58 protein-coding genes, 3 pseudogenes and 1 riboswitch are annotated in these 55311 nt (G+C 58.0%); of the genes and pseudogenes, 18 read left to right on the top strand and 43 right to left on the bottom strand.

What is annotated here, in order from left to right; translation table 11 throughout:
* Positions 1–86 precede the first annotated feature (86 nt).
* The 5 genes from ACH6CV_RS12290 to ACH6CV_RS12270 all read left to right on the top strand — a co-directional run bounded on the left by ACH6CV_RS12290 (position 87) and on the right by ACH6CV_RS12270 (position 6102).
* Complete coding sequence (locus ACH6CV_RS12290; protein WP_456358497.1) at positions 87–998, top strand: sugar phosphate nucleotidyltransferase; 912 nt, start codon at positions 87–89, stop codon at positions 996–998.
* Positions 999–1274: 276 nt separating this feature from the next.
* Complete coding sequence (locus ACH6CV_RS12285; RefSeq protein ID WP_456358496.1) at positions 1275–2273, top strand: substrate-binding domain-containing protein; 999 nt, start codon at positions 1275–1277, stop codon at positions 2271–2273.
* A 304-nt stretch (positions 2274–2577) separates the two neighbouring features.
* Positions 2578–4077, top strand: a complete 1500-nt coding sequence (locus ACH6CV_RS12280) for a sugar ABC transporter ATP-binding protein (protein WP_456358495.1) — start codon at positions 2578–2580, stop codon at positions 4075–4077.
* Between the two features lie 16 nt (positions 4078–4093).
* Positions 4094–5119, top strand: coding sequence for an ABC transporter permease (locus tag ACH6CV_RS12275; RefSeq protein ID WP_456358494.1), 1026 nt, complete (start codon positions 4094–4096; stop codon positions 5117–5119).
* On the top strand, positions 5116–6102 hold the full coding sequence (locus tag ACH6CV_RS12270) for an ABC transporter permease (RefSeq protein WP_456358493.1): 987 nt from the start codon (positions 5116–5118) through the stop codon (positions 6100–6102). The genes ACH6CV_RS12275 and ACH6CV_RS12270 overlap by 4 nt, the downstream gene beginning before the upstream one ends.
* Before the next feature lie 229 nt (positions 6103–6331).
* On the opposite strand, the gene ACH6CV_RS12265 is transcribed toward ACH6CV_RS12270, so the two are convergent.
* A complete protein-coding gene (locus ACH6CV_RS12265) occupies positions 6332–7120 on the bottom strand; it encodes a tyrosine-protein phosphatase (protein WP_456358492.1) in 789 nt (262 codons plus the stop codon).
* 104 nt (positions 7121–7224) lie between these two features.
* Entirely contained in the window at positions 7225–7722 is a 498-nt protein-coding gene (locus tag ACH6CV_RS12260) for a hypothetical protein (protein WP_456358491.1), read from the bottom strand.
* Between the two features lie 170 nt (positions 7723–7892).
* On the opposite strand from ACH6CV_RS12260, the gene ACH6CV_RS12255 reads away from it, so the two are divergent.
* A complete protein-coding gene (locus ACH6CV_RS12255) occupies positions 7893–8501 on the top strand; it encodes a Mom family adenine methylcarbamoylation protein (protein WP_456358490.1) in 609 nt (202 codons plus the stop codon).
* A gap of 17 nt (positions 8502–8518) precedes the next feature.
* The gene (locus tag ACH6CV_RS12250) at positions 8519–8770 is read left to right on the top strand and encodes a DNA methyltransferase (protein ID WP_456358499.1); all 252 of its coding nucleotides are present in this window, start codon (positions 8519–8521) and stop codon (positions 8768–8770) included.
* On the opposite strand, the gene ACH6CV_RS12245 is transcribed toward ACH6CV_RS12250, so the two are convergent.
* Together ACH6CV_RS12245 and ACH6CV_RS12240 are read right to left on the bottom strand one after the other, a co-directional pair.
* Positions 8767–9570: a DUF4037 domain-containing protein gene (locus ACH6CV_RS12245; protein ID WP_456358489.1), complete on the bottom strand. Its 804-nt coding sequence runs from the start codon at positions 9568–9570 to the stop codon at positions 8767–8769. The two genes, ACH6CV_RS12250 and ACH6CV_RS12245, sit on opposite strands and share 4 nt — an antisense overlap.
* Positions 9571–9801: 231 nt before the next feature.
* A pseudogene (locus ACH6CV_RS12240) lies at positions 9802–9894 on the bottom strand (IS481 family transposase); the annotation flags it as partial.
* Positions 9895–10281: 387 nt separating this feature from the next.
* Between ACH6CV_RS12240 and ACH6CV_RS12235 the strand changes: the two are divergent.
* Positions 10282–10773, top strand: a complete 492-nt coding sequence (locus ACH6CV_RS12235; RefSeq protein ID WP_456358488.1) for a transglutaminase domain-containing protein — start codon at positions 10282–10284, stop codon at positions 10771–10773.
* A gap of 94 nt (positions 10774–10867) precedes the next feature.
* Here ACH6CV_RS12235 and ACH6CV_RS12230 read toward each other — a convergent pair whose 3' ends face one another.
* Positions 10868–11101 carry a hypothetical protein gene (locus ACH6CV_RS12230; protein ID WP_456358487.1) on the bottom strand — a complete coding sequence of 78 codons (234 nt, stop codon included), beginning with the start codon at positions 11099–11101 and terminating at the stop codon, positions 10868–10870.
* 565 nt (positions 11102–11666) lie between these two features.
* Here ACH6CV_RS12230 and ACH6CV_RS12225 point away from each other — a divergent pair.
* From ACH6CV_RS12225 to ACH6CV_RS12205, 5 genes are all read left to right on the top strand, one after another.
* On the top strand, positions 11667–12986 hold the full coding sequence (locus ACH6CV_RS12225; RefSeq protein WP_456358486.1) for a helix-turn-helix domain-containing protein: 1320 nt from the start codon (positions 11667–11669) through the stop codon (positions 12984–12986).
* A gap of 261 nt (positions 12987–13247) precedes the next feature.
* Positions 13248–13571: a PadR family transcriptional regulator gene (locus ACH6CV_RS12220; RefSeq protein ID WP_456358485.1), complete on the top strand. Its 324-nt coding sequence runs from the start codon at positions 13248–13250 to the stop codon at positions 13569–13571.
* Position 13572: 1 nt separating this feature from the next.
* Positions 13573–13944: a DUF1048 domain-containing protein gene (locus ACH6CV_RS12215; RefSeq protein ID WP_456358484.1), complete on the top strand. Its 372-nt coding sequence runs from the start codon at positions 13573–13575 to the stop codon at positions 13942–13944.
* Entirely contained in the window at positions 13941–14702 is a 762-nt protein-coding gene (locus ACH6CV_RS12210; protein ID WP_456358483.1) for an ABC transporter ATP-binding protein, read from the top strand. The genes ACH6CV_RS12215 and ACH6CV_RS12210 overlap by 4 nt, the downstream gene beginning before the upstream one ends.
* Position 14703: 1 nt before the next feature.
* Positions 14704–15474, top strand: a complete 771-nt coding sequence (locus tag ACH6CV_RS12205; RefSeq protein WP_456358482.1) for an ABC transporter permease — start codon at positions 14704–14706, stop codon at positions 15472–15474.
* Between the two features lie 679 nt (positions 15475–16153).
* Here ACH6CV_RS12205 and ACH6CV_RS12200 read toward each other — a convergent pair.
* The 9 genes from ACH6CV_RS12200 to ACH6CV_RS12160 all read right to left on the bottom strand — a co-directional run bounded on the left by ACH6CV_RS12200 (position 16154) and on the right by ACH6CV_RS12160 (position 24818).
* Positions 16154–16867: a hypothetical protein gene (locus ACH6CV_RS12200; protein WP_456358481.1), complete on the bottom strand. Its 714-nt coding sequence runs from the start codon at positions 16865–16867 to the stop codon at positions 16154–16156.
* Positions 16864–17547, bottom strand: a complete 684-nt coding sequence (locus ACH6CV_RS12195) for a fluoroquinolone export ABC transporter permease subunit (RefSeq protein WP_456358480.1) — start codon at positions 17545–17547, stop codon at positions 16864–16866. Before ACH6CV_RS12195 ends, ACH6CV_RS12200 begins: the two co-directional genes overlap by 4 nt.
* Positions 17544–18389 carry an ABC transporter ATP-binding protein gene (locus tag ACH6CV_RS12190; RefSeq protein WP_456358479.1) on the bottom strand — a complete coding sequence of 282 codons (846 nt, stop codon included), beginning with the start codon at positions 18387–18389 and terminating at the stop codon, positions 17544–17546. The genes ACH6CV_RS12195 and ACH6CV_RS12190 overlap by 4 nt, the downstream gene beginning before the upstream one ends.
* Positions 18386–18991 (bottom strand): TetR/AcrR family transcriptional regulator, encoded by a 606-nt coding sequence (locus ACH6CV_RS12185; RefSeq protein WP_456358478.1) that lies wholly within the window; start codon positions 18989–18991, stop codon positions 18386–18388. The genes ACH6CV_RS12190 and ACH6CV_RS12185 overlap by 4 nt, the downstream gene beginning before the upstream one ends.
* A gap of 647 nt (positions 18992–19638) precedes the next feature.
* Positions 19639–19905, bottom strand: coding sequence for a glycosyltransferase (locus ACH6CV_RS12180; protein ID WP_456358477.1), 267 nt, complete (start codon positions 19903–19905; stop codon positions 19639–19641).
* The gene (locus tag ACH6CV_RS12175; RefSeq protein WP_456358476.1) at positions 19902–20873 is read right to left on the bottom strand and encodes a ketopantoate reductase family protein; all 972 of its coding nucleotides are present in this window, start codon (positions 20871–20873) and stop codon (positions 19902–19904) included. The genes ACH6CV_RS12180 and ACH6CV_RS12175 overlap by 4 nt, the downstream gene beginning before the upstream one ends.
* On the bottom strand, positions 20870–21499 hold the full coding sequence (locus ACH6CV_RS12170) for a class I SAM-dependent methyltransferase (protein WP_456358475.1): 630 nt from the start codon (positions 21497–21499) through the stop codon (positions 20870–20872). Before ACH6CV_RS12170 ends, ACH6CV_RS12175 begins: the two co-directional genes overlap by 4 nt.
* Before the next feature lie 140 nt (positions 21500–21639).
* The gene (locus ACH6CV_RS12165) at positions 21640–22296 is read right to left on the bottom strand and encodes an L-2-amino-thiazoline-4-carboxylic acid hydrolase (RefSeq protein WP_456358474.1); all 657 of its coding nucleotides are present in this window, start codon (positions 22294–22296) and stop codon (positions 21640–21642) included.
* Positions 22293–24818 carry a cation-translocating P-type ATPase gene (locus tag ACH6CV_RS12160; RefSeq protein ID WP_456358473.1) on the bottom strand — a complete coding sequence of 842 codons (2526 nt, stop codon included), beginning with the start codon at positions 24816–24818 and terminating at the stop codon, positions 22293–22295. Before ACH6CV_RS12160 ends, ACH6CV_RS12165 begins: the two co-directional genes overlap by 4 nt.
* Before the next feature lie 99 nt (positions 24819–24917).
* A riboswitch (NiCo riboswitch) is annotated at positions 24918–25023 on the bottom strand.
* Positions 25024–25459: 436 nt separating this feature from the next.
* Here ACH6CV_RS12160 and ACH6CV_RS12155 point away from each other — a divergent pair.
* Entirely contained in the window at positions 25460–25696 is a 237-nt protein-coding gene (locus tag ACH6CV_RS12155; protein ID WP_456358472.1) for an IS3 family transposase, read from the top strand.
* 167 nt (positions 25697–25863) lie between these two features.
* Here the strand turns inward: ACH6CV_RS12155 and ACH6CV_RS12150 are convergent, their stop codons facing one another.
* The 13 genes from ACH6CV_RS12150 to ACH6CV_RS12090 all read right to left on the bottom strand — a co-directional run bounded on the left by ACH6CV_RS12150 (position 25864) and on the right by ACH6CV_RS12090 (position 37635).
* Positions 25864–26172 (bottom strand): phage holin, LLH family, encoded by a 309-nt coding sequence (locus ACH6CV_RS12150; protein WP_456358471.1) that lies wholly within the window; start codon positions 26170–26172, stop codon positions 25864–25866.
* Positions 26159–26404: a hypothetical protein gene (locus ACH6CV_RS12145; RefSeq protein ID WP_456358470.1), complete on the bottom strand. Its 246-nt coding sequence runs from the start codon at positions 26402–26404 to the stop codon at positions 26159–26161. Before ACH6CV_RS12145 ends, ACH6CV_RS12150 begins: the two co-directional genes overlap by 14 nt.
* Entirely contained in the window at positions 26401–26931 is a 531-nt protein-coding gene (locus ACH6CV_RS12140; RefSeq protein ID WP_456358469.1) for an NlpC/P60 family protein, read from the bottom strand. The genes ACH6CV_RS12145 and ACH6CV_RS12140 overlap by 4 nt, the downstream gene beginning before the upstream one ends.
* Positions 26932–26984: 53 nt before the next feature.
* A complete protein-coding gene (locus ACH6CV_RS12135; RefSeq protein WP_456358468.1) occupies positions 26985–27497 on the bottom strand; it encodes a hypothetical protein in 513 nt (170 codons plus the stop codon).
* A 270-nt stretch (positions 27498–27767) separates the two neighbouring features.
* Positions 27768–28193, bottom strand: coding sequence for a hypothetical protein (locus ACH6CV_RS12130; protein WP_456358467.1), 426 nt, complete (start codon positions 28191–28193; stop codon positions 27768–27770).
* A 37-nt stretch (positions 28194–28230) separates the two neighbouring features.
* Positions 28231–31104, bottom strand: coding sequence for an RHS repeat domain-containing protein (locus ACH6CV_RS12125; RefSeq protein WP_456358466.1), 2874 nt, complete (start codon positions 31102–31104; stop codon positions 28231–28233).
* Between the two features lie 267 nt (positions 31105–31371).
* Entirely contained in the window at positions 31372–31644 is a 273-nt protein-coding gene (locus ACH6CV_RS12120) for a hypothetical protein (RefSeq protein ID WP_456358465.1), read from the bottom strand.
* Positions 31645–31817: 173 nt separating this feature from the next.
* Entirely contained in the window at positions 31818–32828 is a 1011-nt protein-coding gene (locus ACH6CV_RS12115) for an ABC transporter ATP-binding protein (RefSeq protein WP_456358464.1), read from the bottom strand.
* A gap of 2 nt (positions 32829–32830) precedes the next feature.
* On the bottom strand, positions 32831–33652 hold the full coding sequence (locus tag ACH6CV_RS12110) for an ABC transporter permease (protein ID WP_456358463.1): 822 nt from the start codon (positions 33650–33652) through the stop codon (positions 32831–32833).
* Positions 33649–34506 carry an ABC transporter permease gene (locus ACH6CV_RS12105; RefSeq protein ID WP_456358462.1) on the bottom strand — a complete coding sequence of 286 codons (858 nt, stop codon included), beginning with the start codon at positions 34504–34506 and terminating at the stop codon, positions 33649–33651. The genes ACH6CV_RS12110 and ACH6CV_RS12105 overlap by 4 nt, the downstream gene beginning before the upstream one ends.
* A 294-nt stretch (positions 34507–34800) precedes the next feature.
* On the bottom strand, positions 34801–35892 hold the full coding sequence (locus ACH6CV_RS12100) for an extracellular solute-binding protein (protein WP_456358461.1): 1092 nt from the start codon (positions 35890–35892) through the stop codon (positions 34801–34803).
* A 131-nt stretch (positions 35893–36023) separates the two neighbouring features.
* Positions 36024–36806 carry an alkaline phosphatase family protein gene (locus ACH6CV_RS12095; protein ID WP_456358460.1) on the bottom strand — a complete coding sequence of 261 codons (783 nt, stop codon included), beginning with the start codon at positions 36804–36806 and terminating at the stop codon, positions 36024–36026.
* Positions 36796–37635, bottom strand: coding sequence for a PHP domain-containing protein (locus ACH6CV_RS12090; RefSeq protein ID WP_456358459.1), 840 nt, complete (start codon positions 37633–37635; stop codon positions 36796–36798). The genes ACH6CV_RS12095 and ACH6CV_RS12090 overlap by 11 nt, the downstream gene beginning before the upstream one ends.
* A 245-nt stretch (positions 37636–37880) precedes the next feature.
* On the opposite strand from ACH6CV_RS12090, the gene ACH6CV_RS12085 reads away from it, so the two are divergent.
* Positions 37881–38657: a DeoR/GlpR family DNA-binding transcription regulator gene (locus ACH6CV_RS12085; protein WP_456358458.1), complete on the top strand. Its 777-nt coding sequence runs from the start codon at positions 37881–37883 to the stop codon at positions 38655–38657.
* A gap of 47 nt (positions 38658–38704) precedes the next feature.
* Here ACH6CV_RS12085 and ACH6CV_RS12080 read toward each other — a convergent pair whose 3' ends face one another.
* The 15 genes and pseudogenes from ACH6CV_RS12080 to ACH6CV_RS12010 all read right to left on the bottom strand — a co-directional run.
* Entirely contained in the window at positions 38705–39070 is a 366-nt protein-coding gene (locus ACH6CV_RS12080; protein WP_456358457.1) for a EutP/PduV family microcompartment system protein, read from the bottom strand.
* 6 nt (positions 39071–39076) lie between these two features.
* Positions 39077–39619, bottom strand: a complete 543-nt coding sequence (locus ACH6CV_RS12075) for a transposase (protein ID WP_456358498.1) — start codon at positions 39617–39619, stop codon at positions 39077–39079.
* Positions 39620–39805: 186 nt separating this feature from the next.
* Positions 39806–40048, bottom strand: a pseudogene (locus ACH6CV_RS12070) (helix-turn-helix domain-containing protein); the annotation flags it as partial.
* Between the two features lie 41 nt (positions 40049–40089).
* A complete protein-coding gene (locus ACH6CV_RS12065; protein ID WP_456358456.1) occupies positions 40090–40335 on the bottom strand; it encodes a hypothetical protein in 246 nt (81 codons plus the stop codon).
* A gap of 66 nt (positions 40336–40401) precedes the next feature.
* Positions 40402–41499: a glycoside hydrolase family 172 protein gene (locus ACH6CV_RS12060; RefSeq protein WP_456358455.1), complete on the bottom strand. Its 1098-nt coding sequence runs from the start codon at positions 41497–41499 to the stop codon at positions 40402–40404.
* Positions 41500–41531: 32 nt separating this feature from the next.
* Positions 41532–42275 (bottom strand): hypothetical protein, encoded by a 744-nt coding sequence (locus ACH6CV_RS12055; RefSeq protein ID WP_456358454.1) that lies wholly within the window; start codon positions 42273–42275, stop codon positions 41532–41534.
* Positions 42272–43381, bottom strand: a complete 1110-nt coding sequence (locus tag ACH6CV_RS12050) for a glycoside hydrolase family 172 protein (protein ID WP_456358453.1) — start codon at positions 43379–43381, stop codon at positions 42272–42274. The genes ACH6CV_RS12055 and ACH6CV_RS12050 overlap by 4 nt, the downstream gene beginning before the upstream one ends.
* A gap of 39 nt (positions 43382–43420) precedes the next feature.
* Complete coding sequence (locus ACH6CV_RS12045; protein WP_456358452.1) at positions 43421–44404, bottom strand: ABC transporter ATP-binding protein; 984 nt, start codon at positions 44402–44404, stop codon at positions 43421–43423.
* A gap of 3 nt (positions 44405–44407) precedes the next feature.
* Positions 44408–45382, bottom strand: a complete 975-nt coding sequence (locus tag ACH6CV_RS12040; protein WP_456358451.1) for an ABC transporter ATP-binding protein — start codon at positions 45380–45382, stop codon at positions 44408–44410.
* Between the two features lies 1 nt (position 45383).
* Positions 45384–46244 (bottom strand): ABC transporter permease, encoded by an 861-nt coding sequence (locus ACH6CV_RS12035; RefSeq protein WP_456358450.1) that lies wholly within the window; start codon positions 46242–46244, stop codon positions 45384–45386.
* A gap of 42 nt (positions 46245–46286) precedes the next feature.
* Positions 46287–47282 (bottom strand): ABC transporter permease, encoded by a 996-nt coding sequence (locus ACH6CV_RS12030; protein WP_456358449.1) that lies wholly within the window; start codon positions 47280–47282, stop codon positions 46287–46289.
* Between the two features lie 96 nt (positions 47283–47378).
* Positions 47379–49271, bottom strand: a complete 1893-nt coding sequence (locus tag ACH6CV_RS12025; RefSeq protein ID WP_456358448.1) for an ABC transporter substrate-binding protein — start codon at positions 49269–49271, stop codon at positions 47379–47381.
* A gap of 187 nt (positions 49272–49458) precedes the next feature.
* Entirely contained in the window at positions 49459–50415 is a 957-nt protein-coding gene (locus ACH6CV_RS12020; RefSeq protein WP_456358447.1) for a helix-turn-helix domain-containing protein, read from the bottom strand.
* 102 nt (positions 50416–50517) lie between these two features.
* Positions 50518–51510, bottom strand: coding sequence for a hypothetical protein (locus ACH6CV_RS12015; protein ID WP_456358446.1), 993 nt, complete (start codon positions 51508–51510; stop codon positions 50518–50520).
* A gap of 280 nt (positions 51511–51790) precedes the next feature.
* Positions 51791–52198 (bottom strand): annotated as a pseudogene (locus ACH6CV_RS12010) (transposase); the annotation flags it as partial.
* A 116-nt stretch (positions 52199–52314) separates the two neighbouring features.
* Between ACH6CV_RS12010 and ACH6CV_RS12005 the strand changes: the two are divergent.
* The gene (locus tag ACH6CV_RS12005; protein WP_456358445.1) at positions 52315–52572 is read left to right on the top strand and encodes a transposase; all 258 of its coding nucleotides are present in this window, start codon (positions 52315–52317) and stop codon (positions 52570–52572) included.
* Positions 52573–52949: 377 nt separating this feature from the next.
* On the opposite strand, the gene ACH6CV_RS12000 is transcribed toward ACH6CV_RS12005, so the two are convergent.
* Positions 52950–53252, bottom strand: coding sequence for a hypothetical protein (locus tag ACH6CV_RS12000; protein WP_456358444.1), 303 nt, complete (start codon positions 53250–53252; stop codon positions 52950–52952).
* A gap of 148 nt (positions 53253–53400) precedes the next feature.
* Between ACH6CV_RS12000 and istA the strand changes: the two genes are divergently transcribed.
* Both istA and ACH6CV_RS11990 read left to right on the top strand, forming a co-directional pair.
* Positions 53401–54939, top strand: coding sequence for an IS21 family transposase (istA, locus tag ACH6CV_RS11995; protein ID WP_456358443.1), 1539 nt, complete (start codon positions 53401–53403; stop codon positions 54937–54939).
* Positions 54936–55311 (top strand): ATP-binding protein (locus tag ACH6CV_RS11990; RefSeq protein WP_456358442.1); only part of this gene is annotated, 376 nt, incomplete at its 3' end. The genes istA and ACH6CV_RS11990, both read left to right, overlap by 4 nt.

The following is a 55311-nucleotide window of genomic DNA, read 5'->3' as shown; positions in this document are numbered from 1 at the left end:
TGTGAAATGCGCCTCTACTTGACTTTTCCCCGCCGATTGCGTACACTGTCCATGCATAATTTAGCATATAAAGGATGGTTGACGCCATGAAGAAACCGCAGCTGGTCATCATGGCCGCGGGGCTGGGCAGTCGTTTCGGCGGACTCAAGCAGATGCGCCCGGTGGACGAACAGGGCCACCTGCTTATCGATTTTTCCATCTACGACGCGATGCGCGCCGGGTTCGGCGAGGTGGTATGCATCGTCAAGCCCGAGCTCGAGCAAACGTTCCGCGAGACGATCGGCAACCGGATCGGCGCGCATATCCCGCTGCGTTACGCGCATCAGGTGCTGGATCGGCTGCCGGACGGGTTCGGCGTACCCGAGGGGCGCGCGAAGCCCTGGGGCACGGCGCACGCGTTGCTGTGCGCGGCCGAGGCGGTCGACGGGCCGTTCGCGGCGATCAACGCCGACGATTTCTACAGCCGCGACGCGTTCGAGGCCATCGCCGGCTTCCTGCGCGCCGAACACGCGCCCAACGAGCACGCGATGGTGGGCTACCGCATCGAGAACACGCTGACCGAGCACGGCTCGGTGGCGCGCGGAGTGTGCCGCACACGGGACGGCTTTCTGACCGACGTGGTCGAGCGCACCCGGATCGAGCCCGCACCCGGCGGTGCGCGCTACACCGAGGACGGGGGCGGCACCTGGGTCAACCTGCCCGCCGGCACCGCGGTTTCGCTGAACCTGTGGGGCTTCCAGCGTTCGATGATGGACGAGATCATTGCGCGCTTCCCCGCCTGGCTCGATGCCAACCTGCCGGTCAATCCGCTCGGCTGCGAGTACTTCCTGCCGTGGGTACCCAGCCAGCTGATCGCCGAACACGCGGCCAGCTTCGAGGTGCTCTCCACCCATGCGCGCTGGTACGGCGTCACCTACCGGGACGATCTGCCGCGCGTATGCGAGGCCATCGCCGCGCTCAAGGCCGAGGGGCTGTACCCCGAACGGCTGTGGGGGTAGACGGGCTGAGCTTTTCCCGTACAACCCCGCTTTTGCTCCCCCCTGCGGTTCGAGGGGATTCAAAGCGAAGCGGGAAATCAGAGGAAATGGGGAAAGAACCGAGCGGCGCTATTGACAGTACTCATGGCGTTCATGTATAATTGACGCGTGCCCATTGGATGTTTTGCCGAATTGAATCCGTATCTTTTGAGGCAGGCATCCAACCGCACGCGTTTTTTGTTACACGTGCATCCGCCGCATGCGGATCACCATCAACGAAACGGAGGCTTGCTCAAGATGAAGAAACTGCTGTCTATGGTTCTGGTGCTGGTCATGGCGCTGTCGCTCGGTTCGGTCGCGTTCGCCGCTGAGAAGGATTTCGAGATCGTCGTCGTGCCCAAGGATGCCTCGAACCCCTGGTTCGTGCGCATGAACGTAGGCGTCGAGGAGTACGCCAAGGAGACCGGCCTGAACGTCTACCAGCGCGGCACGCCGCAGATCGACGCGACGCTGCAGTATCAGCTGATTCAGGACCTGGTCGCCGAGGGCGTGAGCGCGATTTGCGTGGTGCCCGTCGATCCGGCCTCGCTCGAGCCCGTGCTCAAGCAGGCGCGCGACGCCGGCATCATCGTGATCGCCCACGAGGGCGCGTCGCTTGAGAATGTCGATTACGACATCGAGGCGTTCAACAACGAGATGTACGGCGGGTTCATCATGGACAACCTGGCCGCCGCGATGGGCGAAGAGGGCCTGTACACCACGATGGTGGCGCACGTGACCAACGCCTCCCACAACGAGTGGGCGGACGGCGGCGTGAAGCGCCAGAAGGAAGCCTACCCCAAGATGCAGCTGCTCGAGGCCGAGCCGCGCGTGGAGTCCGAGGACAACGGCGACGTGGCCTACAACAAGGCCAAGGAAATGTTCAAGAAGTATCCCGACCTCAAGGGCATCATGGGCACCTCGTCCTTTGACGCGCCCGGCGTCGCCCGCGCGATCGAGGAACTGGGCCTGTCCGGCAAGGTGTTCACCGCCGGCACCGGCATGCCGGGCGACAACGCCGAGCTGCTCAAGAGCGGCGCCGTGCAGTACCTGACGCTGTGGGATCCCGCGCTGGCCGGCAAGGCGATGTGCTCGCTGGCGGTCAAGCTGCTCAAGGGCGAAGAAGTGACCGCGCCGCTCGATCTGGCCGTGGACGGCTACACCCAGTTGCAGTTCAAGGCCGGCAGCGACAAGGTGCTCGAGGGCCAGGGCTGGATCGTAATCAACGCCGAAAACGTGGATTCGTTCGGGTTCTAGGTAGGCGATGATTCACTCGGGCGATGGCTGGCGAGGGGATTTTTCGTCCGATTGTTCCTGCGAAATGCGCGGGCGCAGCCGCGCTGCGTCAAGCGTTTTTAAGGGACGGGCGGGCGGAAAAGCACCCGCCGGCCATCGCCAGAATAGATCGGCGTCTACCTTGGTTTCGATTTCCGTGTGAACATTAGAGGGGCTGCAGCGCCAGATAGGGCACTGCAGCCCCGACCCCAATCGTAGGGGTGACAACTCGGGCCGCCCCTACGGGGAATGGCGCACATCGGGCACAGTTAGGAGACGGTCAATCGTGGAAAACTCCCCCCAAACAAGCAGCCTGCTCAAGGCGGTGGCTATTCAAAAATCCTTCGCGGGCGTACACGCGCTCAAGGGCGTGAACCTCGAGATCGCGCCCGGCGAAATCCATTGCCTGGCCGGCGAGAACGGCTGCGGCAAATCGACGCTCATCAAGATCATATCGGGCGTGTACACGCCGGACGCCGGGCACATCGAGTTCGGCGGCCAGTCGTACACCCGCATCACGCCGATCGACGCGATCAACCTGGGAATCCAGGTGATCTACCAGGACTTTTCGATCTTCCCCAACCTCACCGTCATGGAAAATCTGGCGTTCAACACCGAGCTCGCCGCGGGCCGGAAGCTGGTCAGCTGGAAGCGCCTGCGCAAGATTGCCGAGGAAGCGGTGGCAAAGATCAACTTCACGGTCGACTTGGACGCGCGGCTGGGCGATTTGTCGGTCGCCGAGAAGCAGCTGGTCGCGATCAGCCGCGCGCTGATGTTCGGCGCGAAGCTGATTATCATGGACGAGCCCACCACGGCGCTGACCAAGAAGGAGGTTCGTTCGCTGTTTGACATCATCCTGAGCCTGAAGGCGCAGGGCATCGCGATCCTGTTCGTCAGCCACAAGCTGGACGAGGTGTTCGAAATCTCGGAGCGCTTCACGATCTTCCGCAGCGGCGAAACCGTAGTCAGCGGCTCGACGAAGGAGCTCGACGAGAAGAAGTTTACTTACTACATGACCGGCCGCGAGTTCGAGGATACGCCGTTCGTGCCCGGTTTTCTGTCGGACGCGCCGGTGCTCGAGGCGCGCGCGCTCACGATGCGCGGCCACTTCGCAGACGTGTCGTTTCATCTGAACAAGGGCGAGATCCTGGGCATCACCGGCCTGCTCGACAGCGGCCGCACGGAGCTTGCGCTGGCGCTGTTCGGCGCGCGACCCGTAGACAGCGGCGATCTCAAGATGCACGGCAGGCCCATTCGCCTTAAAAAGCCCGCGGATGCCATCGAGGCCAAGATCGGGTACGTGCCCGAGGACCGGCTGAGCGAGGGTCTGTTCCTGCCGCGCTCGATCGGCGAGAACATCGTGGTGTCAAAGCTCAAGGCGCTGTCCGGGCGGCTGTCGGTCGTAAACCGGCGTGCGCGAAAGAGAGAGATCGATAAGTGGGTAAAGCAGCTGTCGATCAAAACGCCCGATCCGAACAACGCCTGTCTGTCGCTGTCGGGCGGCAACCAGCAGCGGGTGGTGCTGGCCAAGTGGCTGGCGTGCGCGCCCGACGTGCTGGTGCTCAACGGCCCGACCATGGGCGTGGACATCGGCTCGAAGCACGACATCCACCAGATCCTGCGCGCCTTGGCGACCGAGGGCATGGCGGTGGTCATCATCTCCGACGACCTGCCGGAGGTGCTCAAGAACTGCTCGCGTGTGCTGGTGATGAAGGCGGGCCGCGTGGTGGCGGAGCTCGACCCGCGCGAAAGCGACGAGCGGGCGCTGTCGCAACTGATGATGTAAGGAGGAGGGAACTGCCATGTCCATCAAGAAACTGCTCCGGCGCAACGAGACATACATTTCCCTCGTCGTGCTGCTTTTGGCGCTTGCGATCGACCTGCGCTCGCGCCAGTTCTTTACCTCGAACAACCTGGTGGACCTGTCGAGCGCGCTGATCGTGCCCGGCCTGTTCGCGATCGGCGCGTTCCTGGTGCTGATATCGGGCGGCATCGACGTGTCGTTCCCGGCGCTGGCGTCGCTGTCGATCTACGCCACCACGTCGTTGCTGCTCGGTGCCAATTACCAGGGCGGGATATGGCTGCCGATCGTCATGGTGCTCCTGTTTGGGGCGGTACTCGGCGCGGTGAACGGGCTGCTGATCGCGGTGTTCAACCTGAACGCGATGATCGTGACGCTGGGCACCTCGTCGATCTTCCGGGGCCTGATGATGGGCGCGCTGGGCGCGAAACAGCTGGCGGTGATCCCGTCGGGCATGTCGGAGTTTGGCAAATCGGCGCTGTTCGTCGCGCAGAACGCGCAATCGGGGCTGTCCTCGCGCATGCCGACAGCCATGCTGATCCTGCTGACCGCGCTTTTGCTCACCTGGTTCGTGCTCAGGCACACGATCTATGGGCGCGGGCTGTTCGCGATCGGCGGCAATGAGGTCAGCGCGCACCGGGCCGGCTTCCCGGTCCGCAAGATCAAGTTCCTGCTGTACGTAGCGGTCGGCATGCTGTCCAGCCTGGCCGGGCTGATCCGCGTGTGCATGATGACGCAGTGCCACCCGACGAATATGCTGGGCATGGAGATGATGGTGATCGCGGGCGTGGTGCTGGGCGGCACGGCGATCACCGGCGGCGCGGGCTCGCTGACCGGCTGCATGCTGGGCACGGCGCTGATCGTGATCGTACAGAACTCGATGATCCTGCTGGGCATCCCGACGTTCTGGCAGGACTTCTCGCTGGGCGTGCTGATCATCATCGGCACAGGCGTGAGTGCCTGGCAGGTGGCGCGCGCGGCGGCGCGGTCCACGGGCAAGAACGCGGTGAAGGAGGCGGCACGATGAAGGCGTTCAAGAAACTGTACGGTCGCGACGTGCACATCAGCCGACTTACGCTGCTGATGCTCGCCTGGCTCATATTCATGGCGGTGACCAAGTTCGGCAAGTTTTTCACCTCGGTATCGCTGCAGACGATGCTGTCCCAATTCCCGGAGTTCGGGTTGATGGCGCTGGGCGTGATGCTGTGCATGGTCACGGGCGGCATCGACCTGTCGGTGGTGGGCGTCGCCAACTTCACATCGATCTCGATGGGCATCCTGCTCAAGCGGATGGCGGCGCCGGACGGCGCGATTGCGCCCGCGTCGATCGCGCTGGTGTTTGCGCTGGGCATGGGCCTGGGCGCGCTGTGCGGCGCGTTCAACGGAATCCTGGTCAGCCGCGTGGGCATCCCGCCGATCCTGGCGACGCTCGGCACATCGCAGCTGTTCACCGGGATCGGGATCGTGCTGACCGAGGGCAAGGCGGTCTCCAAGCTGCCCGCGCTGTACGCGGAGGTGGTGGCCGGCAAGATCGGCTGGCTGCCGGTGCAGTCGGCGATCTTCATCGCGATGGCGCTGTTCGTGGGCTGGCTGCTCGCGCGCACGACCTACGGCCCGCGCATCTACCTGCTGGGTACGAGCGCGCGCGCGGCAAAGTTCTCGGGCCTTAACAACGACCGGCTGCTGGTGGAAACCTACCTGCTGTCGGGCGTGTGCGCGGCGCTCGGCGGGCTGGTGATGCTGGCAAACTACACCTCGGCGCGCGCCGACTACGGCGCGGTGTACACGCTGCAATGCGTACTGATCGTGGTGCTGGGCGGTGTGAGTCCGAACGGCGGCAAGGGCAAGCTGTCGGGCGTGGTGCTGGCGATCGTGTTTTTGCAACTGCTGACCTCGGGCCTGAATCGTTTCCGCGAGGTCAACCCCTTCCTGATCCCGCTGATCTGGGGCGGCGTACTGGTGCTGGTCATGGTATGGGATTACTTCACGGCGCGCGGGACGCGCGCGTAAAGAAACCGGGCGGGAGGAGAGGGCGAATCACCCTCTCCCCTCTCTTTTTCGTATGCCTTTTCTGTATGCGCATGCCGCGCTGCCGATACCGCTCGAAATCATGAACGCGCCCATCGGGCGCGCGGATTGTTCGGCCGGTTGTTCCGGGAAGATCAACCCCTCCGTTTTGTTTGCGCGCATAAAAAACGCCGCCTGCGGGCGGCTGACCAATCGGGGTCATGTGCTTGTGCTACATCAGGTACAGCGAGCGCAGCGCCTGCACCCGGCTGTTGTCGAGCCCCAGCGCCTCGTTCAGATAGGCGGACATGGAGCCGAACCGCGACTCGGCGGCGCTCAGGAACGCCTCGATGTTGCGCGGGCGCACGCCGTAGGCCTCGCGCAACGCCTCCCGCAGTCGCTCGGGGGCGTCCGACGACCGGCGCGCCGACGCGTCCGGCGCCCCGACGGCGCCCTCGCCCGCGGCCAGGTAGTCGTCGATCACCCGCTCGCGCGGAACCCCCAGCGCCGTCAGCAGCAGCGCCGCGGCCGCGCCCGTGCGGTCCTTCCCCAATGCGCCGTGCCACAGCGTCGCGCCCTCGCGCTGTTCGAGCAGCAGCCCGAAAAAGCGCGCAAAGCCCGCCTGGTCCGCCGGGTCGAGCGCCAGCCGCGCGTAGGCGTCGTCCAGCAGCGCCTCGATCGGACCCCCGTCCAGCCGCGCGAGCAGCCGTTCGACCGCACCCTCCCCCTCCAGCGCAAGATCGGCCGAAGCGTCGCCCTTCATCGGGCTTGATACCATGTGTACGCCCGGCCACTCGGGCTCGGGCCAGGCCGTGCGCTCGGCCTCGGTGCGCAGGTCAATCACCTGCCGAAGCCCATGAACCTCGACCAATTGCCGCCTGTCACGCTCCGTCAGGCCGCAAAGCTGCCCGCTGCGGATCAGCCGCCCAGGCCGAACCGTCCGCCCGTCCGCCGCCGGCAGCCCGCCCAGGTCGCGCGCGCACGCCACGCCCTCCAGCCCAATGCATGTAATACTCGCCATGCGCATTGCTCTCCTTCTCTATGCTCCCCGTATTGTACCATAGGTTGCGTAATTTTACGACGGCACGATCGTAACGATTGCGCGACGCAGACTTGCGCGCAAACTTAGGGCAACACCGCGCAAAGCGTAAATGAATAAAAGTTACGATAGGCTCGTTTGCCCAAGTTCGTCTTCAGATCGAGGGGCTCCGTATACGGCTGAGCCGGGAACAGCATCAGCCCGTCCTGAATCGCCTCGACGCCCTGAACCAGCTTTGCCAAGTTTGCCTTGTCGTTTTCGCTCAACTTCGCCTCGTCGAAGCGGTTGTTGTATGCGATGTAATTCTGATCCTCGCCGATCATTCCCATGGGCTGGATGTGCTCGAATGCGTCCTTGATTTCCTTTTCAATCTCCAGGCTGATCTCGATCCCCTTATTCACCCGATAAATCCGCAGCACTTTACCGGAGTTCTGCGATATCTCGTCGAGCAGGGCGTCCCATTCGGCGTCAGTGGCGGTGTCGGCTACCTGATCGACCTTGCGGATATACTCCTCCGGGATATAGTCCACGCCGGCGCAAACGCCGTTGTTGATCCATATCTCCGCCGCGGTCGGGTCCGTCATTTTGTTCCATGCTTCCGGAACAATGAACGCAAGCCCGGTATACGGATCGCCCACCAGATCGTTAGGATTTGGCAATCTGAAGAAGTCTTAAGATAAGAAACCGGGAGCGCTTCAAAGCATGGCCCCAACAACGAACGAATCATGGAAATGGGAAATCTCACTCCGGAAAATTGGCCGACAACAGCAAGCTCCATTTCAGCGTTTTTCTGGACGGCCAGATCCATGGCGCCATGAGCTACGGCCCGTCGCTGGACAAAAGCAAGACCATCGGCCTTGTGGAGGGCACCGGTTGGAACGAATTCCCGGAACTGCATCGCATGGCCTTTGACGCCGTGCTCCCCCGCAACAGCGAGAGCCGCGCCATTTCCATGATCAAGGTAAACCCGAACCTCGCCGAGCTGCCGGATGGCACGCGCATCCGCAAGATGGCGCTGGCCTCGAACCCCACCACGCCGCGCCGGGAACTGAACGGGCTGACGTTCTTCGACGTGACGGGCGGCGCCTGCAATTTCAAGAAGTACCTCAACCATGTGAGTGCCAAACCGATCCCCGGTCTCCAACTCCGGTACATGTACTTCATTGACCCGGCCTACCGGGAAAAGCTGACGGTGCCCATCATTCCCTTCACAAAGATCGACGAGTGGGGAGCGGGCATTCGTGGAGCCGCGACGGTGCATTCGGTGAAGCTGTTCGCCGATGGAAAACCCGCGCCCGCTCTGGATTCGCGTCTGGAGGATGACCGGCAAGCTCCCTTCGGCGGGCGCTCCAAGCAGCCTTAAATAAGCCTTCGCCGCGCATCCCGGCGGAGCTCCCGTGGCGCTGCCTCAAGATGCGCTCCGACATGAGCGGCATGATCCTCGACCCCTTTGCGGGCTACGGCACGACGATCGTCGCCACCGAGCAGTCTGGGCGCGCCTGCCGGGCCATCGAGGCCGACCCGCTGCGCTGCGCGCCCATCGTGCGCCGCCGGGAGCAGTTTACCGGAGAAACGGCTATAAAAACAACCAATAAAGGTTTGAAAAGCCTTGTCTTTCCTGGGCGCGCTTAGGAGAGAGCCGAAAGCTCCCGGCAGAGGGACGTAAATTCCTCATACGATTGCAAAACCGTTTCGCCACGCGCGCCGAGCGCAATAACATTCAGAAGGCGTTCCGCGCACCGAGCGGGCTTTTGGGTAAATGTCTCGATGAACGAAAGTGTGCGCTTTCGGCTCGGAAAGTAGCACTTATTCAGCGCATACAGCGCCTGCAGAAAGTGATCGAGCGAAAGATCGAGCGCGAAGTGATAGAACAGTGCATCCTGCCGGTTGACGGCACGCTCCAAATCCTCAAAGTCGGCAAGCAAGTCAAGGTGATAGCGGATCAGACGGGTTGCGAGCGAGTCGGGGTATACGTGCAGCCTTTTTTGCATGCCGGCGATATAGCCCTGTTTGTCACACAGAATGTGCACGGTGAGAAACGACGCACAGCGGCCCGTGGGATAGAAGTAGTTGTCCTCCTTGTTCAGGCGCGCACCGGAGAGTACCGATTCAATCTCGGCGTCCATCCCGGCGATGTTGTAGTACATGAGGCAGACCTCTGTCTGGCCGAAGAAAACATAATCGCATGTACCCCAGTGTTTGCTGGGAGACGTGCCAACGTGCAGATCCGTTATGCAATCGCCGAGGGATTCCGCCACTTCGCGTCTCTTTTCGGCGTCGGGAACAACGTCGCAGAAAACGAAAATATCAATATCGCTCTCTCCTGCTTCCGGCAAGGTCGCGCCGCCACTCTTTCCGATGGACAAAACCTCCGGCATCGCGGCAACTGCCGCAATGAGCTCGTTGTAGTTTTGCGTGATCTCCTGATGCATATTGCCTCCGCCGTCCTTTTCGATCAGTATAGCACATTGGATTCCAAGAGGCAATTCTGGCAGGCATGGTTTTATGTGAAGCATGTAGGATTGTCAAACATGTCGGACAGAGAAGGCAGCGAGGAAGTCATTCGTGGGACGCCAGGAAAGGGGGCGCATCGGGAGATTGTTGGAGCGGGATCGGTGAGCCGCGAGCTACGCACCAAAGCCGGCGAGGGAGAAGTGTGTGCCGTAGAAACGCTTTTGGTCCTCTCTGTGGCTACGCTCGACCTTGCCGTTGTGCCTGGGCGTGCAGGGCCGGATCAGCTTGTGGCGAATGCTGAGGGCAGCGGCTGTGGGCGCCGGGATCGGTCGGCCGGCGATTCCTTCGTTCCGCCATGCCGCGCTTTCCGGAAGTAGATGTACGACCGGCTCTTGTTGTACTCCCGGCTCGCGCAGCTGACTGCGTACTTCTGCACGTATTCCAGCAGGGATTGCCGATAGCGCATATCCTGTGTTACACGGTACATGCGGGAGTGGACACTTCCTTTCGGCTGATTGTTGTCGCAATCGAATCATATCCTATGTGTCCCTATCCCGCACTCCTTTTTTCCCCTACTGTCCAATATCTATTGTAGTCCTACAGCATATTCTCCCCGAGAAGAAGGCTTTTCTTGTATTCGAAATGGTTATATGCTATGATGCCTTATCCTCAGGAAGGAGAAATGGATCATGACGATTTCCGATGCCGTATCTGCATGCGTTGATTCGGGTTTGTCAGGTTGGGACCTTGTCTGTTTCGCTCAGTCTGTCGTTAATAAAACAATGACCTACTCGTATACGAACTCGTATGATATGCCTTCTTTTGCATTCAGAAAAGGAAGGGGCTACTGTTGGCAGCAGGCTAAGGCCCTTATGCTGATTTTAAGAAGGCTAGGTTTCAATTGCCATATGGTATTTGCGGCGAAAAACACGTTCCCGTCAAAGACATACAACGGCAAAATAATTCCCGCACACGTATCCGGTCACGTTTGGTGTCGGGTCAAAATTGATAGTTTTGAAAAGGATGTTTGCCCGGGTGATGCAGAGAATATCCCTGGTAAACTTCACTTTACTCCTGTATCCAGGGTAATGCGTTGGAATGTCTTTATATCGTGGGGATGCTATTTCACATCGGCCCAAGTGAATAAAAAACGATATCAAGAATTGATGGCGAAGGCATGATGAAGCATTGCGTTATCATATGAGGAACAAGCGCGGTCAGTACAGCAAAAATCCGGTGCTGCGGCCGGATTTTGCTATTCGGGTTTACTTGCCCTCATCCTCCGTGGCTACCGCGCCCTTCTTGCTTTTGCCCTTGCGCGGGTTTCCTGGCCGGCTCGCTATCCTCGGGCTGTGCCTCGGCCTCCGCCGTGGCTTCCACAGGCTCCGGCATAGCTTCCGTTTCTTCCGGCTCTACCGCGATTACAACCGGCCGTCCTTCGCCTTCGTCCCCGATGACCTCGGCTTTGATGGTCGCGCCATCCGCCATTGCCGCCGCGATGTCGCCCACCGGTCCTCCAGCGGCTTGTGCGTCCTCCGCTCCCGCGTCTGCGGAAATTCCTGGGGCAGCATGCCCGGCTCGAACATAATCCTGAAGGTGATTGCGCCGTTTAGCGGTACGTCGAATTTGAAGTCCTGATACTCCAGTTTCTTGAGGTCGTCCGGGATTTCAATGTTCTTGTACGCTTGATCTCCTTACCCTCCACCAGCAGGCATCCATGTCCGGGATAATCATGAAATGCGCGACGTGTGAGGCGCTTGAAGGATCCGATTTTCTATTCGGCAAGACCGCCCGGGGGATGAGGCGTGAACAGCGTCCGGAATCAAATCCGCAATCTGAAGATTGACAGGCTCTGGCGGTTGGCTTACACTGAATCTGCGCGATTGGCGCATCTGGCTTTTCTCATACTTGTTGTTCTCACCCGGCAGATCATGGTGAACGGAGCAGGATCCGGGCAGGCGATTCATCTGCGAAGCAATTACTTGCGAGTTCAAAACTCCGCAAATCCCGTTCGGGAATTGACGGGACAAACGCATTTTCACTGTATATACTCAATGCAAGGGGTGGATGGCACGTGAGCTGGGTGGATCAGATGAACGACGTGATGGGATACATCGAGCGGAACCTGACCGAGACCATCGATATGGACGAAGTAGGGCGCATCGCGGCCTGCCCGAGCGCGGTGTTTCAGCGCATCTTCATGCTTTCTGCGAACCTGACGCTCACGGAGTACATTCGCAGGCGCAGGCTGAGCCGCGCGGCTTCAGATCTGGTCGGCACTCGGGAGCGGGTTGTGGACATCGCCATGCGGTACGGGTATGATACCTCCGATGCGTTCTGCGTGGCGTTCAAGCGGCTCTACGGGGTGACGCCTTCCGAGGCGCGGCGCAAGCACCTAAAGTTACGGGGGCACTATCGGCTGCATTTCACGCTTTCCGCCACCTATATCAAGGGGGATGAGGAAATGGTCATTCAGAATGTGGATCGCTACCGGGTGATGGAGCCGCTGTTCGAGGGCGCGCGCGTCATCCTGAACCATCTGGGAGAAGGATACACCCCCGCGTACATCCAGGGCGTGTCCGGTGCCGCATTTCGCATGAGCGGCGGCTGCCCCAGCCGGCCTACCTGTTTTTACACCCGCTGGCCGAGCGATTTTTTGCGCTACCTGGGCTACGAAGTGACGGAGGTGCCCTGCAAGAGCCCCGACGGCAACGACCTGACCGCCGCCATGATCGACGCGGTGAAGGCGCAGATCGACAAGGGGCGGCCGGCGCTGGTGTGGCATGCGGTCACCAGCATGGAGTGGGATGTGGTGTGCGGCTATGACGAAGAGCAGCGCCAGTTCATCGGCCGTGGCAGCTACAAGGGCCTGGGCGATTACGAGCGTGAGCGCTGGGATCGGCCCGGCTCCGCCGAGATTGCCTTCGGCGCAATCTTGATCGGCGAGAAAAAATACACCCCCAATGCCGCGAAGCTGGAATCGGACGCGCTGAGCGACGCGGTGAAGTTTGCCCGCCGGGTGACCGATTCCCCCATGCCCCATGAGCGCGAGGGCATACAATTCTACCGCTGGTGGGCCGAGGCGTACCTGTCGGATACCAAGGAGCGCGACGCGGCGGACGCCTACTGCCACGAGGTGTATACCTCCTCCAGAAGCGCGGGCGTGGACTTTCTGCGGGAGATTGCGCCCGCACACCCCGATCGGGAGGCGTCGCTTCTCAAGGCTGCGGACAGCTTCGCCCGCGAGGTGGACGCTCTGGAGTGCGCGCGCCCGTACCTTTCCTGGCATTCTCCCTGGGGCGTGGATGCCGCGCGCAACCGCGCAGTTGCCCCGTTGATTGCGGAAGCTGCCCAATGGTACGAAGCGGGAATCGCTTGCCTGGAGAAAGGCTGATCGGCAGGGATGCCGTCTGTGCGCCAGGTTCATTTCCCCAAGAATGAACAAACAAAAAACCGCCGTTGATGGGCCCCGCTGATCAGCAGGCGGTTTCCGTATGCTCCGCCGACCGACGCGGGGATTCCGCATGGAAGGAAACGCCCCTCTTTGCGAACATTTTTCGCCCGGCCTATTGACATTTCCGCTACTGCGTGCTACGATATACCAGTAGTAAGTATCACTGCATATCTGTGATGCAAATTAGAGGTGATATGTGAGATGGATAACCTGACCGAGATGCTGAAAGGGGTGCTGGAAGGCTGCGTCCTCGAAATCATCAGCCGGGGGGATACCTACGGCTACGAGATCACCCGCAGGCTCAATGCCCTGGGCTTTGCCGATGTGGTCGAGGGCACGGTGTACACCATACTGCTCCGGCTCGAAAAGAACAAGCTGGTGGAGATCACCAAGAAGTCCTCAGACATGGGACCGCCGCGCAAGTTCTTCGCGCTCAACGACGCGGGGCGCGAGGAACTAAAGAAGTTCTGGGATAAATGGGAGTTTGTCGCGTCGAAAATCGACCAATTGAGGGAGGAGCGGTGATATGCCCGGTTTTTTCGATGATTATTTCAACATCAACAAGATGGTTCAGAGCAAGCGTGAGTACAAGCAGCAGATGGCAAGGGTGGAGGCGCTGCCGGAGGACTATCAATACGTATTCAAAAAAATCCAGAGTCACATGTGGATGTTCGCGGCGGGTGCAGGCTACGACATGATGAAGATCCATTATGACCTGGTGGAATTGTTCGAGGCCGGCGCGTCGGAAGTCAAGCCTGTTTTGGAGATTACCGGCGAAGACGTGGCCGCGTTCTGCGAAGAGCTTCTACGCAATGCCAGGACCTACACGGAAGACTGGCGCGAGGCACTCAACCGCGACATCCGGAAAAAACTCGGAAAGGAGAAGGATTCAAAATGACGGAACCCGCCATTCAAGTGAAGGGTCTGAAAAAGTCCTTTCAGCAACTGCATGTCCTCAAGGGCGTGGATTTCGAAGTGGAGCGGGGCTGCATCTTCGCCCTGATCGGCGGGAACGGCGCGGGCAAAACGACGATCGTCAGAATCCTCACCACACTGCTCAAACAGGATGGCAGAACCGCCGCCGTAAACGGGTTCGATGTCGCCTTAAAACCCGACAGTGTGCGGCGGTCCATCAGCCTGACCGGGCAATTCGCCGCCGTGGATGAGATCCTGACCGGGCGGGAGAACCTCGTGATGATTGCACGTCTCAGGCACCTGCGGAATCCGCGTCAGATTGCGGACGATCTTGTAAACCGCTTCGGCCTGACCGGCGCAGCAGACCGCCGGGTGTCCACCTATTCCGGCGGTATGCGCCGAAGGCTGGACATCGCCATGGGCCTGGTGGGAAAACCCCAGATCCTGTTCCTCGACGAGCCGACCACCGGGCTCGATCCCGAGGCGCGCATCGAGGTCTGGAAGACGGTCAAAGAGTTCGCCAACGGCGGCACAACGGTATTCCTGACCACTCAGTATCTGGAGGAAGCCGAACAGTTGGCGGACCGGATCGCGATCCTGCATGAAGGCAGAATTATCTTAAGCGGCACGCTCGCCGAGATGAAAAGCCTGTTCCCGCCCGCAAAGGCGGAGTATGTGGAAAAGCAGCCGACGCTTGAAGAAATCTTCCTGACCATCATTGGCAAGAAGGAGGCAGTGTAGCATGGAAACGGCAAGAGGTCATTATCTCGGCGATATGGGCGTCATGCTTGGGCGCTCCATGCGTCATGTTTTTCGTAGTATGGACACCATCATAAAGGTCGTGATCATGCCGATCGCCATGATGCTGATGTTCGTCTCTGTGTTCGGCGGTGCGATTCAGACCGGCACGGAGAGCTATGTGAACTATCTGCTGCCCGGCATCCTGATAATCGCCATCGCGAGCGGGATTGCCTATACGGCGTACCGTCTGTTTATGGATATGCAGCGGGGTATCCTTGAGCGGTTCGATTCCATGCCGATCGCGCGTTCGGCCGCTCTGTGGGGCCATGTGCTGACATCGCTGCTATCGAACGCAATCTCGGTCGTCGTCATCATCCTCGTGGCGCTGCTGATGGGTTTTCGCTCGTCGGCTGGAGTGCTGTCCTGGCTTGCGGTAGCGGGCATCCTCGCGCTGCTTACGCTGGCGCTGACCTGGATTGCCGTGATTGCCGGACTGACCGCAAAAACGGTGGACGGTGCGAGCGCGTTCTCGATGCCGCTGGTATTTCTACCGTTCATAAGCTCGGCGTTCGTCCCTACCGGATCGATGCCGGGGCCTGTCCGTGCCTTTGCCGAAAACCAGCCGGTGACCTCTATTGTAGATGCGATCCGATCCCTCCTTATGGGACAGCCTGTCGGCAATGATATCTGGGTTGCGCTCGCGTGGTGTCTGGGCATTCTCATCGTCGCATACATCTGCGCCATGCGGGTTTACAGGCGCAGAATTGCATAAGGATATGCCGGCGAACTTTCGAAAGATGACTTCTCCGGTGCCGCTCAAATGTGTCGCGGTTCCCAAACGGAGAATTGTGAGTTTGATTGGCCTAACCGGATCATCTAAAGGGCCATTAGTTCCGGAAAAAGGCTCGCCAAATACGGCGGGTCTTTCTCTTTGCCATCAAATTGAGGCCGGATATGAAAGTCTTTCGGGAGGATTCGCAGGGGTATACGGTCCGGCTCACAGGGCGGATATCCACCCGCATAGCTCCAGCACCAGAGCGCGGAATGATGCACACCCCCCACCGTAGAAAGGGAATCCGAGGCGATTTCTTCGGAATCCTTGATCGCTGGGTGCATCGTTACACGGCACGGTAGAACCGGAGAGCATGGAAGCCATACCGGAGGCTGTAGCAGCCACCACGGAATCTACCACGGAGGCCACGGAAGCCCCGGTAGAAGCCGAGGCGCAGCCCGAGGATAGCGAGCCAGCCAAGAAGCCCGCACGCAAGGGCAAAGGCAAGAAGGGTGCGGCAGCCACAGAGGACGAAAGCAAGTAGGCGACACCAGAAAATCCGGCATGGCGCCGGATTTTTCGTGTCCCTTATGGATCAGATAAAATGACCATATCCCTGCCGTATTGATTATAGACTTGTATGGATGTTGCCCGCCATACTCCGGAAGTATAGCTTTGGTCACGCAATCTTTCGATTGAACTTTCGGTACAGCAGCAAAATCCAAATCAGCGAGGATAACAGCGCCGGAATCAGAAACGCCATGTCCTGCCCTATACAAAACATGGCAATCCAAAAGGACGGCAGCGGCGAAAACAGATACTGCGCGTCCGACAGCAGGAAAAAGGGTACAAACAGTCCCAGCATCAAAAGCCCCGACAGTTTTGCCATGGCCATACCCTCCACCCGGTTATGGGAAAGGGCAAACAATAGCAGCGCCACGGCAATGCTCACAAGGCATGTCAGCATGCAGGTAAGCAGAATTATCCCAAACAACCACGCCGTCAGCGAAAACCAGCGCATCAGCACGATGGATACGACGAAGGCAATCACAGCCGGAAATGCCAGCCTTGACAAGATGTAGCCCCTTTTACCCACAGGGGTGACCGCCAGATAGTTGGCCATGTTTTCGTCGTATTCGGTCAGCATCATCATGGCTGATGCAAAGCAGAGCATGTAGGGCGTTACGAGAGCCAGCAGCAAATCAAACAGCAGATAGTAATCCGCAAGGACTGCCGCTCTCTGAAAATAACCGCACAATACGTTCTCAATCGTCGGGATGCCGAATCGGATGAAAAATGCGGTCAAGATGGTGGCGACACATACCGTCGCAAGCATACTGTCTTCGAACACCTGCCTGACAAACATGAAAAAGGATCGATACAGGGGCTTCACAGTTTTACACCTCCCAGGGAACGCAAACTCTTTGCGACTACGCGGCAGGCCAGCAATCCGGACAGCATCGTCCAAAAGACCAAAATGAACGCCGCAGGCAATGCCATTATCCCGTTCTGGCACAACTCAATGATGCACACGCCCGGATGGAGGCTCAAAAGAGCCGGTTTCCATCCGAACAGCCAGGCGATGGTGGGAACGTTGATGATAATCTCGGCGGGGATGGTCGTTACAATGAACTGATTGAGCGTAGCGATGTTTGCGGCGATCATAAGCCCCACGGCTGAAAACAGACAGGAACCAAGAAAAACGCCCAGGATGAAAAGGAAAGGATTTAACACAATACCGCCGCCAAAGCCTATCAACAGCCCGACCGCCGTGGAAATCAAGGCGATGGAAATCAGCTTTGAAACCACATACTCGGTTGGCTTGACGGGCGATATGGCGATGCTGTCCAGAACCCGCTCGCCTTTTTCGAACAGGACGATTGCCCCCATGAAGTATAGCCCCATTGCCGCCGGATCAGAAAAGATCATCAGGGCGGCGGCCCGCTCCCGCCATGCGTCAGGCAATACGAAGAGCAGGCTTGTATAGAGTATGGTAAAGATCACATACAAAAAGTAGAACCCATATTTGAACTGAAAACGGATATCGCCCGCAAGCAGCGCCTTTATCCTCATTGCAGCCGCCTCCCGGTTAGCTCCACAAAGATGTCGTTCAAGGTGGGCTCGCTGCTGTGGATCGACAACAGCCCGTTTTCTCGTAAAAGCTCTTGCAGCACAGCGTCCTCGCTCGTTTTGTTCAAGGGGATTTCCGACTGTTCTTCCCGACCCTTCATAACATAGGTATACCGAACCTTGGAAGCGCCTCTGGACATAATCAGGTTTCGCGGCGTATCCAATGCCCGCAGCTTGCCGTCTACGATAAAAGCCACGCGGTCGCACAGCTCGGTCGCATCGTACATGTTGTGTGTGGTTAGCAGGATCGTTTTCCCCCTTGCCTTTTCTTGTAAAATAATGTCCTTCATACCCCGTGCATTGGATGGATCAAGCCCGGAAGTTGGTTCATCCAGAAAAAGCAGGGCGGGGTCATGGAGCAACGCCTTGATGAAATTCAGCCTTGATTTCATCCCTTTGGAAAAATCCGATACCTTCTTATCCGCTTCGGGAAGCAGGCCGACGCTCTCCAGCAATGGGTCAATTTCCTGATGTTTTTTGTAAAGGGAGGCAAAAAACCGAAGGTTTTCCCGCGCAGTCAACTTTTCGTACAGGCTGGGAAATTCAAAGTCCACGCCGATATTCTCATAAAAGCTGCTGTCGCGGCGCTTAACCTCCGTGCCATTTACCTGCGCGCTGCCTCTGTATGTGGTCAGAAGGCCCGTGAGTATTTTTTGCAGCGTGCTCTTGCCCGCGCCAGAGGGACCTAAAAAGCCAAAGATTTCGCCGTTCAGAACATCAAAGCTCATATTCTCGATGAACGGCTGCCTCGTATAGCTGAATTGTAAATCCCGCACCCGAATCATAGCGTCTCCCCCTCAAACAGTTGAACTACAACCCCGCGCAACATCACCCGGACGGCATCTTCAAACACATCTTCGCCGATTTCTTTCTTGTGGAGCATTGTGCAAAAAATCGCTCGTAAAACGGCGCTGAATACTTTGATATTGCCTTCTGTACGCACGCCGGGCAGCAAAGAAAGCAGCCGTTCCATATTAAGATCATCCTTTTGAGCATGGGCAGCGGCAACCTCCGGGGGCAATTTCCGCACCAGCAGTTCCAAATCTCCGTTTGCGATAAAGGAATAGATAAACGTGGAATCCACCTGCTTGTACAAGCGAAAAAGCAACTCCGTGACGGTGTCCGCATTGATGTTGCCCCGTAATTCGTCAATCCAGAGGAGAAGGATGGTCTGCAATTCATCGTGGAGGGTACAGAACACATCAAAAAAAAGCTGTTCCTTGGAAGGATAGAACAGGTAGAAGGTTCCCTTTGGTATGTTGGCCCGCCTAACCAACTCATCCACCGTGGTTTTGCGCATACCAAATTGGGCGAGGCACGCCTGAGCTTCTTCCATCAGGCGCTTCTTAATATAAGCCCGTTCATTGTCGGAAAAGGCTTTTGGCATAATGATCACTCCGTTTACTGTTTGACTATATTTTGTATTATAGTCAAACAGTAAGGTTTGTCAATACAAAAATCAATCTTCCTGGATGTCGTGGTGGAGGCCACGGAAGCCCCGGTGAAGACCGAGGCGCAGCCCGAGGATAGCGAACCAGCCAAGAAACCTGCAGGCAAAGGTAAGGGCAAGAGGGACACGGTAACTGCGGACAGTTCCAACAAGTAAGCATATATAACGCGAATCCCGGCCACTGCGCCGGGATTTAGTTTTCTGCTTAGCGTATTATTCCAATCGACTCCTTACAACATTATCAGTATTGCGATTTGCAAATATGGTGCAGTCCAAGGTTGTCAAATGATAAATCACCGACCACTCCAGTTTATCTTCTCCATCCGGGCCGTAGATGCCAATCTCCGCAAGGAGATCGATTGCCTGTTCTTCGGTCAATATCTGATTGTTCTGCTCGATCCTTTGCTGAACGGTATCGTAGCGCTCAAACTCCGTAAAGCCCTCGCCAATATTCAAGTCACGGAAGGCGATAGAATTCGATGCTACCTGCTAGTTTCCCTTGGCCGGGACCACTTGCAGCGCGTCGTCCCAGTATCCCACAATAACGGATTTCCCAGAGGCATCCGCGATGAAAAAATGGCAGCCTATGTCCCCCGAGAAGTATATATAACCGTTGACAGCCCGCGCAAGTATGCCATCCCAGTGACCCCGTCGCCGGTCAGCAGCGACATCATGAGGTCTTCGTCCCCATGAATGGGGGCAAAAGTGCACCCATGCTTTTCGACCAAGGGCTGAAACCTCGGGAAAGTGGCGATTTTCAGATGGTGACCGCGTGCGCTGAGCGCCTGGCCCAGAGCCAGAAATGGTAGTACATCGCCAGTCGAGCCAATCGTGACGGCCGTAATGTTCATCGTCCAGACTCCCCCGCGGCCGTAGATTCCGCTCTGGTCAAGTTTTTTCTCAGCAGATCGATGTGCGGCGTTTGCAGCCCGCTTTTTTGAATCAGCCAGTCGAACTCGGCCTGCAGCGCAACCATCTCCGCCCTTGCCGCGATACAGTGCTTTGCCACGGTAAGTTCTGCCAGCTGCGTTCCCATGAAGGCCTTCATCGCTGCCGTCATCATTCCAGTTGGCAACCGCCAGAACGCCAGCTTGCGCGGCGTGATCTGGATACCGAGCTTTTCAAGTACGCCGAATCCTTCCTTTACCCCAAGCACCATGTTCCGGACATCTTTCCAGGAAGCGGCAAGCCGCTTGTTGTCACAGTCGTGACCATAAAGGGCGTTCGCGATGCTCGTTACCATGGCGACATGAGTTTTCTGCCACGCGTCCATGTCGGTACAATCGACGCAGGGTATGCCAGCGTGGCGAAACAAGCCGATCAGGTTTGCCACCCTTTGCGACTTTTCTCCATTGGCTTCGCCAAAGGTCGTGGTCTGGAAGGCGCGCATCAACCCCCGGCCGACGAAGTATCGGACGCCGCCGCTCAGCCGCTCGCCACCCGCGGAGGGGAAGCCGGTCAGCAGGCGCTTCGCTCCGACGGCACGCTTCCATTCCTCATATCCAGCGGCGGTGTTCACAACAAACACGATGTTCTCCGAGCAATTGTGTGCAAGATTCTCCAGCACGGAATCCACCTGGGTCCTCTGCATCACGACAAAGATGTATTCGAAACGATCTTCAGGGGATAGGTGGTCGATGGCCTTGGTTCGCGCGATCTCTTTTTTATGTGATCCGGGACGATACAGAACGATGCCCTCGCTCCGGATTTCCTCCAGGCGCTTCCCCCGGGCGAGCACCGTGACATCATTTCCCGAAAGGCTGAGCTTTGCCGCAAAAATACTTCCGATGACTCCTGCACCGTATACCAAGATTTTCATATTGCCTTTTGCGCCTCGAATTTCCTGACGCTAACGATCTGGATGTGTCCTTGACGATGTGGCGCCTCTGGCCAAAAGCCGGCGTCTTCTAAAACCTGGATGATCTCATCCGGGCTATAAAACCGCACGTCGCCGGCGGGTGAGAACCGGATCAGCGGATTGCACAAGGCCCGCAGCAGAGGCGGATAGTACACCTCCGCGATGTAAAGCGCGCCGTTTGGCTTTAGCACCCGAAAGGCTTCTTTGGCAAAACCGGCCACATCGGGAAAGTGGTGGTAAGCCGCGCAAACTGTCATGACGTCAAAAAACGCGTCATGAAACGGAAGTGCGTCGCAGCTCGCCTGAGCAAAGACCATCGACGGGTTCAGCTCCCCCGCGTTTTCAACCATCTTACCGGAGATATCGATACCGTATCCGGTAAAATCATGCTCTTTGGACAGCATCTTGAGCAGCCGCCCGTTCCCACAGGCGACATCGAGTACCCTGCCCCCAGTGGGGATTTGGACGGTTTGCAGCAATAGGTCCTTAAATTCGCGAGTAAACCTTCCGTCAAAAGTATCATCATAATGATCGGCCTTTTTCTGATAACTCCGGACAGAGCGCCGTTCGTACATAGATTTCTTCATCAGAATCACTCCTCCTGTAGACTGTGCCCCTGTATCGTGGCGGAAATTATACGAATAAGCGTGGGTCACGCCGGACGGCCGCCCGTACAGCACATCAGGACACCTTGCTTTTGTATGCAGCCACTGAGGATAAGCGAGTGTCACTTTCTTTCTGCGAACCCCTTCTCCGGGCTCCATTCACAGGTGCCTTTCATCTGATAGCTGCAATTACAGCAATCGTCGCCGTCGCCCAGCGTTTTCGTGCGCCGAAAGCCGTTCCCCATCAGCCAGGAGAAAAGGTAATCCATGCGGCAAATGCCCGGCAGCATCCCCTCCGCCCCATGTTCACGCGCGAAGCGCTGCATGGCGCACCGGGTGATGTCGATCTCAAACGTATTCCGGTCGATCTCCCGGGAATGGATCGTCCAGTCCCACGGATGCAGGTCGCCGCGCTTTTGGCGCAATTCATGCGCCGGAGCCTTTTTCCGGAAGCCGGAAAAATAGGCTTTGCCCACTCTGTGCAGAAACGGCCGTGGGATGATCGTCGCGAGGCGCTCATTGAGCAGCCAAATGATTCCCACGGCCTCGTCCCGGCTTCGTCCAAGTTCCGTAAGCGCCCTGTACCAGGCGGCGTAGGCGGGCGCGAATTGAAAATTGAATGCAAACAGGCTTTTGCCAAGGTCGGGAAGCGCCGGGGCGAGTTCCCAAAAGATCGCCTTGGAACCGCGCTCGAAATCAAGCCAGAACGGCATTCCATATTTCGCAATGAGCGCTTTCCGGCTTCGCGCCATGGCAAGATGGAAGATAAGCGTTTTCATGCGCGCTTCCCCGTCTTTCTGACTGCTTTCACCAGTTCGTACCACAACGTCGAGGCGAGTGCCATGCCCAGCACAACCAAAAGCTGCCCGCCGGACAGCGGCGCGAGCTTGAGCACGTTGGCGAGCGGCGTGTACAGGATGACCGCGAGCCCCGCCAGCGTCCCGATATTTGTCAGCCACATCACCCTGTCCAGCGCCAGGCGATGGATGGAATGCGCGAGGAAATCATGGTCGGAGCTGTTCACCTGCACCAACAAGAGGTTTGAAAGCATCAGGATACCCAGCCCCATCGCGCGCGCCGTCGGCGCGTTGGCGGGATTGCCCGAAAGCACCCGGAAGTACGTGCCGAAGGCCGCCGCGAAGATCATGAGCCCCTGCAGCACGCTTTTGACGAGGCCGCCCCGTGTGAGCATCCGCTCTTTCGGATCGCGCGGCGGGCGGTCCACGATGTCCTCCTCCGCCGGCTGGCGCTCCAGTACAATGGAGCATGTCGGGTCGATGATGAGCTCCAGGAGCACCACGTGCAGCGGCAGCAAAAACAGGCTCGCCGGGGCGATGCCCAGCATCGGCGCCAGCAGCGACGACAGGGCGATCGGGATGTGGATCGTGAACACGTAGCCGACGGCCTTGCGGATGTTGTCGTAGATGCGGCGGCCGTCCTTGATCGTATCGACGATGGTCCCGAAGTTGTCGTCCATCAGGATGAGGTCGGCGGCCTCGCGGCTGACCTCGCTGCCGCGCTTGCCCATCGCGATGCCGATGTCGGCGTACTTGAGTGCGGGCGCGTCGTTGACGCCGTCGCCGGTCATGGCCACGATCTCGCCGTTGTCCTTGAACGCCTTCACGATGCGCATCTTGTGCTCCGGGATCACGCGGCTGAAGATGCTGACGGTTTTGACCTTCTCGCGGAGTTCTTCGTCCGTCATCTTTTCCAGCGCGTCCGCCGTGATGATGTTGTCCACATCCTTCATGCCGATTTTGCGCGCGATGGACGCTGCGGTGATGCCGTTATCGCCGGTAATCATCACGACGCGGACGCCCGCCCGGTTGCAAAGCGCGATATCCCGCGCGACGCCCTCGCGCGGCGGGTCGGCAAGGCCGACGAGCCCAAGGAACTCCAGCTTGCAATCAGTGAACTGTGCGGGGATCTCCCGTTCATTCGCAAGCTTCATCCGGCCCACCGCGATCACGCGCAGACCTTCCTTGCCCATCCTGATTAGCTCGTGCCCGGCGGTTTCGCGTTCCTCCGCCGTCATGCCGCACAGCGGCAGCAGGCGCTCCGGGGAGCCCTTCGCGGCCACCAGCAGTTCGCCGTTCCTGCGCCACACGTGGCCCATCATTTTCAGCTCATTGGTGAAGGCGTATTCGCTCACCAGCTCGCCCGAAAACAGGTGCCCCTTTGAGATGCCCATGTCGTCGCAATGGCGCAGCATGGCCTTTTCCATCGGGTCGTAGGCGTCCGTCTCGCAGCCCAGGCCCATCGTCTCGCACAGCGCGTGGCCGTCGCCCTTGGGCGACCAGGTTTCCTGCACGGTCATCTGGTTCATGGTGATGGTGCCCGTCTTGTCCACGCACAGCACGCTGACCGCGCCCAGCGTCTCGACGGAGGGCAGTTTTCGAACCAGCGAGTTTTGCTTCGCCAGCCGCCACGCGCCCATCGACAGGAACACCGTCAGGATGACGGGAAACTCCTCGGGGATCATCGCCATCGCCAGCGTGATGCCGGAGAGCACGCTTTCGATCAGCCTCGCGCCCGGCATGTGATCGGGTATATTGAAATAAGTCACCGCGCCGACCAGCGCGAACAGCACCGCCGCGATCCCGGCGCACGTTTTGACCAGCTGTCCCGTCTGTTTTTGGAGCGGCGTAGCTTCCTCGGGTGCGGAGGCGACGTTCATGCCGATCTTACCGTACTCGGTGGAGGCGCCGATCCGATCCACTTGCACCGCCGCCGTGCCTTGGATGACCAGCGTTCCCGCGTAACAGTAGTCCTTGCGCCAATAATCGGCGCAAGGCTCCACTATGTCCAGCGCGCCCTTCCACACACCCTCGGCTTCGCCCGTCAGAGAACTCTCATCCACACACAGGTCGTTGCATTTCAAGATCATGCCGTCGGCGGGGATTTTTACACCTTCGTACAAAAGCATGACATCCCCCGGCACCAGGTCGATGCTGGCGATTTCCCGCTCCACGCCGTCGCGGATCACCTTCACATGCGGCGCGGACAGATCCTTGAGCGCGCTCAGCGTCCGGTCGGTCTTCCATTCCTGGATGACGTCAATGGAGATGACGCCCAAGACGAAGACCAGCATGATCGCGCCGTCGCGGGGTTCGCCCAGTATGAAGTAGATCACCGCCGCCACGAGCAGCAAAAGAAACATCGGCTCCGCGACGATGTGCAACACCTTGCTTATGAAGCTTGTTTTCTTTTGTGGAGTCAGCTCGTTGCGTCCGTACTCGATCTGCAGCTTTCGGGCCTGCTCACTTGTCAGGCCGCTTCCGGAAATCCTTGTGTTTGTCATAGAGAACATCCTCCTGCCGCGTGGGCATCAGTTGCTCTATGGCACTACAACCAGCATTGTTCCAGAAATGTGGATATAAAAACACATTTGCGGAACAACCACTGTCCCGCAAATGTGCCGTAAAGCGCATCTGCTGCCGCCTGGGCGGCCCAGCCCCACGAACCCCCGAAACACGGTGGTTCATCGCCTGCTCAGTTTGTACTGTTGATCGCGCATTCTCTCGGTCGGGAGGGAATGGTTTGCAGTGCAAAGAGACAATTTTACTATAGCAGACGAAGAACCGGTTGTCAAGTCTTTTTTGTCGCAAAACGACAGTGGGGATTGAAAGTATTAATGCCGCACCAAGCCGGCGAGACCGAGCACTCTTGGGGTACATAGTTCAGCAGGCGATGGTAGCCCAGCTTTCTTCTTTGGGTAATTGGATTGACTACACTAAACCGTACAGAAAAGATGAGGTCATGGTATACTTCCAAGGGAATGAAGGAAGGAGAAAACCATAACGGAACGACGAGACCGGCGGACCTATAGCGAGGAGCAGAAGAAGCAACCGGTCGAGCTGGTCAATCACGGCAAGCCCCGAAGCGAGATCATCCGGGAATACGCTCTCAGCGAGTTCGACAACGCCCTGATCGACGAATTGCTTGAGAGCTTCGATCAACCGCTCCTCGAGCATGAAGGGCCGCCCCTACGACAACGCGGTGGCCGAATCGACGTTCAAGAGGATCAAGGCTGAATTCGTCTCCTGCCGCCGCCTTGGCATACTCGATCAGTTTCGGTTGGAACTGGCTGACTACGTGCATTGGTTCAACAACATCCGCCTGCACGGCACGCTGGGCTGCCTGTCACCGGCGGAGTTCAAGAAAACCTACACCTTATAAAATCTGTCCGATTTGGGGTTGACAATCCAAAGCTGAAACGCGAAGAGGATCGACAACACGACCTGTATATGTTCTTTCATCACGGTTGACATCCGGCATTACATGACCGCCCCATTCAGGCTCCTCTGGAAGCTGATCCGAGGCGATAAAGAAGGGATGAGTCCCACCTATTTCTGGAAGCCCGCCTCGCCGGATTCCAAATTCATCCCCCGAACCGCCGCCTCAATGGCCGCTACATCCACCTTATACCCGCGCTTTTCCAGCTCATCCGCCACATACCGCAGCTTCTCCGGCCCCTTGCTCGCGCCGTACAGTTGCTCCGCCGCGCGCACCAGCACATCCGTGACTGCGCCGAGCAGCGCCTGTTGCTGCGCCGTGGTACGCGCCCTGATCCATGGGATGACCACTGCGGTGATCACCGTCGCGATCAGCGCAATGACCGCCTGCAACAGCGGGGTAAAATCAATCGTCGTCATGTCGTCGGGTCTCCTTTACATCTTGTCTCAGTTCTTCTAGTCGGGAAAATAATGTCGTGGTGTCCCGCTCCAACAGCGCCGTGCGCTCCATGATCGAGTTGTGCTTGTCCATCTTCTGTTCCAGCGCCTCGATCCGATAGTTCGACAGCCGATTCGCCGTCAGGATGCCGATGATCGACCCGATCAGCGTGCCTGTCAGCGACAGCACCGATATGGTAAGCTCGGTGTTCATGGCGCACCCCTCCTGCGTTGCTGACCACCGGGGACGATGGGCGGCGCGGGCGCGACATAGATATCCGGGATCACGCGCAGCACGCACAACCAACCCCGACCTCGGACATACCGGTTCTTCGAATAGGTCTTGAGCGATTTGATCGTGGGGCCCACCCCGCTGCCATGCCCGATGATCTGCCCATCGCCCACGTACATCTCCACATGCCCGCACTGGCGGGGACGGGCCGGGTCGCTTCCCTTATAGAAGATCAGGTCGCCCGGTAGCAGGCGTTCCGCAGGGGGATACGCGCCGCCGAGGTTTCGCACATCGGCGACATTTGTCAAGCGTTTGTTGGTGATCTGCACGGCGGTGTTCAGGCCGATGTCCTGTTCCAATACCTTGAGATAGCACCAGCGGACAAAACTGGAGCAATCGCTCCAACCGCCGCCCACCTCCGTTCGTTTACTGCCTTGGGTATAGTGGTTTTTCTTTTCTCGCGAGCGGGCGATGGCGACCACCGCCGCACGCTGTCCCTGTTGGGTCATGTTCGTTCTCCTTTCGCCACGGCGCGCCGGTCGGCGCGCGGCGCATGGTTTTGTTACGGCGAGGTGGTTTCTCCACCATCACTCGCCAAAAACAGAAAAGCCGCCCGCGCCGGGCGACCCTGCGATGCCTTCAGCATTCCACATACTTTGGCGCGCATCACGTTGTATTCGGGTGGAATCTTGATGTGGATCAGCGACCGATTTTGCAGCGTCCACAGCCATTTCCGTTTAAGAAACAGCACCGAGCCGATCTCCCTCCACGTTGCGCGGCGCAGATATCGCATCTCCAGTATCCCACGATACCGCTCATTTGGCACCGCCGCAATCGACCGGTCGATTATTCCTTTCAGCTCTATCAGTAGCGCCGATTGTTCTTGAATCGCCTGAATCTCTGCTTCCAGCATCGCCACGCTGTTGCAATGCGCATACGCATCGTCGCTTTTACGGCTTCCACGCCGCTCCGTCCAGCGTTCCGCCCTCGCCCACAGCCGGAGAATGCGCTCCCGGTTGTGTTCCTCAATGACGTCGATCAGTCGGGCGTCTTGCAGGTACTGCCTTGTGTTCATGGTCATTCTCCTTTCCTTCGTGGCAAGGGCAGATGCGCGTGAGAAGAAGCGCCCCTGTGCCGGATCGACCTCGATCCCGAAACGGGAACACCCGTTCTCATTCGTCTGCCAATATCGCCCTATATAATTGCGCAGCCACCTCGCCCATTCCCCGTCCAGGTTGTGCCTGCCGCCCACATGCTGCATGAATAATGGCAAGGGCTGGTGAGAACCGGCCCTTGCCATGCCATTTAGTATAGTCGCTCTATGCGATCGAACGTATACGGGCTTCTATGAATCCAAATCCCAGCGTCCTTCTTTCATTAATAGCCATCTATCTCGCGAACTCCATCCAAGCTCCCCTTCGTAGAACGCGAGTCTTCTTTTGAGGCTGATTACCACGGCGAATCCCACAAACACAATCCGTTCCAACGCAGCGCCGACATTCATGACTCGTTTGTCCAAGCTACGGTCATCCGCAATGACGTAACACTCATCGCCCATCCCGCGGGACTCCAGATAAGTGAGAACATCACGGCTCGTGGTTACTGGCGGTTCGAATGCCTGACAGTATCTTTCGTCAAAGTAGCGATCCATTTTCATGATCATACTTTGACGCTTGTCGGCCTTCGACATCTCGTACTTAATTCTCTCACGCTTTCTCCCGATGAAGAAAGTATCAACAAATTGTCCCTCTATCCTTTCGCCGATTCCCATGATAATCCACCTCCTGAGGAATGGCCTGAAACACTTGCTAAATGTGGGGATTCCCAACCGTAAAATCATTCCACAAAATCATCAGGAATCCGAATTGGCTTTTCGAGAAGTAATAGTGGTCATGGTTGGTTGCCATATGGGGCGTTCGCCTTACTTTATTCTCCACCCCGGGATGATAATGCGGATAAGGCTTTTTGCCATGTGGAGGATCCAATCTAGGCGGCCTCCCCCCGCCCGCTCGTCGCGCCGCCTCCTCTGCGGCCTTCCTGCTTGGGAAAAAGTACCTGCGCGCGATTCTCTCAAATTCTCCACGAGACAGCCGCTTAAGGTACATAGGCCGCTCCAGCTCTTCCAGGACCTCCCTGATAGAGGGCATAGGCTCCGCATCCGAGAAAATGGCCAATGGAATGGGCGGCATCGAGGGCAGCGCCGGTATCGCCGGTATCGATATCCCCTGCGGGAGCGTCGGCAGCGGTATCCCTTGCGGGAGGGTTGGGAACGGCATACTCGGCGGTGGGAGAATTGCCTCCGTTAATCCGAAGACAGCATATTGCCCATCCGGGTCAGTAGCCGAAACCGGATTGTTCACACAATACGCAAATACGCTGTGCCCCAGAAGCTCTCCTTCTTCGCCGACCTGGCTGTCGGCGTTGATAAACCTGCCCCACTCGGGATTGTAGTACCTCGTCCTCAGGTAATACAGCCCGGTCTCCCCGTCCCAGATATACCCCCTATAACGGAACGGGTTCAACCTGCCCAGCGTGTCTTTCAGGACACCCGTCATACCAGTCGGCCTGCCCCAAGCGTCGTAGGTGTATTCTACCATGTTTCCATACTCGTTGCAAATGCTCACGATATCGCCCTGCAAATTGTGAATGTAGGTGTACGTCGTCCCGTTGTACTCCACCATCGCCGGGCGGCTGTCCTTGTCGTAGAAGAAGTGCAGCTGCTCAGGATCGCCTTGCTGTACGCCGCCAACAGTCGTCGTATTCTTCAGGTGCATCAGCAGTTTGCCGTGCAGCGTGTAGTCGGTGGTCGTGACGGTTGCGCCCTCGGTCACTTTCTTTTGCACCCGCAGCCCGTTCGCGTCGTAGGCGAACTCCACCTGCTTCGCGGCATGCTGCATCCGCTGGAGCTGCCGTCCGGCCTGCCAGGTGAAGGCCCATCCGTCGTAGCTGAGCGGGTTGCCAATCGCGTCGTAGGTGATGGATTTGCCGCCGTAAGAGGAGAGCTTGTCTCTCCAGGTGGCGTCGTAGGCGTAGGGGATCGTCTCCAACAGCGCGCCGGAGGAACCGCCCGGCAGCCGCGCATACTTCCGCTTCCCGGTGATGTTCCCGCCGCAGTCGTAATCGTATTCCCAGATCGCGTCTTCGCGCGGGTCGCTTACGTAGTTCAGCTGCCCAATCGCATCGTAGCCGTATTCGGTCGGGTCCGTTACCCCGCTGCGCGTCTCCGACGTGATGTTACCCCGCTCGTCGTAGGTGTAGGAGAAGTCCATCGCGTCATACAAGTGGCTCTGTGAAATCTGGCTCACCAAGGCCGTAGACGCCCCGCTCCCGTACAGCGCGGTGTCGCCCGGCAGGTAGGCGTAGTTGGTCTCATACGCCATGCCGTTGGTCGCTGTGCGCTTCTGAACGCGGCCCAGCTTGTCGTAGGTATACGCCACCTTCCGCGTTCCATCTCCGTACTTCACTTCGGTCGTGCGGTTGTCGTTGTCGTAGCTGTAGCTGCTGCTGCGCAGCACACTTTCCGCGCCCATCCGCTCGGTGAACCGGCTCAGGTTGTTGAATTTGTCATACGTCAGCTTGGTACGGTAGATCGGCGCGCCGTTTTCGTAGTTGTGCGTCTCGCTCGGGCGCTGCGCCTGGTCGTACTCGGTCCAGTGCGTGCGGCCCAGGCGGTCGTCATGAACGCGCGCCACCTGGCCGTTCGCGCCGTATTCGTAGCGGTAGCGCTGGTCGGGATCGCTGCCGTAGCGCACTTCCGTCAGCCGGTCGAAGGCGTCGTGTGCGTAGTGCACCGCCTGCCCGTTGCCGTAGTTCGCCTGCTTGAGCAGCCGCGACCGGTCGTCTCCGTACACGTTCGTGGACAGGGTCTGCGCGCCCACCTTCACCTGTGTCTGGTTGCCCAGATCGTCGTATTCAAAGGCATAGGTTACCTGTCCCGCCGGCAGCAGTTCCCCTTCCGCGCCTTCGGTAAACGCCGTGTTGTGGCTCACCGTGTTCAGCCGGTCGTCTGTGTAGGTATACTCGTTCCGGTACAGCTTCCGATGGTCGGTGCTGCCCTCGATCTCGCCCACCTGCGTCTCCACGCTGGTCAGACGCTTTGATGCGTCGTAGCCATAATAGGTTGTTGTCCAAGTAGGATCAGTCGTCGATTGCACCGTGCCCGCGTCCGGGTCAATCACTTGGCTTGCGTATTCCCCCCGCGCGTCCTGCACCTGCTCGAGGTAGTTGCCGCTGTGCTGGTAGCTGCGCCGGGCGTTGATCGTCGTGTTCGCCGCCCCCACCTTGCCCGCTTCCGCCAGCTTCTCTTCCTTCACATTGCCGTATTCATCGTACTTGTACGCCCTGTGCACCTTCATCGGCGTCGTGTGCGACTCCAATAAGTGCTTTTTCTGATCCGTCGCGTCGCCGTACGTCATCGTGTGCTTGACGGTCTCCGGACGTCCCGGCTGCCGATACGAGGTCATGTTGTTGTGACCGTCGTAGGTCATGCCCGACTTTTGCAGCGCCAAGTCCTGCACGGCGGTTACGTTCTTTTTCCCATCGGCATCGTACGTGAAGGTCTGCCCGTACGCCTCCCGGTGCAGGAAGATGTTTGTGAAGTTCGCCTTGTTGATGTTCTTCATGTACACCACGCTGATGCGCACCTTGGTATAGTTGTTTGGCGCGATGCACATCCCGCGCATGTACTGCCAGCCCACCCACGCGAAGTTGAACGGGATGAACATCCTGCGCAGGGGTTATGAGGAATCGGGCTTCAATCCCGCCACGCTGGGCTGAACATGCCGTTTCTGTCCTGCTGGAAATGAACGCCCGGTCGAGGAGAGCACTACAGCCGCAAATACTCCACACCCCACGGAAAAATGGGGCCGACGATGGCGGACGAAGTTGTGCGCCACCTTTTCGGCAAGGCGGTGCGGCAACTGTGGTCGGAAATGGTTGGTGGTAAACGATCACACCATTACTGTCGCCCCGTTTTTGAACTGGAAGATCATCGACCCATTCCTGCCGACCGCCACCTTGTCGACGACCGCCAGCCAAAGCTTCTCGTCAAACTCCGTGATTGCAAGCTCTCGATTCTGGATGTCGCGGATGAAGCCTTCGAGGATTTTGCCCTTGCCAAGGCGTTCGCGCTTCCGCGCTTCCAGTTCCTCCGCGCGCTGCGATGCTTGTCGGTGGCGCTCAAGGTAGCCGCCGTTGCGCTCGCTCCACTCGCTCTGGCTCACGGCGGTTCGGGCGTTCTCGTAAATCGCTTTTCTGGACAGCTCCGAGCATACTATAAAAACAGCCCATCTCTCCTCCGCGCGGGACGCTTCCGACCCGCAGTGGCGGAAATGGGCTTAACTGAGCGTAAAACGGCGAGCGTTCCCTCCCGGGCATTTGGCCGAGCGCGATCACCTCAGTGCAATTCGAGAATATTGTCCCGGGTGATGGAAACGTAGACCTCGTCCCCGTCATTGAACAGCATGGAAGTGTCAAACAAGATATCAACATCGATGCTCATCCCGTCGCAGTTCAGGCTGTATCGAATTATGTTCCCGTGGGGAAGATTGGTCACGATTCTGCCCTTCAGCATAACCGCGCCGGGCTTCTCCACGGGCTTATGCGAAAGCTCCACCATCTCAGGACGAATGGCAATGTCCTTACTCTCGAACTTCATGCCGGTTTTCGCGCCAAACTTCTCGCCGTCCAAGATGTTGTAATGACCGATAAAGGTGGCGGCAAAGCATGTACGGGGATGCACGTAGAGATCCACGGGATCACCCGACTGCTCGATCATGCCCATATTGAACAGGTGTATGCGATCCGACATGACCATTGCCTCATCCTGATCATGGGTAACGAATAGAGTGGTTATCCCCAATTCTTTTTGAATTCGGCGAATCTCCACCTGCAAATTGCGGCGGAGCAGCGCGTCGATTGCGGAGAGCGGTTCATCCAAAAGGAGTACCTTAGGCTCTGTGACCAACGCGCGAGCCAGAGCGACGCGCTGCTGCTGACCGCCAGAGAGCTGGTTAGGGTATTGATCGATCTTTTCGGACAGACCGACGATCTCCAGCATATCCTTTACGCGCTTCTCGATTTCTGCTTTAGGTTTTTTTTGAATCTTCAGGCCAAAGGCAACGTTCTGGCGAACATTGAGGTTCGGGAAGAGGCTGTACTGCTGAAAAACCATACCGACGCCGCGCTTTTTCGGCTCTAGATTCGTAATATCCTTGTCGTCCAGTAAAACCTTTCCGTCCGTTACCTGTTCCAAGCCGGACAGGCAACGCAGGAGCGTCGATTTGCCGCAGCCAGAAGGCCCCAGAAAGGTAACAAGTTGTCCCTGTTCAATATTCAGGGTGATATCCTTGAGCACGTGGTTGTCGCCAAAGTACTTGTTGACGTGATCAAAATGAATGTATGCCATACTTACTTCTTACCTTTCGATCTTCTGTCGCGTTGAATAGTGCTTCTGCCCTGCACAGCATAAGAGACGAGCGAAATGACCAACATGAAGCTGAACATGATGATCACAAGGGCGCTCGTCTTCGGGCCGGGCCATCCCTTTTGAGAGTTGTACAGCACGTGCTGAACCGTGGTGTAACGCGTACCGGCAATGATCTTGATGACCGCGTAATCCGTAAACACGGAGCCTAAGGCCATCAACGCAGATACCAGTATACCCGAGAGCATATTGGGCACGATTATGCGAAAGAATGTATACAGGCCGTTGGCGCCCAGAAGCTCCGCGGCCTCCAGAAGCTGACGGACATTGATCGCATAGAGATTGTTTCGTATCCCCCGATAGATAAAGGGCAGTATCACCACGCAGTAAACGCAGACCAGCATCACCATGCGATTGGAAAAAATCGTTCCCTTGCCCGCGTACAAGGACAAAACCGATATAGCCAGCACAACGCCGCGCAGTGTGTAAGGGATCATGGAAATACCCTGAATAACCGAGTCGAGCTTGGGGCAGTGCAGTATGGCCACATACAGTGCCATAATCACCACTACGCCGGAAATGAATATAGGAATGCCACTGATAATCAAGCTTCGGTTCATGGACTCCCAGAATTCCGGAGTCTCAAACAACAGTTCCCGCCAGTAGTCAAGGTTGGGAAAACCACTGGGGATCAGCTCCAGCCAGCTTACCGTGAGCGAATACATAAGCGTCGCCGCGATCGGCAGTAGCAGAACGAAGGTCAAAACAATCAGAACAAGCTTGTGGCCTATAATGCTCTTCTTCACTTCTGCAGGCCTCCCTTAACGCAACGCTTCTTCAAAATGTTCGTAATCAGCATCACGAGCAGGATGATCAGAATCATCGTGATGGAAAGGGCGGAGCCCAATTCCGTCTTCTGTTTGGAATCGCCTGAAAACATGGACGCTATCTTTATGGGGAGCATGGTTGCGTTCGCGCCCATAATCATATACACCGTTGTATAAGTGGTAATGGAATCCGCAAACATCATACTGGTGGTACCCAGAAGAGAGGGGAGCAGATTCGGTATGCCGACCTTCCACCAGAACTGCGCGCTATTCGCGCCCATCAGCGTCGCGGATTCTTTCCACTCCTTGCGGATGGTTTCAAATCCCGGGATCAGCAGCAGCGTGCCCAGGGGAATTGCAAACCAGATGAACATGGGGATCATGCCCTCACTGCTGTAGAGCTTGTACTGGGTAATAAACTCAATGCCCAGATGTTTCGCCGCCAGCATAATGAAGCCCGTGTTTCCGAACATCAACATGAACGAAAAAGCGAGAGGAAAGCCCGCAAAGTTCTGCGTCATGTTCAGTATGGGCATAAACCATCTGCGCGCGGAGAAGCCGATGGAGGTAACCGCCAGCGCCGCGAAAAAGCAGATCACCATACCGATGGCGGTGCTGAGCAAAGCAACCTTCACGCTGTTCCAGGTGGCAATGTAATATGCCGGCTTCGTAGCGATGGTAGCATAATTCTGAAATGTGAATGCACCTGAGGCGGGATCCAGAAAGCTCTCGACGACCATATTGGCGAGCGGTATCATCAGGAATGCGATCACCAATATAAAAAAGGGCAATGCGGGTACCCAATGCACCAAGTTTTTCAGTTTGTGCTTCATGTATCGAACCTCAATTTCTATTGCGAAGTCAACCACTCTTTCAGCCGGCTCTATGTAGCAATCAGTCTTGAACGGCCCATTGCCCGCTATCAGTATCAACGATCAGAAGCCTTTGGGCTGACGCTTACGGCTTCCGATGGAGGGGCAGCCAACTTTCCAGGTAATTACAATCGAGACGGCAATAACCACCCGTGTTTCCATAAGACGGAATCCCTGCGGTCGCGGGCCGTATCGACGCTCTGTGGCAGGAGGGAAGGCATTCCCTCCTGCCGCGAATGATTCACCGATCAAGTATTAGCCGATATAGGGAACAACTTCCTCTTCCCACAGCGTGGATATCTGCGCGCAGGCGGCAGCCAGGGCAGCCGCGCTCTCGGGCGCGGTGGTGTTCTGATACCACTCATTGCCAAGAACCGGAGCGTCCGTGGGGATTTCGATGTCGGTGCGGATGGGGCGGGCGCCGCCGTACGCACGGTCGATCTGGCCTTCCTCGCTCAACATGTACTCAAGCGTCAGCGCGGCAGCTTCCGGGTGGGGCGCCCACTTGTTGAGAATCAGCGCATAGCCGGTGGTGATGGCGCCGTCTTGCGGGATCACGGTGGTCAGATGCAGACCATCCTGTGCCTTGGCGTTCAGCTGGGCGGCCCAGTCGGTGCCGTTGAAGTCAAAACGGCCGCAGTGGCACACGACTTCGCCGGATTCCATGTCGGCCATCTGTCCGTCCAGAGGAGTAATGCGGCCGGCTTTAGCCAGCTCCACGAAGTAATCGATGCCGGGTTGCACATTGTCAAATCCGCCGCCCATGGCGATGGCGCAGGCCAGGATGTTCGCCTGAGAGGAAGCGCCGCCGATGACATTGCCCATCGCGACGACCAGGTCGGAATCTTTCAGCTCCGCCCAGGTGGTGGGAATCTCGCCGTCATACTGCGCGTCGTTGATGATGAAGCAGGTGGTACCAGTATAGGTTACGGTCCAGTTGCCTTCGGGATCTTTGGCCCAGTCAGGGATCGAATCCCAGCAGGAGACCTTGTAGGGCTGCAGGCAGTCCTCCGCCATGGCGGTCTCGGTGAAAGCAAAGCCGACGTCGCCGATATCCTTGGTGGGGTCGTCCTTCTCCGCCACGAAAATTGCGATCTCTTCGCCGGAGCTCATGTCAACATCGCCGTGATCGAGACCGTAGGTCTCTTTGATGCCTTCCCAGCTGTAATCCCAATGGGTCCACTCGTTGGGCATGCCGACGGATTGCACTTCTCCCTGAGCCTTGGCGGCGGCGATGATCTCATCGAGCGTCAGCGTGCGCAGATCCACCGCTTCTTCGGCGAAGGCGACAGACAGCGTTGCAATCGTCATGAGGCATGCAAGTGCGATGGCGAGGATCTTCTTCATTGTTTGTACTTCCTTTCTTTCCCTTGGTATTCTATCAACAAAACAGCTTGCCACGCAGAATCGTTCACGGCTTTCCTCCGCAAGCGGCGGACGCGTCTCGAGCCGGCGTGCGCGCTGTTAAGTTCCGTAGATTATCGCTTTAGCAGGCTGACGCCTTCCCATTCCGCGCCGGGCTGTACGCCGATAATAGCCGCTATGGTGGGTGCAATATCCTTGATGTTTATGCCGTCCACCGCGCCGGGTGCCAGCTTCGCGCTGTGAAACACGATGGGTATGGTCATATCCTCCGGGATATCGTCGCCGTGATTTCGGCCGTGTCCGCCGTGGTCGGCCGTAACGATCACACTGTATGCCTCCGGCAGCATATGGCAAATGTGATCGATGCACTCCGAGGCGGTCTTGACCGCGTTTAAATACTCCGGGGACATCCATCCGTATTTATGGCCGATTTCATCGGTCTCGCCCAGATACAGAAAGACAAAATCCGGCGCAAGCTCGCGGATGTGCTCCTCGGCCGCTCGGGTTGCACGCCAGTCCAGTTGCTTTTCCTTGTAATAATGCCAGGACATATACCAGCTGTAGCTCAGATGATTACGGGGTGTGCAAAGATCCCGAAGTCCTTCCCACATATAGAAGAAAGCCGTCGTCTTGCCTGCTTTGGCCAGGACCTCCACCAGACCGTCTATGGGGTGGTTCTGCTTCACAAAATCGTTTGAGTAAACGCCGTGCCGCTCGGGATCCACGCTGTGAAACATGGACATATGGCAGGGCAGCGTTACGGGCGGATACGTGGTGGCACTGTTCAGGCAGTGCGTTCCCGAACGATAAAACGCCTCAAAATCGGGGTTTCCGCAGGCCGGAATGCTGTCAGGGCGCATACCGTCCACCAATATCAGCAAAACTTTATCCGACATGGGCAATCATTTCCTCCTTGTCATCCCGCAGCGCGATCCGCACGGGCTTTCTTTCGCGGTAAATCGTGTACGCGTCATATCCGCAAGCCGACAATAATGCAACAGCCTGATCAAAGCCTTCGCCCAGCAAAGACGCGGTGTGCGCGTCACTGCCGATGGTGACATACTTACCGCCCAGTTCCCGAAAGCGTTTCACCGCCCACTTTTCCGGGCCTACGCGTTTCTGCCAATCGTAGGTACCCCGGGTGTTGATTTCCAGGGCAATCTGTCTGTGCGCGGTCTCCTCCAATATGGGTTCTATCAGATCGCGGTATTGAAGCACGCTCGCCTCTCTTACCTTGCCCCGCAATACGCGCAGCGGGTAATCCAAGTGTGCCAGACTGTCAAAACCGCCCATGCGCGCCAGATCCAGCATGGATGCAAAATACTGGCGGAACATCGCATCCACTTCCTCCTCAGAAGCATAAGGCAGTTTATAAATGTCCGCGCCGTCCGGCAGAAAGTGTATGGAGCCGATGACAAAATCAAACTCCCGCTTCCGCAAAAACGCCTCGGTCTCCACGGGCATATCGATGGGGTTCCCCACCTCAATGCCGTACAACAACTCCGAAATACCGAAACCGCGCTTCATCAGCGCTTCGTACTCGCTCCGCCTTTGCGCCTCGTTGTTCAGATAGCTGCTGATGCCCTCCGGACCGAGCGTCATATCGCAATGATCCGTCGTGGCCACAATGTCCACGCGGCGGGACGCCGCGCCGGAACAGATCTCCGTCAGCGTAGGCTTTCCATCAAAGGAGTAGCAGCTGTGGCAGTGCAAATCGCAGGCCATATTATCTCCAAATCATCAAAAAATAGGATTATACGGTCAAAACATTGTCATTCATATTATAGACATAGCGCAGGACTCTGTCAATGCTTTTTTCTGCATTCTACCACATTTCTGAATTTTGTTTCCCAATCTCGGCAAATTTCAGAGAGTCGCTTGCAATCAAACGCCGATTATGTTATACTTTTCCGGATTAAGGCTGGCTTATTTCTCTGAATCCAATATGGGGAATGAATGAGGAGACATGTATGAAGGTTGACCGTCATTGGCAAATGAAACAATATCTTTTGGAAAGAAAGGCAGTCACAAACAAAGAACTGTGCGATAATTTTAATATTTCCATTGAGACGGTGCGACGGGATTTGACAACTCTGGAGGAAGAAGGCGTCCTTCGGCGCGTTTATGGCGGCGCCGTCCTGGCAGATGATAATATTATGCCCGAGTTGATGCAGCCATGGGCCACACGTTATCAGCAGAATCAGGCAGAGAAGGCCGCAATCGCTCAGGAAGTGTTGAAGTATATTCCCAACAACGCCACCATCGCCTTGGATTCGGGCACAACCATCTTCAGTATTGCCCAGTTATTAAAGCAACGCAGCAATCTGACCATCATTACCAACTGCATGCGTTCCGCGCTTGAAATCAGTCTGAACTCCACACACAATATCTATTGCGTCGGCGGGCTTTTGAAAAAGGATGAGGTCATCACGACCGGATTCTTCGCCGTGGACTTTTTAAACTATTTTTCCCGCATCGATCTGGCGATTATCGGCGCGGATGGTTTGGACACCGACAAAGGCGTCACAGACTTCAGCGTGGAAATGGGAATGCTCAAGCGCATCATGGTGGAGAAGGCTGATAAAGTCATCCTCGCAACCGACAACAGTAAGTTTGCCAGCAACGCCCTGTACAAGTCGTGCAGCATCGAGGACATCGATATCGTAATCACCGACGCCGGCACATCCGCGGAGAATGTGAAAGCGCTGCGCCACAGGGGCATAGAAGTGATGCAAGTGCATCCGTAGGACGTCGTGCCCGTGCAGAAAGCCCTTTCAAGCGAAGCCTCGTCGGATCATTCCATCCGTTCGGCATCAAGGAACCGGAGCAATTCACGCATACCGGTTCCTTTTTTTGCACTCACCTCGAATATGGGATCAGCGCCCGCCAGCGCTAGAAGTTCCCGCGCCCGAGCACATTGCTGCGCGGTGGCCAGACCCACTTTCGTCACAACGCCCGCCACCGGCAGGGAAAAAGCGCATGCCTGTCCGAGCGAAAACATATAGCGGCTCTGATCCGCCGCCAATACAAACAACACCTGTTCCACTTCAACCGACGCGACGAGAGCGCTCGCAAAAGGGAGCGGTGCTCCAGATATCCGCCCGGGGTATCGTCGATAGATCCGCTTCTCATTGTAGTGGGTATGGTATCGGCTGTTCATCATCCGTCATCCTGCGATAGCCGTAGATTCCGTTGTACTCCGCGTAGGGATAGCCGATCCTGTGCAGCTGTTCCCCGCGCTCCAGTTCACGCGCTCTTTTCGCGTCTCGTCCATTTGTAATAGGAGGAGCGGTTCAGGTTCACAAGCTCGCATAATGCCGCGACCGCGTACCCTTCCTCCCGGGCTTGCTCGAAAACGGCGATATACAGCGCCTCCTGCCTCACTCCGTTCAGCCTCGCCTCCTTTCGACCTCCCGCAGTTTGTTAGCAGCGCTATCTCCATATCCTTTCGCTTGTTCGTCGCCTGCAACAGCCGGTTCTCTGCGCGCAGGGGTTCGATTTCCGTCATCTCCTCCAGCTTTTTGTGCTTACCCCGCTTGTCGGCAAGACCGGAAACCCCAGAATGTTCATACTTGTTTACCCAACTGTAAACCTGCTGGTAGGATACCTGATACCGCTCAATCGCCGCGCCGTAGTTCTTCCCCTGTTCGATGCAGTAGGTAACGATCTCGATCCGTTCCTCCAGTGTCGTCGCGCGTCCCTTGGTCATGTAGATCTCACCCCCACTGTTCGGGCGTTTGAATCCCTTTTGACCATTATACCGCTTGACCCATTTCGATACCATACACGGGCTGCTGATCGAACATTTCTTGCACAATCCAAGCAGCGAGGTATGTCCCGATAGGTATTCCTGGGCGACCCGCACCTTGAGAGCCGGGGTATACCTCCTGTTATGGCTCCGAGGGATCAGTCCCTCGCATCCTCGCGTTTGATATAGAACGATCCACTCTCGGAAAGTTGATTTGCATATTCCATATCTCCGGGCAACCTCTGTGCTGCTGACTTTCCCGAAGGTACTTCTCAACAGCAACGATCTTCCCCTCCCCAGACACCTTCGCCTTTTGCGGCACAACAATGCTCCCCCTTCCGTAGTAGTGGTTTTTGTCTTTCCACTGTCTACTTTGAGGGAGCATATCACCTACCGAGAAGGGCTCTTCAAATCCTATGATTGTATTTCAATCAGCGCTCCTGGAAGTTGATGGAGACATGATAGGCGTCGTAGCGGGCGAAGTAGCGGCGCAGCCGCTCCGGGAGGCCAGAGGCTAGAAAGCGCCCGGCGCCGTGCAGCTCGATCTCGCCCAGCGCGCGGCTGACGGCGGCGCCCCGGTGGATTTCGCAAGGGGCGGGGTCGCCGAAGAATTCGAGGCACATGGAAAGGATCACGTCCTCGGGCAGCATCAGGCGCTCAATCCGTTGGTCAAACACCGTATGCCCCGCCTCGTCCTGAATTGTAACCCGCGTCAAACTCCGCCCGGGATAAAAGCCCATCGGTCAGGTAATCTCCAGGTAGTCCGGATCGGGCAGCGCCGGGAACGGCGCGGTGGGCAGCGTCTGATACCAGTAGGCGACGGAAGCCATGTCGTCCTGCCGCGGCTGATAGCGCCAGTCCTTGTACCATCCCAGATCCTGAATGGTCACCTTGAGGTCATTCTCAAAGCGGATCGGGTCCACCACGTGCCAGCGGTACATCGAAAAGCGCTGCTGCGACTTGTACAGTCCGTCGGGGATCTCCACATGGTACATGCCGCCGTAGAGCGAGTTGTAGGGAATGTATTTGCCGGCCACATCCCAGTCGAACGCGCCCAGGAAGTAGTCCTCGGTGCCGGTGCCGCAGATGGTGGGGTTCTCGTCGCCGTCCATGAAGAACTTGATCTCCCCCTCGCCCCACCACTTGCCTAGGCCGTTCAGCCCCACAGACAATGAGGTGCCGACGTAATGGCCCCGGCCCCTTACGCCTTCGAGGATCGTGAAGTCCTCTTTAAAGGGCACGGGGTTGACGCGGCGGAACTGGGCGTGGAAGTAGGCGGCCTCCTCCGGGATCTCCATCAGGGCGTAGTTGACCTGGTAGTAGACGATGCGCTCCTTGTCCTTGTGGCGGTTCTCCAGCGTGATCTTGGCCTTCGTGCGGAAGGGCATCGACCAGAAGCAGTTGAGCGCGTGGTTGGGGTTGACGCTCACCATCGCGGAATTCAGCTGGTCAAACTTCACGTCGAACCAGTTCTCGCTGTTGTTATACCAGCCGCAGGCGAAAAAGTCCGAGACCGGCGCCTCGACGCTGGGCTGCTCCTGTTCGTCCCAATAGAAGCGGATGATGATGTCGCGGCTGATGTGGCCGGTGAGCCAGATGCTCTGAATGACGCCGGGGCCTTCGATTTCGGCCATGGTGAACACTTCGCCCGGCTGCACCGCGTAGGAAGGCGAGACCTTCCAGCCCCTGCCCAGGTCGCGGGCACACTTTTCGCCGGTGCCGGCGGTGGCCAGCGCACCGGCATTCTTTTCGCCGGTCATGTTTTCCGCGGAAATGCTGCGGGACTTGGCGATAGAGAGTAGCGGCAGCGTAGAAGGGTTGGTGAAGAATCCGTCAAACATGGCAGGTTCCCTCCTTGAAATCACCGGAAATCTTATTGTCCGGTTTCGGTTTTGAGGTTGGGGCGTTCTTGGATGCGGCTGAGAAGGCTCAGGAAGATGGAGCCCTTGCCCATGAAGTGGTAGTCCCCGTAGGCGATGAAGGGGACGAGCAGGTCCTCCTCGGATATGCCAAACTTCTGGCAGAGCGCAAGCTGAAGTTTGACTCCCTCCTCGGTGGCCAGGTCGTACTTTTCCACCGTGTATCCCTCGGGCAGCGCGTACCTGAGCCACTTGGAGACTTCCTTGCAGCTTTCGCAGTATGAGGAGTACAGGTAGATGATATTGCCCGGTTCCTGCTTGCCCTGCTCCTCGGCCGCCTTCTGGACGGCATCGTAGCCGGGGTAGCCGGTCAGGCCGCCCTTCAGGTATGAGACAATCTGGCCGTCCTGCAACCCGTCCGCCAGGAACACCGCCTCGCCGATGAACATGGTGGGCCAGGGCACATCCCCTTGGATGCCCAGCGCCTTCAGGCGCCCGTCGCGCTCGTCCAGAAGACCGGAATTCTCCCTGAGATTGTAAAGGACCAGATCGTAATCGATGCCCTGAAGCAACTGTCCGTAGCGCGCCGCCATCTCGCGCTCCACGGCGCATTCGCCGCAGCCGCGGCCCACCCCGCCCATGCACTTGCCGCAGGGGTCGATCAGGTAGACCTCCAGCCGGGTCTTCTCGGGCTCTGCCGAGGTCAGAAGGCTCAGCGCCATCATCAGCGCAAGCAGTGGCAGCAGGATCTTTTTCATCTCGGCACGCGCTCCACTTGCGCCGGAAGTTTGGGGAAGGTGCCGTGGGGCTCCAACTGATACCAGTAGGCAACGGTGGAGATGTCATCGCAGCGCTCGAACATGGTCCCTTCGCTGGAACCGATCTGCTGGATGGTCACGCGCAGGTTCTTGTCGAAGGCTATCGGGTCGTAGATGTGGAAGCGGTACATGCCGTGCATGCCGGACAAGCTCCCCGCGTACTCCTCCTCATCCATCGGGATGGGCATGCTGGCGAAAGGGTAGCCCATGAACGGCGTCATGAACAGCGCGGGTTCCACCATCCGGTGGCGCTGCCGCAGAAAACGACCGCCGAAGTAATTCTCCAGCCCGCCGTCGCAGATGCTGGGCCAGGCGTCGTCGTCAATGTAGAACTTGACCTCTCCCTCGCCCCACCAGTCCCGCTGCAGCGGCATATAAGCCATGTACATGCCCATGAACTTTCCGCGGCCGGTCACGCCGTCCAGCACCATGTAGTCCATGCCCTTTTCGGCCTGGTTGTCGCGCCGCCACTGGGCGTGGAAGTAGCCAACGTCCTCCGGCAGGAGGTCGAGCAGCGCGTAATGGATGGAGTAATAGAACTTTTCCACCCTCGCGCCCTGGTTTTCCATGGTAACGCGCGCCGCGCGGCGAAAGGGCATTGAGAAGAAGCAGTTGAACCCGCCCGCCGGCGCCACCACGATGGGCAGCGAGTTGATTTGCGTCCTCCGAGCAAAGCCGCAGCAGAAGAAATCCCCCAGCGGGCATTCGACCGACGGTTTTTTTTCATCGTCCCAGTAGATGCGAAGCACAATGTCCCTCAGGGCGTTGGCGCGGGCATGCTCGCACTCCGGCAGCGAGATCCATATGCGCTGAATCACACCGCAGCCACGGATGTCGCCCAGCATGGTGGCGCAGTCCTCCATCAGCGTGATGGACGGCGAGCCCTTGCGGGAGACGCCCAGCTGGCTGGACTCGCGCCCGCCCATGTTCTTTTCACCAGTGATGTTCTCCGGGCTGATGCACCGGGTGCGCACGCTGTTCAAAATCGGCGCGGAGCCCAGCCCGGTTTCCAAATTATGGCCCGGACCGAATTGCATGTTTGCCATAGGCCATCCCCCTTCGCGTAAGCGCTTTGTCCGATTATATCACAGTTTTCCAGGGTTTGACAAAGGCTTATTACACAACACGCTGCGCCCGCCGCCAAGCCCCGTCATCGGCGGCCGGGAGGAAGTGCACTGTTCGGTCACATACGGACAACGCGACGCAAATTTGCAGGTGGTCAGCGAAAATTCCCGGGTTTCCGCCTCCGACATGACGATGCTGCTCTTCCACTTTTCGCCCACGTGGGGAACCGAGTTCATGAGCAGCCATGTGTACGGGTGAGCGGGGCGCTCCATGATCTCCCTGGACGGCCCAAACTCTATCAGGCTGCCGCGGTAGAGGGTGGCGATGTAGTCCGACACGTAGTAGGCGGTGGACAGGTCGTGGGTCACGTAGATGAAGCTGATGCCGTACTCGTCGCGGATCTTCCGAAACAGGTTGACGATGTTGATCTTCATCGAAGCGTCGATCATCGCCACCGGCTCGTCCGCAATGATCAGCTTGGGCGAGGTGATCAGCGCCCTTGCGATCGACACCCGCTGCAGTTCGCCGCCTGAGAACTGGGTGGCGTACTTGCCTGCAACCACGTCCAGGCTCATGCCAACGGGCCGGAGGGCTTTGTCCGCCTTCTCCTGCGCCTCGGCCTTCGAGCGCGCGCCGCCGTAGGCCCGGGCGGTGTCCATCAGGTAGTTCAGGACCTCGCGGCGGGAGGAGAACGCGTCGAAGGGGTCCTGGAAGATCGGCTGCACCATCCGGCAGAAGTCCCGCTCCCTCAGCGCGCGATAGCTGGTCAGGTCGCGCCCGTCCAGAAGGATCTGCCCGGAGGTCGGGGCCAGGAGCCGGAGGATCATCTTGGTCAGGGTGGTCTTGCCGCAGCCCGATTCGCCAACCACCGAGAGAATCGACGCACGCTCTGCCGGCAAGCTGAAGGATACGTTGTCCACGGCGCGCATCTTCTTGCGCGAAAGGAAGCCGCCGATGCGGAATTCTCGGGTCAGTCCCTTGACCTCCAGGAGGTTTTCCGCCATGGCTCACGCGCCTCCTTTCAGTTCGTCCATTCTCAGGCACGCGGCGAAGCGGCCCGGCTCGACCTCGGTGAGTTCGGGGATCGATTCGGAGCACGCGGCGCAGGCGTACCTGCAGCGCGGCGCAAAACGGCAGCCGGGCGGTGGGTTGCGAAGCGACGGCGGCGCGCCGGGGATGCCCTCGCGCTCCGAGTGGTCGCCCACCCTGGGCAGCGCGCCGATCAGCATCCGGGTGTAGGGGTGCAGCGGTCGCGCGAAGATCTGCTCCGTGGGGCCCAGCTCCACGAGGCTCCCGGAGTACATGATACCCATGCGGTTTGTGATCTGGTAGTGCACGCCCATGTCGTGAGAGACGATCACCAGCGTGTTGCGCATCTTTTTCTGGAGCTCGGTCAACATCATCAGGATGTTGCGCTGCACCACCACGTCCAGCGCCGTGGTCGGCTCGTCGGCAAAGATCATGCCCGGCTGCAGGAAGGTGGCCATCGCGATGACCACGCGCTGGCGCATGCCGCCGGAAAGCTGATGGGGGTACGCCTGGAGCACATCCAGCGGCAGGTTGAGCTCGGCCAGGTACTGCTCGATCCGGTGGCGCATCACCTGCCGGCCCTCGCCCCTGCGGTGGCGGCGGAACAATTCGTAGAACTGGTCCTCGATCCGGTACACCGGGTTCAGAACGCTCATCGCGGCCTGCGGCACGTAGGAGAGCTGGTCCCACCAGGCCTTTTGAATTTCGCCGCTGGCCATCTCCCGGACGAGGCCGTTTTCCCGGGTGCTCAAGACCACGCGGCCGCCCGACAACTCCAGCGGAAAGCGCACGATGTCGTACATCAGCTTGAGCAATGTGGATTTGCCGCAGCCCGACTCCCCCGCGATGCCGAAGATCTCGTCGTCCAGGATGTCAAAGCTGACGTGGCTGACGGCCTGCACCGGGCCGGTGATGGTGCGGTATCGGCCGGACACGTCCTGAAGCCGCATCATGCTACCGCCCCCTCTTTGCCGCCGTGTAGTCGTTGTAGCCGGTGTAGGTCAAAAACAGCCCGATGAAGAGCAGCGCCGTCGCAACCACCGGCGAGCCGATCCACAACCACTGCTTGAGCATGATCGCATGGTACTGGCGTGCCCAGTAGATCATGTTGCCCAGCGTGGGCGTGGTGGTGGACGAAAGGCCCAGCACAGCCAGCGACGCCTCCGCGCCGATCGCCACCAGGATGGTATTGACGAAGTTGGCCATCGACCAGCTCAAGACGTGGGGCAGGATCTCCACCGCGATGATCTTGAGCCGGCCCTCGCCGGCGAAGTGGGCGGTGTTGATGAAGTCCCGCTCCCTGAGCGTCAGCGCCATGGAGCGCGACTGCCGGGCGGGCCACGGCCAGTTGAACAGGATCAGGATCAGCGCGATGGCGTAGATCGACGCGCGCCCCCTCAAAACCGAACCCATCAGAATCAGGATGGGCAGCGACGGGATCGAAATGATGGAATCGCAGATGAACATGATCCCCCGGTCCACTGGGCCGCCCGTAAACCCCGCGAACAGGCCCATCATCACGCCGATGGCCGTAGCGAAGAAGGCCACCAGGATGCCCAGGATCATCGACATGTGGATGGAGCTGATCAGAAGCCAGAAGGTGTCCTGCCCCTGCTTGTTGGTGCCGAACAGGTGATCCCAGCTGGGCTTCATGTTTTTCCGGAAGTTGCTCAGCCCCATCACGTTGTCCGGGCAGAACAGATACACCACAAAGCCCAGGATCAGAAACAGCGTGACAATCGCAAGTCCGATTTTCAGCCTGAGGTTCATGCTGCGCCAGACCTGACGGAAATTAGCTCTATAGTCGGTATTCAATGTCCCATCCCCCTTTGCGTTTGATCGGATCCGCGCCTAACATCACTTGTAGCGGATCCTGGGGTCCAGGAACGGGTAGATCATGTCGATGATCAAGGTCGCGGTGGCCACCGCGATGATCGAGATGGTGATCAGGCCGATCAGCAGGTTGTAATCCGCGCTGTAGATGGACGTGGAAATCAGTTGGCCCACGCCCGGGTAGTCGAAGATGATTTCGCACATCAGCGAACCGGAGAACAGGCCGCCGATCTGCAGCGCCAAAGCCGTCACCTGCGAAAGGATGGAGTTGCGGAACACATAGCGGTAGCCGATGGTGGCTTCGCTCAGGCCCTTCAGCCGCCCGTAGGCGACGAAGTCCTCCTCCGCCACGCCCGAGGACAGCGATTTCATGCTGATGATCCACCAGCCGGTGCCCACCAGCATCAAAGAAATCGCGGGCATGAAGGCGTTGTAGACCACGCCCCTGACCCAGTTGAAGGAGAACTCAAACCGGGGCATCGAGGGGATCAGCGGGAACCAGCGGTAGATGTAGGCGCAGAAGATCATGATCACCAACGCCATGATGAAGTAGGGCGTCGGGTAGATGCACATGCTGACGGTTTCCATCAGCTTCGAATACCAGGCGTTCTTCTTGAACCCGGCGAGCAGCCCGATGGCGTTGCCGATAATCCAGGAAATCAGCGTCGTGGTCAGCAATAGCCCGACCGTGTACGGCAGCGCCTGCGCGATCAGCTGGGAGACCGCCATGGGGTAGCTGGACAGCGAAGGCCCGAAATCAAGCGTCAGCATGCGGCCCATCGTCGCCGCGTACTGCTGCAGCATCGTACCCTCGAGCCCGTACTGCTTCATCAGCGACTCGCGGATCGCCTGGACGGCGTCCGGCGTCAGCGTGGTGCCCATGGTGACGATCTTGCCGATCATCGTCTCGATCGGGTCGGACGGCAGCATGCGCTGGATGAAGAACACGACCGTAATGCCCACCAGCACCGTGAGCAGCCACAGCGCGACCCGGGTCAGTATGAATTTCCAGAGTTTCACATTTGCCTCTTTCTGTCAGCGGCTTGAAAGAGCCCGGGTGGCGGGCGCGAGGTTCCCGCCAACCGGGTCGCCGCCTGTGACGGGGCTTAAGTTACATTACTTCCCGGTCGCCTTGAACTCGTTCATGATGTAGCGGAAGTTGCTCCACCACCACCACGGCCCGTTGTAGGGGTTCGCGGAGTCCGGGTAGTTGGTCCAGTAGTAGTTGTCGGTGGGCACGAGTTTCGAGGTGCCGAACATCGGGATCCACGCGCATTCGTCGGCCAGCGTCTTCAGGATCTCAACGCCCAGCTCGTGCACCTTGGGATCAGCGGAGGGCAGCTTGCCGAGTTCGTCCACCAGGCCGTCGATCTTCGCGGAGGTGAAGCGGGTCTGGTTGGCAGCGGCGGCCTTGCCGTTGTCCACCACGTACTTGCTGTGCCAGCCGATCACCTGGCTGTACAGGTCGTCCAACACGCCGCAGGACGGCCAGTAGGAGCCGGCCGTGAAGTTGCCGGTGGGCCAGTTGGTCCAGAATGTGGAGCTCTCGCAGGCCTGCACGGTCACGTCGAAGCCGAACGCGCGCCACTGGTCGGCCACCGCATAGGCCAGGCGCTCGGACTGCACTTCGTAGCCCGACGGAGCCAGAATCTCAAAGGACAGCTTCTTGCCGTCGTAGGTCCACATGTTGTCGGTGCCGCGGCTGAGGCCGGCGGCCGTCAGGAGTTCCTCGGCTTTCGCCGGGTCGTTCTTCCACCAGCCGACGCCGAACAGCTCGACCAGCTGATCCTCGGTCATGCCCTCGATGGCGGAAATGCCCTGGTCTTTCAGCGCGTCGTACAGCTTGAGCGCGTAATCCTTGTCGAAGGGCTGATAGCCGTCCGCCCAAGTGTAGCCGATCAGCCAGTCACGCATGGGCTTGAAGTAGGAGTTGCTGAGGAAGGTCGTCGGCGGCATGCACAGCGGGGAGACGCGCATCTGGCCGTTGAAGGTATCCAGCGAAGCCTGCACCATGTCCAGGCTCAGCGCCATCGCCCAGCGGACCTGGGCGTTGTCGAACGGGGCTACCTTGTTGTTGAACACGATGCCGCGCTCGCAGGGGTCGTCGAAGCAGCCGAATGGGTAGTCCGGCAGCCAGCACTTGACGTTCGGATTGGTGACCTGCACCACTTCCCACGCCTCGGGGGTGATGTCGCACAGGATGTCCACCTCGTTGTTGTTGATGGCCATGACCTTCTTCTCTTCGGTGCCGAAGGAGGTGAACAGCACATACTTGGGCTCGGGCACCTTGCCGGTCACGGCGAAAACGTCGCTCTTGTCGGCGTCGGCGCGCTTCTCATACAGGAACCAGTAGCCGTTAGGGTCGCGGTCCTTGAGGACGTAGGCCCCCAGGGACAGGGGGTTGGTGTACATGTCGGAGGCCAGGTCGTGGCTCTCGAAGTAGTGCTTGGGCATGGGATAGAAGAAGTTGCCCCAGACCAGCGCCGAGAACTGCTGCTCGATCTTCGGGTCTGGGTTGACCAGGTCGATCTGCAGTTCGTAATCGCTGAGCAGCGTCGCCTTGGTCACCAGCGTGGCCATGCGGGCGCCGCCGGAGATGGCGTCCTTCTTCTCGATCAGTGTGTTGATGGTGAACACCACGTCGTCCGCAGTAAAGGGCACGCCGTCGCTCCAGTTGATGCCCTGGCGGATCTTGATCTTGTAGCTGGTGAAGTCGGCATTCAGTGCTTCCGGCATGCCGTCAGCCAGGTCGCCGAACACCTCGCCGGTGATGGTGTTGACTTCCCACAGGTGGGCGTACACCAATTGGTGCAGGCCCTGGTTTACGTTCGTACCGGTCAGGTAGACGTTGTTCTGCGTCGCATTGGGCACCTGGCCATCGAGGTTCTCGACGACCAGCGTCTCGCTCCTCGGGGTTCCAGCGACCGTCTTCACGTCGTCGGCCATCGCGGGTACTGCCATGGCGATCACAAGCGTCAGGGCCAGAAGTAGCGCGAGTCCCTCCCTCATGAAAAGACCTCCTTTTATTGTGCGGCGCCATTGCCGCAACTTCGCTGTTTACATTATAAACAACCAATAAGAGGTCCAACAATATCGTTTTTTGTGGTTTGATGCCTACATTTTGCGCACTTAAACAACAAGAAATCAATTAGAGACACAACGTGCGCCGACGGTGTTTGGATGATCTGCATAAAAGTCACTCGTCTTCGCCTAACGAAACGCCAACATCGTCCGGCGGCCTCTCCGGCGCGCCATCCGCCGGCGCCGCATCCAGAAAGCTCACCTCCTCCTCTTCCGGCACGGCCTGGAACTCCTTGCGGAACTGCATCGGCGACATGTTTTTGAGCTTTCTGAACTGCGCGAAGAAGCGGGATTGATTGATGTAGCCTACCATGTTGGCGATGTCACAGATGGGGTATTGGGTGTTGATCAGAAGGCGCGTGGCCTCGCTAATGCGCAGGTCGATCATGTAGTTGTGGGGGGATACACCCATCTTTTCCTTGAAGAGGTGGGACAGGTGGTAGTAACTGATGTGCAGCTGGTTGGCGACGTCGGTCATGGAGATGTCGCGCATGTAGTTTTCTGCGATGTAGCGCTGCACCTGCTGCACAGTGGAGGAAGGGTCGTTTTTCTGGATTTCGCCGTGCTCTGCATCGATGATTCGAAGCACCAGAAGGATCACGCTCTGCAAAAGGTTCTGGCAGATCTGCTCGTACCCCACGTTCTTGCGCACGCATTCGTCCACCATCATGCCCAGGCAATTCTGGAAAAATCTCGCGTAGGCGCCGGTGGAGAACACCGGGGAGATCTCCTCCGGCAGGATCGAGCCCTCCGGCAGGCCGCAAACTACCATGTCGCTGAAGCGGATGGAGTAGTAGCAGGCTTCCCTGGGCACGCGGACGACGCGCTCCCTGTGGAATACCCCGGGGTTGTAAAGCACCAGATTCTGCGCGCCCGCCTGGTAGCGGATGCCCTCGATGTCCAGTTCGTACTCGCCTTCGAGGAAGTAGATCATCTCGACGCTGTCGTTGTGCGCGTGGGGAATGATGGGCAGCTCCCGGGCATCCGAACACATCCCGACGCACCGAAGGATCGGGTTGTGCAGGATTCTCATCACCTGCCCGGAAAAGTCCACCACGTGCAGATTGGCCATAGCCCGCGTCCGTCCCTCCCACCCGATCCGGTGAACCGGCCTTCAGAGGCAAAAAGATCCGCCGCAACGATGAATGAGTGTTTTGGATTGGTATTGGTGGCGTCATGCCACCCAGGCGTAGATCAGCGTCAAAGCCAGGACCAGCGCCGTGACCAGCTTGATCAGCGGCATTCGCCTTCGCACAAATTCCGAGACGGTGAGGAGCGTCTGCCCCCGCGCCACGACAAAGCTGAGCACGGCCGACGGCGCGAGGAACATCAGGCAGTACCCCACCAGCATCGGAAAGAACGTGCCCAGACCGTTGCCGGCCTGGATCGCCGCCAGAAGCGCTGCCAGGTACACCTGCCCGGCGCATAGAAATTCTCCCGCCGCGACCAGTACACCCAGCGCGGCAGCCACTAGCGTCAGCGGGCCAAAAGGCCTCTCCAGCGCCTGGCGCATGCGCACCTGCAGGCTGCGGCGCAAGGCCGTGGGCAATTGATTGAGGATCTCGCCATAGCGCTCGCGCCGGGCCATCCAGGCGTCGCGCAGGTTGAAAAGAATCAAAACCGCCGCAAGCACCGTCAGCGCGATCTTCGCCGCCAGCTGCAGCCACTGGGGGTTCCAGGCCTGAAACGCGCCCAACAGCAGCGTTCCGATCAGAAGATAGGTGACAAACTTCGCGCCCAGGAACACCGCCGCGCACCTGATCGCGTTGGTTTTAAGGTTGGCCAGCACCGCCAGAAGGAGCAACAGCATGGACAATGCGCAGGGGTTCAGCCCACCCACGAGCCCCGCGGCCAGCATCGGTCCCCAGATCAGCGCGGGGGCCGAGCCCTCGCCCGGCTCCTCCAGCGTATGAAGCGCTGCCCCGGCGGAAAGACCTTCTGCAAGAAAGCGCCGGATCTTGTCGGCCCCCGCATAGTACGTATCCCCCGCCAACACCATCGGCGCGGTTCGATTCTCCTGAGGCACCCGGTAGGCGTCGAACAATCTGACCGCGCGGCCGGGGTCGCTCGTCAAATTGACACGAACGACCTCGACCGGAGAGGAAAACGCCTCTCCGCCTTCCGCCACCTGGACGGCATCCGGCAGCGCGTCGATCAGCGAAGACACTTCGTGGCAGCTTTCGCATGCGGTTATGTAGATATAATACAGCCTGCTGGGGCGCGCCTCGGCCAATGACGGCATGCATAGCAGTAGTACGGCGATTGATAAGAATATGGATCGCACGGCTGAGGGTCTATACTTCCCGGATAGGTCAACCATAAGCCGTCACCCCCGTATCGCCTTTGCCCTCACGTGAAAGTATTATAACATATCTTTTATTCCGGGACAAACAGATAAGAACCATTGTTACTTACTGCTGGATTGTCAACCCCAAATCGGACAGATTTTATAAGGTGTAGGTTTCCTTAAGCTCCGCCGGTGACAGGTAGCCCAGCGTACCGTGCAGGCGGACGTTGTTGAACCAGTGCACGTAGTCAGCCAGTTCCAACTGAAGCTGATCGAGTATGCCAAGGCGGCGGCAGGAGACGAACTCCGCCTTGATCCTCTTGAACGTCGATTCGGCCACCGCGTTGTCGTAGGGGCGGCCCTTCATGCTCAGGGAGCGGTTGATCTGGAAGCTCTCAAGCAATTCGTCGATCAGGGCGTTGTCGAACTCGCTGCCCCGGTCGGTATGGAACATCTGGATGTCAAAGAGGCTCCCTTTCACCGTTGAAAAGGCCTTGTGTACCAGCTCGGCGTTCTTGTATGCGCCCGCGCTGTATCCGATGACCTCACGGGCATCGAGGTCAAAAAGGATGGGAACAGCCGCTTCGTTGCTCCTGACTGCATGGACGCGGTACTTCTTGCGGGTATAGGCCGATACAAGCCCGCGCTCTTTTATGATCCGCCCGATCCTGCGCCGGGAGACTATTGGCAAAAGAAGCGTTGGAGCATTTCCGCTTTTGCGCCAGAGGTCTGAAGCTGCCCCAGTTTAAGGCGTGCTTGAAAATGCTCCGAAACTGGGAGGAATACATCCTCCATTCCTTCGATTGCCCCTATACCAACGCCTTTACCGAAGGCGTGAACAATGCGACCAAAGCACTCAAGCGTGCAACTTTCGGCATGCCTAACTTTCATAATGCCCGCGCTCGCATTTTGCACTGCTTTCCTTCGCACCCCTACGGTTGACAAAGAGCCCTAAAAACGGGCATTTTGTGCAATGTGCACAGGAAACAGGCTGATATAAAGCGAAAACCCACCGTTCTTTGGTGGGTTTGATGTCCTATCCGACATTAGTTACGCGGGTGCATTGGGTGCATGGGGGTGCATCAATACACGGAACGATTCTCTCCAAAAACCCACAGCATACCCAACCCAATGAACATTTAAAAGTGGTATCAACTGTCGTGCCGGTGGAATGACAATTTCAATATCCGTCAATCTCGATGCTACAACGTGAATCAAAGAAACTTAGTCAGATTTTCAACCAATTACATGAGCCGATCAGTAGGATCGCCTGCAACAATTATTCAATTATGGCTTATTACATGCAAGTGTTTACGCCCTTAGATGATTTCTTGAGAGATGAAGCGGAAATGATCGTCTGACCAAGTAACGAAATTTGTGTAGTCTTTGGTGCCGTAGTATTTGATTCCATTATAGTTGAGTGTGTAGTGGCAAAAATCCCCCACGAAATTGGGAATTAAGTAGGCCCTTTTAATAACCGGTTCAGTGGGGTCAAATTGAAAACGACAATGGCGCAGGAACAAGTTGCCCTTCCCTTCCATAGAAAGATCGAGCAGACGGATGGGGGTATTCAGCGCCAGCTTTGCAAGCTGAATTCGAGGTGCAGGGACATGCTTATTCACCTCTACTAGCGCACCCTTTCGTTGGTCTGAAAAATGTAACTGGTAAACTAAAATGGCGGGTTTGTGGCAAACAAAAATCCCTACTATTTTCCAAATAAAAGGCCACGGGTTATACTTGGATGAAGAGTATACAACCGAGGTGGCCGGAATGGTAGGGACAACGATGTACGTGAAGATACAGGAACTGAGACGGAAGGGATACAAGAAACAACGAGCGGCGCGGGAACTTGGGATCGACACGAAGACGGTACGGAAGTACTGGGAGATGAGCGAGGCAGAGTACAGCACATACCTGCTGGAGACGAAGGAACGGTCGAAGATCATGGACCCGTACCGGGACTACGTGCTGGAGCAGTTGCGGAATCACTCTGAGATCACCAGCGCCATCATCTACGACCATCTGTTGGAGAATTTCCATGGATTTGCGCCATCATACCGGACGGTACGGCTGTATGTATGCAACCTGCGGGACGCGGAAGGGATCCCGGCTCCGGGGAAGATCCGGCAGTACTGCGAGGTAGAAGAATTGCCTCTAGGTCTGCAGGGTCAGGTGGACATGGGACAGCAGACGATGCAGGACGCATATGGCAAGAACGTGAGGGTGTACATCTTTGCCATGGTGCTGAGCGCATCCAGGTACAAGTATACGTGCTTTCAACTGGAGCCCTTTACGGCGCAGACATTCATCGAGGCCCATGATCAGGCATTCCGGTACTTTGGCGGGCGGCCTTGCGAGATTGTGTACGACCAAGACCGTGTCATGGTGGTAAGCGAGAACGCGGGGGATATCATCTTTACCGAAGCGTTCGAGAACTACCGGCAATACGCGGGATTCTCGATACGGCTGTGCCGTGGGTACGATCCGGAAAGCAAGGGCAAAATAGAAGCGGTGGTAAAGTACATCAAGCGCAACTTCCTGTCATGCCGTGTGTTTCATGGGATCAGCCGGCTGAACAGCGACGGACTGTCGTGGCTGGACAGGACGGGTAACGCCCAGGTGCATGAGACGACAAAGATGGTGCCGAGGGTGATGTTCCAGGAAGAACAAAAGCACCTTGCGCGGGTGCCGGAGCTGGGCGGAAGCATGCTGCTGCCCAAGCTGGCGGCGGTGCGGAAGACCAACGTGGTGGTGTATCGCCAGAACCGATACCAGATGCCGCTGGGTACTTACCAGCCGGGCCGGAAGGTGCGAATCGAGTCGGAAGAAGAGGCGGGCATGGTCCGGTTCTTTGACCAGGATAGCGACGAACTGTTGCAGACTCACACGCTGTCACTGGGCGTGGGCAAGCTGGTGCGCACCTCACATGCCGACCGCCCTCGCCACCAGAAATTGATTGAACTGCGGCGCCAGGTGCTTCAGGGGTTCGGCGACACGGAACTGTCCGAACGATTCGTGGAAGGCATTCTTCAGAGAAAACCCCGCTACGCCAAAGACCAGATGAACTGGCTGATCAGGCTGCAGCGGCTGTCCAGCCCGGAGGAGCTGGATACGGCCGTCGCTTACTGCCTGGAGCGCGGGCTGTTCGGTGCGTCCGATTTCCGCGATACCCTGGAATACTTCAAATCCAAGCCCGAACCGCCTCGGCTAGCGCCCGTGATGCTGCCGCTGAAATACAGCCTGGTCGTCGCCAGCCAGCGCCCGATCCAGGCCTACTCCAGCCTGCTGAAAGGCGGTGATCCGCGATGAATCCCGTCGCTGAAATCCGCACTCTTGCCAGGCAGCTCGCCCTCACACATCTTGCGCAGCGCCCGTTTGACTTCCTCTCTGAGCCTGTTTCAAACGAGCAGTTCCTGCTTGACTGCCTCCGCGGCGAAGTCGCCTACCGCGAGCAGAAGGCGCAGGAGCGCAGAATCAAGCAGGCGCAGATCCCCACTTTCAAGGACTTCGACTCCTTCGACACCGATTTCCAGCAGGGCCTCACCCCCTGGCAGCTCCAACAGCTCGCCAATCTCAACTGGATTGAGGGCGTCTACAACCTCATCCTCATCGGCCCGCCCGGAACCGGCAAGACCCACATCGCCCTCGCCATTGGCAACAGAGCCCTGCAGCAAGGCTACA

It is taken from the genome of Anaerozeibacter quisquiliarum (genome assembly GCF_051162045.1).
GTDB lineage: Bacteria > Bacillota > Clostridia > Christensenellales > Aristaeellaceae > Anaerozeibacter > Anaerozeibacter quisquiliarum.
The sequence above is the reverse complement of the archived record's forward strand: the minus strand, read 5'-3'. Positions and strand labels throughout refer to the sequence as shown.

Bases quoted from the DNA above. Each gene is read 5' to 3' on its own strand.
- ACH6CV_RS12050 (WP_456358453.1), bottom strand. From the start codon at position 43,381: ATGGCAAACATGCAATTCGGTCCGGGCCATAATTTGGAAACCGGGCTG.
- ACH6CV_RS12075 (WP_456358498.1), bottom strand. From the start codon at position 39,619: ATGACCAAGGGACGCGCGACGACACTGGAGGAACGGATCGAGATCGTT.
- ACH6CV_RS12285 (WP_456358496.1), top strand. From the start codon at position 1,275: ATGAAGAAACTGCTGTCTATGGTTCTGGTGCTGGTCATGGCGCTGTCG.
- istA (WP_456358443.1), top strand. From the start codon at position 53,401: ATGGTAGGGACAACGATGTACGTGAAGATACAGGAACTGAGACGGAAG.
- ACH6CV_RS12135 (WP_456358468.1), bottom strand. From the start codon at position 27,497: ATGAACACAAGGCAGTACCTGCAAGACGCCCGACTGATCGACGTCATT.
- ACH6CV_RS12115 (WP_456358464.1), bottom strand. From the start codon at position 32,828: ATGGCATACATTCATTTTGATCACGTCAACAAGTACTTTGGCGACAAC.
- ACH6CV_RS12100 (WP_456358461.1), bottom strand. From the start codon at position 35,892: ATGAAGAAGATCCTCGCCATCGCACTTGCATGCCTCATGACGATTGCA.
- ACH6CV_RS12265 (WP_456358492.1), bottom strand. From the start codon at position 7,120: ATGGCGAGTATTACATGCATTGGGCTGGAGGGCGTGGCGTGCGCGCGC.
- ACH6CV_RS12080 (WP_456358457.1), bottom strand. From the start codon at position 39,070: ATGAACAGCCGATACCATACCCACTACAATGAGAAGCGGATCTATCGA.
- ACH6CV_RS12150 (WP_456358471.1), bottom strand. From the start codon at position 26,172: ATGACGACGATTGATTTTACCCCGCTGTTGCAGGCGGTCATTGCGCTG.
- ACH6CV_RS12130 (WP_456358467.1), bottom strand. From the start codon at position 28,193: ATGGGAATCGGCGAAAGGATAGAGGGACAATTTGTTGATACTTTCTTC.
- ACH6CV_RS12175 (WP_456358476.1), bottom strand. From the start codon at position 20,873: ATGAAAATCTTGGTATACGGTGCAGGAGTCATCGGAAGTATTTTTGCG.
- ACH6CV_RS12205 (WP_456358482.1), top strand. From the start codon at position 14,704: ATGGAAACGGCAAGAGGTCATTATCTCGGCGATATGGGCGTCATGCTT.
- ACH6CV_RS12145 (WP_456358470.1), bottom strand. From the start codon at position 26,404: ATGAACACCGAGCTTACCATATCGGTGCTGTCGCTGACAGGCACGCTG.
- ACH6CV_RS12215 (WP_456358484.1), top strand. From the start codon at position 13,573: ATGCCCGGTTTTTTCGATGATTATTTCAACATCAACAAGATGGTTCAG.
- ACH6CV_RS12125 (WP_456358466.1), bottom strand. From the start codon at position 31,104: ATGCGCGGGATGTGCATCGCGCCAAACAACTATACCAAGGTGCGCATC.
- ACH6CV_RS12180 (WP_456358477.1), bottom strand. From the start codon at position 19,905: ATGAACATTACGGCCGTCACGATTGGCTCGACTGGCGATGTACTACCA.
- ACH6CV_RS12105 (WP_456358462.1), bottom strand. From the start codon at position 34,506: ATGAAGCACAAACTGAAAAACTTGGTGCATTGGGTACCCGCATTGCCC.
- ACH6CV_RS12210 (WP_456358483.1), top strand. From the start codon at position 13,941: ATGACGGAACCCGCCATTCAAGTGAAGGGTCTGAAAAAGTCCTTTCAG.
- ACH6CV_RS12270 (WP_456358493.1), top strand. From the start codon at position 5,116: ATGAAGGCGTTCAAGAAACTGTACGGTCGCGACGTGCACATCAGCCGA.
- ACH6CV_RS12190 (WP_456358479.1), bottom strand. From the start codon at position 18,389: ATGATTCGGGTGCGGGATTTACAATTCAGCTATACGAGGCAGCCGTTC.
- ACH6CV_RS12260 (WP_456358491.1), bottom strand. From the start codon at position 7,722: ATGACGGACCCGACCGCGGCGGAGATATGGATCAACAACGGCGTTTGC.
- ACH6CV_RS12245 (WP_456358489.1), bottom strand. From the start codon at position 9,570: ATGCATCAGGAGATCACGCAAAACTACAACGAGCTCATTGCGGCAGTT.
- ACH6CV_RS12235 (WP_456358488.1), top strand. From the start codon at position 10,282: ATGACGATTTCCGATGCCGTATCTGCATGCGTTGATTCGGGTTTGTCA.
- ACH6CV_RS12195 (WP_456358480.1), bottom strand. From the start codon at position 17,547: ATGAGGATAAAGGCGCTGCTTGCGGGCGATATCCGTTTTCAGTTCAAA.
- ACH6CV_RS12170 (WP_456358475.1), bottom strand. From the start codon at position 21,499: ATGAAGAAATCTATGTACGAACGGCGCTCTGTCCGGAGTTATCAGAAA.
- ACH6CV_RS12090 (WP_456358459.1), bottom strand. From the start codon at position 37,635: ATGGCCTGCGATTTGCACTGCCACAGCTGCTACTCCTTTGATGGAAAG.
- ACH6CV_RS12185 (WP_456358478.1), bottom strand. From the start codon at position 18,991: ATGCCAAAAGCCTTTTCCGACAATGAACGGGCTTATATTAAGAAGCGC.
- ACH6CV_RS12020 (WP_456358447.1), bottom strand. From the start codon at position 50,415: ATGGCCAATCTGCACGTGGTGGACTTTTCCGGGCAGGTGATGAGAATC.
- ACH6CV_RS12165 (WP_456358474.1), bottom strand. From the start codon at position 22,296: ATGAAAACGCTTATCTTCCATCTTGCCATGGCGCGAAGCCGGAAAGCG.
- ACH6CV_RS12160 (WP_456358473.1), bottom strand. From the start codon at position 24,818: ATGACAAACACAAGGATTTCCGGAAGCGGCCTGACAAGTGAGCAGGCC.
- ACH6CV_RS12290 (WP_456358497.1), top strand. From the start codon at position 87: ATGAAGAAACCGCAGCTGGTCATCATGGCCGCGGGGCTGGGCAGTCGT.
- ACH6CV_RS12220 (WP_456358485.1), top strand. From the start codon at position 13,248: ATGGATAACCTGACCGAGATGCTGAAAGGGGTGCTGGAAGGCTGCGTC.
- ACH6CV_RS12045 (WP_456358452.1), bottom strand. From the start codon at position 44,404: ATGGCGGAAAACCTCCTGGAGGTCAAGGGACTGACCCGAGAATTCCGC.
- ACH6CV_RS12095 (WP_456358460.1), bottom strand. From the start codon at position 36,806: ATGTCGGATAAAGTTTTGCTGATATTGGTGGACGGTATGCGCCCTGAC.
- ACH6CV_RS12140 (WP_456358469.1), bottom strand. From the start codon at position 26,931: ATGACCCAACAGGGACAGCGTGCGGCGGTGGTCGCCATCGCCCGCTCG.
- ACH6CV_RS12275 (WP_456358494.1), top strand. From the start codon at position 4,094: ATGTCCATCAAGAAACTGCTCCGGCGCAACGAGACATACATTTCCCTC.
- ACH6CV_RS12060 (WP_456358455.1), bottom strand. From the start codon at position 41,499: ATGTTTGACGGATTCTTCACCAACCCTTCTACGCTGCCGCTACTCTCT.
- ACH6CV_RS12085 (WP_456358458.1), top strand. From the start codon at position 37,881: ATGAAGGTTGACCGTCATTGGCAAATGAAACAATATCTTTTGGAAAGA.
- ACH6CV_RS12025 (WP_456358448.1), bottom strand. From the start codon at position 49,271: ATGAGGGAGGGACTCGCGCTACTTCTGGCCCTGACGCTTGTGATCGCC.
- ACH6CV_RS12040 (WP_456358451.1), bottom strand. From the start codon at position 45,382: ATGATGCGGCTTCAGGACGTGTCCGGCCGATACCGCACCATCACCGGC.
- ACH6CV_RS12055 (WP_456358454.1), bottom strand. From the start codon at position 42,275: ATGAAAAAGATCCTGCTGCCACTGCTTGCGCTGATGATGGCGCTGAGC.